This is a genomic window from Microcoleus sp. Pol8_D6, assembly GCF_036700965.1.
Taxonomy (GTDB): Bacteria; Cyanobacteriota; Cyanobacteriia; order Cyanobacteriales; family Microcoleaceae; genus Microcoleus.
In genome coordinates this window covers 1-44,846 of sequence record NZ_JAUBPW010000060.1, presented here as the reverse complement: position 1 = coordinate 44,846, position 44,846 = coordinate 1, and the positions used below count along the sequence as shown (strand labels likewise).

Below are 44,846 nucleotides of genomic sequence, written 5' to 3'. Positions count from 1 at the left end.
GACTAATTATGAAATGGAACCGAAAGATAAAAAATAAAGGCAACTTAGTTAATGCAGTTTAGATGTTTGACAGCTTAATTTGCTGGGGATTACTCTCTCCTGTATGCTAACTTCTTTAATTGCCGGCTACACGCCCCTGCATCGCGCCCGTAAAGCCCTCTTTTGGGCGCTAGCATTGACGGCTATACTTGTGATTCCTCTGGGGGTGAGTTTTTCGGAATTGATCGAGCAAGCGCAACTAGAAGTCAGTCTGAAGCGGGCGCTGCTTAACCGAACTATCACTTTTCAACGGGTGGAACTGATTAAAACTGATACTAACTGGTTGACAAAACCGCCGGAGGTTCGTCTGATTGTTCGCAGCAGCGAAGCTTTGACACCCAAACAAGTGCAGCTTTTAGAAGCATTTGTCGAAAAAGAAATGGGTCAAAAATTTACCCTAATTTTTCAAGTCAGTCAAGTTGAAGAAGTGCGGGGTGCAACGCCGGATAAGTTCCGACCGAAATCGAAACCTTAACTATTTTATCCCTAATGCTATGACCCCAGAAACTCTAATTGACCAAGTGACGATCGAGGGCAATCTGAAGCAATTTCTCTTAGTGCTAGCGGTTTCCTTAACTGTGGCGACGCTGCCCCAAATCTTTGGGTGGCTGAGCAAAATTCCCTACACGCTGCTTTTAGTAATTGTTGGGTTGGGTTTGGCTTTTATAGATGTGCGGCTGGTGACGCTTTCACCGAAACTAATTCTGTTGATTTTTTTGCCGCCTCTGTTGTTTGAAGCTGCTTGGAATCTGGAATGGCCTAAACTCAAGCGGGATTTAGTGCCGATCGCTCTTTATGCGATTTTGGGTGTTGTTATTTCTGTTGCTGGCGTGGCTTTTGCTCTCAACCAAATAGCTGGAGTTTCTTTAGCAATAGCTCTGTTGGTAGGAGCTAGTATCTCTGCTACTGATCCGGTTTCAGTCATTGCATTGTTCCGGGAATTGGGAGTTGAAAAACGCTTAGCGTTACTGGTGGAGGGTGAGAGTTTATTTAATGATGGCATTGCTATTGTTGCGTTTAGTTTTTTGGTGGGATTCTCTCTAGAGACAGATGACGTTGGCATCCCTATTCTGATTGCGCGTTTCTTAGCTTTTGTGGGAATTGGGGTTGTTGTCGGCAGTTTAATCGGTTTTGGAGTTTCTTATCTGACTCAACCATTTGATTTACCTTTGGTTGAGCAATCGTTAACCTTAGTTTCCGCCTACGGCACTTATATAATTGTGGAGGAATTGGGTGGTTCAGGGGTGATTGGAGTGGTGACGATGGGCTTGATATTTGGCAACTTTGGCTCTCAGATTGGTATGCAACCCAGTACCAGACTTGCGGTAACACAATTTTGGAATTTTTTGGCGTTTTTTGTAAATTCGATCATGTTCCTACTGATTGGCGATCAGATTAGTTTTGCTGATTTGGGAGCGAATTTAGGAGTGATTGGCATAACTGTAGTGGCGATGTTTGTGACGCGAGCAATCGCTATTTTTGGTCTAGGATGGTTGAGCAATTGGTTAGGAAAATCTAAAATTTCATTGCCAGATCAAACTGTGATTTGGTGGGGAGGGTTACGGGGCTCTGTATCGATTGCTTTAGCTTTGAGCGTACCCCATGTTCTGCCCGATCGACCAAAAATTATTGCGATCGTGTTTGGTGTAGTTTTATTTACGCTGCTAGTACAAGGTTTAACCACCAAGGCGCTGCTGGAAAAACTGGGGTTGTTGAGCAACCAGGAGTTGCGCCAGGAGTATCTGGAGGCGATCGCCCAACGTGTTGCTCTCAATCGGGTTCTCAAGCATCTATCTGAAGTATCAAGCGATCGTAAAATCGAGCCTGAGTTTTCTAATCATCTCGTGAGTCAGCTTCAAGAAAAATTAAACTTGCTGCAAGCAGAAATCAATCAAATGTACGATCAATCTCCTGAACTGTGGCAAATGACTATCGACAAACTCGAAGGGGATTTGCAGGCAATAGAGGCTGATACTTATGCTGAATTTGTGCGAGCTGGTCAATTGAATGAGCTGCCTGTTTCTGTTTTGCAGCAATGTTTTAAAGAGCGGAATGAGACAATTGTTTCTTAAAGCGAATTCGTTGGCAGGATTAACAGAAATAAGTTCTACTACAACGAGTACGGGTTTTGGGATTTCGACTGAAACCATTGTGGGCAATCAAAAACAGTCCGAATTGTTGAGGGGCGGACATGGTATAATTCCTGATATTGTAGGGTTCGTCAGCCTACGATAATTTGAATATGAGCTAGATCATAGAAAGATTATTCAGAATTTGGCATACTGAGAGTAAGGTTAAATAGGAGGTCAATTTAATGACCAATACTGCTCTCAATTTTAAGACTGCACCCGGACATGAAGTTCTGGCCGCGGCGGGTAAGAAAATGTTGAGGCCGGGGGGGAAACTTGCTACGGAACAGTTATTTGAATGGGCGGATTTTCAGCCTGGGGAGACTGTTTTGGAGTTGGCTGCTAGTTTTGGATATAGTTCGATCGTCCTGGCTGAACGTTTTGGCGTAAAAGTAGTGGGAGTTGAGAAAAATCCCGACAGTGTGGCCCGCGCTCGTGCTAATGTTGCAGCAGCCGGTTTGAGCGATCGAGTGGAAATTGTGGAAGGAGATATTTTTCACTTGGATCGGATTTCTCAACAGTTTGATTGGGTGTTGGCTGAAGCTATCCTGACAATGCAGTCGCCGTCAGGGAAAGCTAAAATTGTATCGGGAATTTGCGATCGGCTAAAACCAGGCGGCAAGTTTCTCTCTCACGAACTTTTAGCTAGAAACCGAGAATCAGAAATTCAAAAAGCTTTATCAGAAGTGACTCGGGCTAATTCAACGCCTTTGTCTGAGTCTGGCTGGATTGCTGTTTACCAAAACGCGGGTTTGCAAGTAGAAAAGTGTCAAACTGGGGCGATGGGCCTCCTAAATTTGTCGCGAATGCTGCAAGATGAAGGGTTTGTGGGTACTGTGCGGATTGTGTGGAATATTTTAAGTCGATCGCAAATTCGCGATCGTATCTTAGCAATGCGTCGAGTTTTCCAGCATTACCAACAGGATCTAGGCTACATCGTTATCTCTGCCAAAAAACAATCTTAACCGACTCAATCGATTTTTGATTTTCGATAGAAGAAAGTGAAGCCACTGATAAATTCGAGACTTGTGACCAAATTAATTAATTGTCAAAAACTATGACTACGACTCTTTTACCGCTACAATCTTCAGCAATCCAACTCCGAGACGCAATTGAATATCCCGCCGCCGGAGTCCTGAACAAAATTTTAGTCAAAGACAAGAATTGTCAGTACAGTTTATTTTGTCTGGCTGCCGGAACGGAAATTTCGGAACACTCTTCGGCACGGAATGCCACAGTTAATGTCATAGAAGGAAAGGGGATTTTGACTTTGGAAGGCAAGGATATTGTTTTGGAACCGGGGGTATTTGTCTTCATGCCCGGTCAAGCTCTTCACGCTTTGAAAGCCGAAGAAAATTTGGCGTTTATTTTGACACTTTCTGAGGTCAATTAATTTCCGCAATATTGCTTGGGGGGCGGGTTTCATACTTGCCTAAAATCAATAATCTCATAAACCCGCCCCGATTCACAGATTGTGGGGGCGGTTTTATATAGTGAGTAAGCTTTTCTACATTTAAACTGTGTGTCAAAAATCAATAAAACTCTTGTGGGACGGGCTTCTAGCCTGTCCCGAATTTCCAATTTAAATGCGTAACAGCTTAGCAGTCAAATAGTGTTTTTGAAACCCGCACTCCAAGAATTGGGATTTTAACATTTAGTCTATTTCATCTCCAGAGGCGACATCCTCCAATTTTTCCCAATCTAATACAATAATTTTACCGCCTCGACTGTAGGAGACAAACGGCTTGAGTTTCTTAAATAACCGCACGCATTCTTCGTAGGTAATTCCAATGCTGCGAGCAATTTGATAGTAGGGAAAACGTTTTTCTAAACATACACTATTATCCGCCATCTTCGTACCTTGCTCGACCCCAAAGTAATGAATAAACCGGGCCAGCCGCACGATCGCCCTTTCCGACACCAAACCGTGCACTGTCTCGTGCAGTTGCTGCAACCGCTGATTAAACACCGCCAATATTCGCAAGGCAATCTCAGGATTTTCTCGAATTGCTGCTAGCAAAACTTCCCGTTCTGTGGTAAGAACTTCCACATCAGTTTCTGCCGTCACCGTTGCGGGGGCAATGCCGTTGCCTAGCAAAGCAGGTGCGGCAAAAATATCTCCCTGAAATAAAGTGCGGAGAATTGTTTCTTTGCCCGCCGCCGCTGTTTTTGCAACCCGCAGAGAACCGCTCAAAAGAGTGTATAATTTTTCGGGGATGCGATCGCCCTCATACATCACAACTTCTCCTTGTCGGTAACTGCAAATTACTGTGTGTTCTTGCAATCGCTCTAATTCAGTTCGGTTTAAGCTGGCAAATATTCCAATTTTAGCCAGTTGCTCGACAGTTGCTTTCATGCAGTTAACTCTACTAGCTCGCAGTTCAATAAGAGTACAATAACGGTGAATCCAGAATACATCCAGCAAAGCAGAGCCATCTACGAAAATGCAGAACCAGAATATCGGCGGCATTATTTTGACGAGCTAGCTGGCGGATTTGTGCTCGTCCACCAACACCACAATCTTAATGATTCGGAAAGTTTTGTGGCTGAAGTTTTGGCTAAAATAGGAAAGAGAGTTAGACTTTTGAGCGAACAAGCACCGTCGGGAACTAAAACTCCAGACGCTGACGTTGACGGTCAAATTTGCGAATTTAAGGAATTAACAAAAGAGTCGAGTAATCTCAAAAATAGAGTACAAGAAGGGTTGGGAAAAGCCAAAAATCAAAGTGCAAATGCAGTCATTTTTCACGTAAATATAGAAATTTACGACATTCGAGAGATAGACGAAGGCATCAGGCAAGCCATATATTGGGATGTTAAGCATCTCATGCAAACTATCATTTTGGTTTTTAACAACCAATCTGTTCTAAAAATTACTAGAGAGGAATGGGAAAATGGGCAGCGTTTTTCAAGAATTTGAAGAAATCGTAAATAGTGGTATAAAAAATAATATGCCGCGGGATGCAAGATTGATTATTGTTGGAGAGATCCTCTACGCAGTAACTCGGGACGAACTAACCAATAAAGAAGGTTGGCTGCTAGAAAATATGCTCGGAGGCAGAGAAGAATGGGAAAAGGGGCTAGAATATGCTATTTTTGGAGATCCAAAACACGGACACATAGCGCCAACCCTAACTATCTCCGATCAACCTCTGGTTATTGCCGGCAAAACTTTTCATTCTCGTTTGATGACGGGTACGGGAAAATATCGCAGTATTTCAGAAATGCAGCAAAGTGTCAACGCTAGCAGGTGCGAAATTGTTACCGTGGCTGTGCGGCGAGTACAAACAAATGCTCCCGGCCATGAAGGATTGGCAGAGGCTCTTGATTGGACTAAAATTTGGATGCTGCCAAATACTGCCGGTTGTCAAACTGCGGATGAGGCGATTAGAGTAGCTCGTTTAGGGCGGGAAATGGCGAAACTTTTAGGGCAAGAAGACAATAATTTTGTCAAATTAGAAGTGATTCCCGATGCTAAATATTTGCTGCCAGATCCGATCGGCACTTTGGAAGCTGCAGAACAATTAGTTAAAGAAGGTTTTGCCGTTTTGCCCTACATCAATGCCGATCCCTTGCTGGCAAAACGCCTCGAAGAAGTCGGTTGTGCGACAGTCATGCCTTTAGGTTCGCCCATCGGTTCAGGGCAAGGGATCAACAATGCGGCCAACATTCAAATAATTATTGACACGGTAAATATTCCTGTGGTTGTCGATGCGGGGATCGGAACGCCCAGCGAAGCGGCGCGAGCAATGGAAATGGGAGCCGATGCACTGTTGATTAATTCCGCGATCGCCAATGCCCAAAATTCCCCGGCAATGGCAAAAGCAATGGGAATGGCAGCAGAAGCGGGGCGGCTGGCGTACTTAGCAGGCAGAATGCCGATCAAAGATTATGCGATCGCCTCTTCCCCCCAAACAGGCACTGTCACCTCAAAATAAATTCCTGAATTTTCCTGGGCGCTTTTTTGGTACAGTTGTAAACATCAAAAATATTAAGGATTGTGACTGATGCCTTACATCAAAGATGACGATGGACGCCTGAACAACTTTGCTAAAGAGCCGAAGGTGTATGAAGCCGTACCTCCCAACAAAAATCAGCAACGCAACTACATCATCATGGGTATTGCAGCAGCCATGTTAGTCGCCGGTTTGGTGTACGTGGCTGCCTCCGTCTGAAAACTGGCCTGAGACTCAAAGCTGCTTCAAATCGCAATTTTAAATAATCCTTCGAGAAACCATGTTTTCCTTTCCCAAGGAAACATGGTTTTTGTGTTTCAATACAAAGCAGGTAGTTGCGACAATCCTGAAGCGTGCCAAGCGAGCTGGAAAGCTAAATAAGACCAGCATAAATTTGGTGTTTTCCTCTTGGCTGTCGGGTTCAGGGACTTGGGTTGCAAATACTAACACGGGTTCGTCACCCACATAAAATTGCCAATTGAAAATCTACAATCCTTTAGTCATCACCGGTGCGATTGACTGCCTTCGGGGCTTAGTTGTGAGTTATGAGCGATCAAGATTTCAACTCTCAACTCTACAATCTAAAATCTACAATCCCAAATCTAAAACCTAAAACCTAAAATCTAAAATCTAAAATCGGCTGCTCCTGATGTCTATTCCTTCCCAAAAAGTTTCTAGCTCAAACAAGCTGATCTATCAACGCTTGAAACAGGCGATCGACCTCAATTTACGCCGTCAAATTTTTATTGCCGCCTGCGACGACTTGTGCTTGCGAGACTGTCTGGCAGCCCGCTTGCAGACAGAATTAGCCGCAGAGAGCGCAGGCTCAGATCCTCGCTCCCCGATCGACTACCCCCGATTTGTCAGTTTGGAACTCGACTTGAGCGATCCAAATCCTTGGGGTTCGATCGCCGCGTGGCTGACCCAACACCCACCGCCGCAAAACAGGGGCAGCTACAGCCCTGTGCCGGGATTTCAAATTCTCGGGGCCGAACACCTGACCAGGCAGTCAGCAGCCGTGCAGTGGTCGTTCCTGAGCTATTTGAGGGAGATTGAAGCAAACCTGCAAATGTGCGAGTCTACTCTGTTGCTGTGGGTGTCGCGTCCCTGGCTAAGTTCGATCGAACAATCGGCGCCGGAATTTTGGCACTGGCGAACCGGAGTATTTGAGTTTGAAGGCGAACCAACTCCAGCTAAGGAAGACTTCGGACACTTTGAGGACTTGGGGAACTCAGGAGACTTGCGAAACCTGCGGGACAGCGGAGACTTTGGCAACAAACTTTTAATGTCTTCTTTGTCTGGACAATCCCCAATTCCCGACGAACAATTCCCAATTTCCTATCCCCCGCCCCCAGCGCCAGATTCTAAATCCGTCCAACTGGCAGATGACGAACAATCCCCAATTTCCCATCCCCCGTCCCCAGCGCCAGATTCTAAATCCGTCCAACTGGCAGATTTGGTGCTAGCAGCGGCTTCTGAGGATTTGGAAGCAGAAAATGATGCCACATCAGAGGAGAATTTTCTGCCGCTGCAAACCCTGCAATACATCGAACTGCTGCAAGAACATCAGTGTTGTTCCGAAGCATTGGCTTTGGCATATCACGGTTTGGGAAATTACTACCGCGATCGCATTCTGGGCGGAGAGGTTTCAGAGCAAAACCTGACAATCGCCATTCGCGCGATCGAACAAGTGATTGCGTATCTCGAAGTTGACAGCAACTCGCAGCAAAATCAACCACTAACTGAGGAATGCGCGCGACTGATTGCCCAATTGACAGAAAATTTAACTCAGTACGCCCAGGAGTCCAACAGCCTACCGCCAATTTCCGATCTGCTCAACGATCTCGGCACTCTCTACTGGATGCTGTCACGCGATCGCACGCAGCATAACGCATCAGATCCGGTATCTTGCCTTGAACGCAGCATCGCCCTCTACCTTGAAGGTTTGAACCGAACAGATGCCGAAACCGTACCCCAAACCCGCGTTAGATTAAACAAAAATTTGGGAATCGCCTCGGCCGATTTAGCCCGCTATCGAGACAAGACAGAGAACTTGCAGCACGCAGTTGCAGCTTACCAACAAGCGCTGCTGGATCTAGACCCCGCCGTGGAACCTCAGCAGTACGCTGCTGCTCAGAATAATTTGGCGACAGCATACTGGAATTTAGCTCAAGATGGTGAGCCGATCGTATATCTCAAAAGTGCGATCGCAGCTTACACCCAAGCCCTCTCCTGTTACAGTCCCGAACGAGAACCCCTCAACTATGCCGGAGTGCAAAACAACCTCGGTACCGCCTGCTGGAACCTCGCCCAGCACCAACCCTCAGAACCCCTGCTAGTCAGGGCGATTTCCGCCTACCGCGAAGCATTGAAATACCGCACCCGAGAATTAGTACCCGCAGCAGCAGCCGCCACCTACAACAATCTCGGTACCGCTTATTGGCATTTGGCGAACCAGTTTCAGCAGAAACAGGCGCGGACGGAATCATTGCAGCAGGCGATTACCGCCTACGAAGCCGCCCTCGATATCGCCGCAGAGATCGATCAAACCAAACTCACCTTTGACGCCTTGGCCGCCCGCAACAATCTCGGACTAGCCCACTATCAACTAGCCACCGACCCAGATTTCGCCGCTAACAAAGTCGCACAGACAAGCCATCTAGAAGCAGCGCTGCACCACCAGTTGCAAGTGTGTGCCGAATGGGGACAAAATCTCAATGACAAAGGGTTAACATATGGGGATAAACTCAACTTGCAAGCCGCGGCAAACTCCCAAGCTGCTGATTCCCGGCAAACAGCATTGAGCTATATTGTCAAAACGATTAGAGCTTTCTATAGTGAATGTGGGCTGCCAGGCCAAAATTTAGCCTTATCCAAAGTTCCTGGAGATTTATTGCCTGAAATTTTGCGTAGGTTATAAATAGGGCTATAACTATTAAAAGCTCAATTTTTTCGAGATTTGTATCCAGTTTTCTATTATTATGGCTGAATATTCTTGCCTAATTCTTCAAGCAAACTTGTGGTCATGGCCCCTGTAAAAATCCTTGTGGTTGATGACGACCCGGCAATCCGAAATTTGATTCACCGTTTTTTGAGCCAGCAAGGTTATCAAGTAGAGTCTGGCGAGGACGGTCAGACTGGTCTGGAATTATTTGAGCAACTCAATCCTGACTTAGTAGTTCTAGATGTAAATTTACCTGATACAACCGGCTACAAACTGTGTCAAGAAATGCAAAGACGCACGGGTGTGTTTGTGTTGATGCTGACTGCCCGAACCGATGAAGCTGACAAAATGAAAGGGTTTGCCGAAGGTGCTGACGACTACATTACTAAACCTTTTAGTCTTGTAGAGATTGGAGCTCGCGTTGCAGCAATTCTGAAGCGCAAACGCATTGTTACTCCCGCCGAACAACAAACTCTTACTTTTGGAGAGCTACTAATAGATCCGGTTCGCCGCGAGGTAATTCTCGGCAGCCAGATAGTTGCTTTGACTGCTTTAGAATTCGACCTGCTGTACTGTTTGGCTAGCAAACCCGGTCGCGTGTGGAGGCGATCGGAATTGCTGCATGAAGTGTGGGACTACGAGTATGTAGGAGCCGATCGCGTGGTGGATGTCCATATCGGTCAAATTCGCCGCAAAATTGAACTAGATCCCAATCAAATGCCGATGATTCAAACCGTCCGGGGGGTGGGTTACAAGTTTGAGCCAACAACCTAGTAGCATCCGCCATTCCGCTCTAGGGGCGGGTTCACCAATATCTCGGATTAACATACTCGATATTTGTAAACCCGCCCTCCCCACACAAGAATTCAGATTGATCGAGTATCTGATTGTTTGTTCTGCAAATACTCGCCCACTTCTCGTGCACGATCAAAACCCCTTCGCACGCAATCTCCCAAAGCCACTCCGCCAACGTAGTTGCTGCACAAATACACCCCAGGCAAAGATTTTAAGCCCTCATCGATTTGTTGCAGGCGATCGAAATGCCCCAAATTGTACTGAGGAATCGCCCGCTTCCACACATTCACCGCTAAAACTTTTGGCTGTGGCACATCTGGTTTCAGCAAAATCCGAGACAAATCTCGGTGTACCTCACGAACGATTTGTTCGGAGTCGAGATTGCCAATTTCCGAGTCTGTTGCGCCGCCGATGAAACTGGTGAGAGTGTGCCAGCCCGCAGGCGTGCGATCGGCAAATAAACTCGATGTCCAAATCGTCCCCAGAGTGCGAATTCCCTGCCCTCTCGGAATTAAATTTCCAAAACCTACTAATTTACCATTGACATCTGAGTGAGGATATGCTAAGACGACGCAGGCAACCGTAGGATAAGTAAAAGCTTGTAAAGCACTGCTAACTTCCGGTTGCAGAGGCTGCAACAGATCGGCTGTAACGTAAGCGGGTGTGGTCAAAACCACGGTGCGCGCCTCAACTTCCTGCTGTCCGTCGGGCGTCGAGAATACAGCAATGTAAGTTTCGCGTTCTGTACGCTGGAGGCGAGTCAGATGCCAGTTGAGTTTCACTCGATCGCCCAATTCAGCAGCGATCGCCTCTGGCAAAGCCTTCAACCCCTGTTTGAACGAACCCAACTCCCCCGGTCTAGTCTTAGGAACATTCGGGTCTGCAGGCATTTTCTTCGGTCTGTTTTTAGCAGAAAGCAGCGCCCCCGCTACCAGCCCGCCACCCACATCAGCCATCTTTGCTACCCGGCCAAAAGCCGCCGCCGCGCTAAGTTGTTGCGGATCGCCGGCATAAACCCCAGAAACAAAAGGTTCCACCAACCGCTGCATCACTTCCGTACCTAGATGACGGCGGAAAAATTGAGAAACAGTTTCCTCGTCACCCTGCTGCGAAAGTCGATCGCCCATTGCCGGCCCGACAAACCCCAAAGCCCCGAACAACGCCCGCAGTTTTCCCGGAAAACTCAGTAACTGAGACTGAATCATCGCCGGTGGAGTCATCGGCACCGGTTGCAGCTTTTTTTGCCAATACACAAAACGAGGCAATTTGCGATCGGCAAAAATCAATTCTTGCTTCAATCCCACATCCACAGCCAACTTCATCAATTCTGGCGTCGGCGAAAAACTGTTCGGGCCCTCCTCCCAGAGAAACCCTTCCGCTGTCACAGTGGTTATGTTCCCGCCTACACGTCCCTGACTCTCCGCGACTAAAATCTTCAGCGAGGATGGACTCGTTGCTTCCTTGTGAAGTGCGTGCGCCAAACTCAAACCGCTAATACCCGCACCCACAATCAAGGTATCTAATAGTTCCATATTACATAGAAAAATATCGCAATCTTTATGTTACATGGCTTTGCACGGCTTACGTTCTTTGCTTCGGGTACTGCCAAACCGCTTTCAGATTACCAAATTGGGAATTGGGAATTGGGAATCAGTAAGCTGTCGGGCATTTCTTAAGCATTTTTCTCGAATGTTGTGGATTAACCTCTGTTCACCTCCCCCTCTCCCGTTCTCCCCATCTCGCTTTTGTCTCCGCTGCGTCTGGTTTAAAAAAAGAGGATCTGCTCTAATTAACCTATATTCCACAAAATACTCTTTCTTTAAAATTTTTGTATTATAGGGAACAGCGCCAAAAATTGCACCGGGAAACGCAGCCGTAAAGTGTGCAAAAAAATTGGAGTGGGTTAAACTAACTTTAGGAAAATTTTAGAGCTTAACTTGCCAGTCCGCACACCCCTCTGAACAGATGGGGTTTCATGCCCTAATCAAAAGACATAGTTGACCAGCTATCGTCTTAACTGATTACGTTATCAAAATTATGGGTGTAAGCTCAAGCTGCTATGCGATCGCGGTTAAAATATTTGAAACGGTAATTGTTCCGTTGAAAGTAGATCATAAAAGTACCAAGCGACCCAGTAGCCCTGTGTAGCAATAATCAATATTCAAGGCGGTTAAAACTGCCTGGTGCGTGCTGCCTCGATCGGTCTACTCACATCTTGCACCATTCTCGCTGAACAGGCTTTCCGGCCTGTTCCATAAAGAGTTAATTTCTTGTGGGTTGGGCATCCTGCCCGCCCATAAAGTGCAACATATGAGTCTAAAGACACGAGGTTTCTGTAATACTAAGCTTGTCTCCTGAAAAAATACCCATGCAGGAAGTTATCAACTCGTTTCAGTCTTTTTTCTCTAACTCTGTTGATGCTTTCCTAGAGTGCGATCGACAGCAAAATTATTTATCGATCAATCCTATTGCTGCGGCTTGGATGGGATTGGAGCCTGCTGAAATACTCAACAAAACCAATCAGGAATTATTGAACTTATATCCTAATAATCCTGGTGTCAAAAATATAATCTCGCAGATTGATTCTTGCCTGCAACAAGTATTTATAACCGGGGAAAAACGGCTGGCAATTCATGAGGTGACGACGGCAGACGGCGGGATTAAAATTTACGAAACTGCTTATACGCCAGCGGTGGATGCCTCTAGCAAGCAGATGCGGGTTTTCGGCGTTGGTAGAGATATCACCAGGCACTACCGCTGGCAGCAGCAGAAAACTCAACAGTTACGCCGCTCGAACCATTTACTGTGGTTGAATGCAGCTAACAGTCCCTTGGCAATGGTAGGCTGGGATGAAGATTTTCGGATCGTTCAGTGGTCGAAACGCGCCGAAGAAATTTTTGGCTGGACATCCGATGATATGCTTGGCAAGCAGTTCGGCGATTTGGCTTTGGTTTGCGAGGAAGATAGAGAGGCTGTAAGCGCGATCGAGCTTGAACTAGCCACTGGCAACGGCAATACTTCAATTAACCGCAACTATACTAAAAGCGGACAGGTAATTTGGTGTCGCTGGTTCAATTCAATTATTCGCAGCGGCGAGACTTTTACCGTGCTTTCTTTGGTGGAAGATATCACCGATCGCAAACGATTGGAAGCAGAAAAAGCCCAAGCTTCTCGCCTCACAGCAATGGTAGCCGATGTGGGTATTGCCTTGACCAAACACCCTCAAGATATCCTGCTTCCCTGCTGCGAGGCAATGGTGCGGAATCTTGATGTCGCTTCGGCTGAAATTTGGACTTTCAACTCTCAACAGAATGTTTGGGAATTGCAAGCAGCATCGGAAATATACAGTCGCACAGACGATCGCGCTAGCTTTATTGAAAATAAGGTTAACTCGATCGCCCAACAGCAAAAACCGGAATTTGACTGCGGATTTGAACTGAATAATTTTGGACTCCCAGAGGAAGAATCCGCAAAAGCAACTGAGGCGCAAAGTTCCGAAGTAGCAATTATCAACACCAGTCACAAGCAGACAAATTGCCCAATCCCCAAGCATATTCTAACTTTCGCCGGCTACCCTTTGATAGTCGAAGAACGGCTGGTGGGAGTCATGGTAATTATCAGCCACCAACCGCTGACAGCACCTTTTCAGGAAACTTTAGCATCGGTTGCCGATGTCATCGCTTTAGGCATCGAACGCAAGCGTGCAGAAGCTGAATTAAAATCAGCTAGAGGGTTCCTCAATTCAGTAGTAGAAAATCTGCCGGTGGGAGTTTTTGCTAAAGATGCTTCTTCGCTGAAATTTGTGCTGTGGAATAAAGCGGGAGAAACGATCGCAGGTGTTACCTCTCAAGAGGCGATCGGCAAAAATGACTACGATATTTACCCCAAAGAACAAGCTGATGTTTTTACTGCTCAAGACAGAGAAATATTGACCGGTCATCACAATCAGTCTACTGTTAAAGACATCGCCGAAGAGCCGATCCAAACTCGCCACAAAGGTATGAGAATACTGCACACCCGCAAAGTGCCAATTCTCGACGCCGCAGGCCGTCCTCAGTACGTTTTGGGGATTACTGAAGATATTACCGAACGCAGGCAGGTAGACGAAAGCGTGCGCCTCTACGACCAAATTGTCGAGAATATGCAAATTGGTTTGTACGTCTACCATTTAGAAAATATAGACGATGACAGCACTCTCAGGGCGATCGCCTCCAATCCTGCTGCTACCCTATTTACCGGATTAGAAATGGCTGATGTTTTGGGAATGACAATCGACGAGATTTTTCCCCAACTGCGATCGAAAAACATTCCCCAAGCATTTGCTTCGGTAATTCGCACCCAGAAAGCCGTAGAACTTGAAGATATTGACTGCGATGAAGGCGGCCGCATAACTCGCGCTTTTTCTATTAAAGCTTTTCCATTACCCAACAACTGTGTCGGTGTTGCTTTTGAAAACATTACTGATCGCAAGCGCCTAGAACTAGAACTGCAGGCTTCTTTGGAAAAAACTGAACGTTCCGAACAACTCCTACGCACAGTAATAGACAAAACCAGCGACTGGATTTTTGCCAAAGACAAAAATTTTCGCTATATTCTGGTCAACAGGAGTTTCGCTCAAGCAATTGGTAAAACAGTCGAAGAAATCATTAGCAAATCTGATTTAGAATTAGGGTTCTTAGAAGAGCAAGTGTTGGGAAATTTAGCCAAAAATATCCGAGGCTTCCGCACAGACGACTCTGCTGTACTGGCCGGCGAAATTATCCACAATCCCTGCGATCCGGCAACTATTGCTGACGGGTCAGTACATATTTTTGATACCCAAAAACTTCCCCTTCGCGACGCTGAAGGTAATGTATTTGCAGTGCTAGCTTTCGCTCACGATATTACAGAACGACATGAATCGGAAGCAGCCTTGCGTAGAAGTGAATCAAGATTTAGATCTTTGGTAGCTAATATTCCCGGAGTGGTTTATCGCTGGAAGTGCGATTTTTCGACTAATTTTATTAGTGATGCCGTTTACTTATTAACGGGCTACCCTGCGGCAGATTTTATTTGGCTTTTAGACAGGAGAGGCCGGACTTTTGCTAGTATTATTTACGCCCAAGATTTGGCCAAAGTAGAAGCAACTATTCGGCAAGGCATAGAAAACAAAGAGTCTTATAACTTGGAATACCGCTTGCTAGCAGCAGACGGCACGGTTAAATGGGTGTGGGATAAAGGTTCTCCTGTGTTCGACGCAGATGGGAACGTTTGCTATTTGGACGGGGTGATTTTTGATATTAGCGATCGGTACTACGCTGAGGAAGCATTGCGCCAAAAAACTTTAGAGTTAGAAGCAGTTTTTCGCGCTTTGCCTGATTTGTATTTTCGACTAGATGCTGACGGTATAATTGTAGATTATTTGTCAGGAACTTCCTCGAATTTATACGTACCTCCCGAACATTTTCTTGGTCAACGAATGACAGACATATTGCCACATAATGTGGCTAGGCAATTTTCCCAAGCAATCTTTGAAATTTCCGAAACAAGAAACTCAATCGACATAGAATATTCGCTTTCCATGTCGGAAGGAGAAAAAACTTATGAAGCTCGACTGTTGCCATTTAATTCAGATCAGATTATCATTCTAGCCCGCAATATTACCAAGCGCAAAGAAGCCGAAGCTCAATTAAAACATAAAAATCGCCAGCTAGAGCAAACATTGAAACAATTAGGCAGGACTCAAGCTCAACTAATTCAAGCGGAAAAAATGTCGGGTTTGGGACAGCTAGTGGCGGGAATTGCTCACGAAATCAATAATCCTGTCAGTTTTATTTACGGTAATATCACTTACGCTAGTGAGTATGCCAAAAACTTGCTGGAACTGTGCAGTTTGTACCAAGCACACTACCCGGAACCTGTTGCTGTTATCCAAGATTTGGCAGAAGAAATAGAACTAGAATTCATGAAAGAGGATTTCCCGCACCTGCTGAATTCAATTCAAACCGGAGCGGATCGAATTCGCCAAATTGTTCTGTCTTTGCGTAACTTTTCCCGCCTGGAAGAATCCGATCTTAAGCGTGTGGATATCCACGAAGGAATAGACAGTGCTCTGTTGATTTTGCAACACAAGATTAAAGAAAATGGCAGAAATCGTCCTATTCAAATAGTTAAAGAATATGGGAAATTGCCGCAGATACAGTGCTACGTGGGACAGTTAAATCAAGTGTTTATGAATATTTTAAATAATGCTGTTGATGCTTTAGCGAATGTCAGGAATAGGAAGTTGGAATTAGCGAGTTATTCGGAAGAGGAACGGCAAGATTTTGCTGGTTTACCTTTAAGTTGCGCCGCATTGCCGTGGATTCGGATTCGCACGGATGTGTTGGAGAATAATCGGGTGGCGATCGTAATTTCAGATAACGGTTCGGGCATGGCAGAGTCTGTTAAATGTCGGGTATTTGACCCATTTTTTACTACTAAACCCGTAGGCAAAGGTACAGGTTTGGGACTGTCTATCTCCTATCAGATTGTGGTGGAAAGACACGGAGGGACGCTACAGTGCATTTCCGCGCCGGGAGAGGGAACTGAATTTGCGATCGAGATTCCACTTCGGCAGAGGTAATGAGTCATTAGTAATTGGTAGTTGCACGAGAAAAATGATAATCTAATTAAAGGTTCTAAAAGTCAGGAATATTAGCATGGTATACAAAAGCATACATACTTCTAGTGCCGTTGCAAAACCAATTAAAGATGATGAGGATGATGATGATTCCTATGTTGACTATTTTTATGACGATCAGGGGGCTCCGCCGGGAACTCTCGACTTAGAACCCGATGCGCCGCCTCCCGAGATTGTATTAATTGACTATTGCGAAACAGCAGCTACTCGCGCCCACTTGGCAAATCCTCAAAAAGCTGCTGCGTATTTAGATACAGCATCTGTTTCTTGGGTTGATGTGTTGGGATTAGGAAACAAAGAAACTTGGCGGCAAATGGCCGAAGTATTTAATTTGCACGTAATGGCTCAGGAAGATGTAGTTAATGTTCCCCAGCGACCGAAAGTAGTAGACTATGAAGAACACATTTTAATCATTGCTTGGATGGTGATGCTGCATCCAGAATCAGATACGTTTCATAAAGAACAAGTAAGTTTTATTTTGGGCAAGCATTACCTGCTAACTGTTCAGGAAGAACCGGACTATGATTGTTTTGAACCAGTGCGCGATCGCATTCGTAAAGGACAAGGAATTATTCGCAAACACGGAGCAGATTATCTGGCTTATACTTTGTTAGATTCGATTATAGATGGATTTTTCCCAGTATTAGAAGTTTACGGAGAGCGCATTGAAGAATTAGAGGATGAAGTGGTGGTTAACCCCACCCGCAAAACCCTGGAAAAAATCTATAAAATCCGGCGAGAATTGCTGACTCTGCGCCGTGCCATTTGGCCGCAGCGGGATGCAATTAATGTTTTGATTCGAGATAGCAGTGATTTGATTAGTCCAGAGGTGCGAATTTACCTGCGGGACTGTTACGATCACACGGTGCAGGTGATGGATATGGTGGAAACCTATCGAGAGTTGTCTTCGGGTTTGATGGATGTTTACTTGTCTTCGGTTGGTAATAAAATGAATGAAATCATGAAATTGCTGACGGTGATTTCGAGTATATTTATTCCTCTAACCTTTGTGGCGGGAGTATACGGGATGAATTTCAATACAGAGAAATCGCCATTGAATATGCCGGAACTGAATTGGTATTTTGGCTATCCGCTGTGTTGGGGGGTGATGGTAGGAATCGCCTCTGGTTTAGTTTACTTCTTCTGGCGGCGCGGCTGGTTTGATAATTTTTCTACTATCAAAGATGACTCATTAAAGTAACCGAATTGAAGATTTAACATTGGGGATTAAAAATTGAATAATTCAAAATCCTGTTAGGTAAAAAGGTTTCCTGCCCCTAGTTGAATCCGTGCGATAAATCCTTGGATGATAATTGCCAACTTTTGTGCCCCCTGATTCATCAGTGAGTGATTTTAAGGGAGTTTCAGGGAAATTTAATTGTTGGGCGGGCTTTCGGGTCCACCGTACAAGAGTTTGAATAAACTGAGATGTTGCACCATTCTCAAGAACAGGCAAGATGCCTGTTCCACAAAAAATAAACTTGATTGTGGAACAGGCATCTTGTCCTGTTCATAAAAAGCTTATTGACAATAGTGCCAGATGTGAGAATAAACACAAATGTCCAAGTTAAGTGGGCGACAAGTTAAAATATTCAATCTCAAATCCCAAATTGATTGACGAACGATCGCGTACAATAAATCTGGGGAAAAAGTAGGCGCAGGCGGTTGCGGATGAGCGAAAGCTTGTCTGAGGAAAGTCCGGGCTCCCGAAAAACCAAACTTGCTGGGTAACGCCCAGTGCGAGCGATCGTGAGGATAGTGCCACAGAAAGATACCGCCAATTAGTCATTAGTCAGCAGTCATTGGTCGTTAGTAAGTAACTGAGGATTTTTGACTGGGAAGCAACAACTAATTTGGTAAGGGTGCAAAGGTGCGGTAAGAGCGCACCAGCAGCATCGAGAGGTGCTGGCTCGGTAAACCCCAGTTGGGAGCAAGGTTGGAGGGACTATGGTTGGTTTTTTACCAGTTCCGTTTTTTGGTACTGCTTGAGGCGTCTGGTAACAGGCGTCCCAGATAGATAACTGCCCTCGAAAACTGCTTGCAGTTGAGAGAACAGAACCCGGCTTATGTCCGACTTTTTCCCCCCCAAAATCCCCGACTGGGAGAGTGGGGGAGGGGGAGAGTGGGAGAGTGGGAGAGTCAGAGAATTTTTAGATATTTTTAGAATAAGGTGAGATACACCAGATACATTCCCAATGCCCCATGCCCAATGCCCCATGCCCCATGCCCAATTCCCCATTCCGTATGAATCTGATTTATCCGGGTCGCCAAAAGCAACTTGAAACATTAATTCAAAAATTGGGACTGACGAAGGATGCTTCGATAAAATGGCATCTCCTCGATTTAGCTTTGACTCATGCGAGCGCGTCAGCTAAGGCAAATTACGAGCAACTAGAGTTTGTCGGCGATGCAGTTGTGCGGCTGGCTGCGTCGGAATTGTTGTTTGAGATTTATCCTGACTGTACAGTGGGGGAATTTGCTGCTATTCGATCGATCTTGGTGAGCGATCGCATTCTTGCTAAAATCGCTGAAAGTTACGGGTTCGATCGCTATTTAATTGTTTCCAGCAGCGCCGCCTCGGACAAAACAGGCGCTGAACCCCGGCTAGCCGATGCTTTGGAAGCGGTACTGGCTGCGCTTTATTTGAGTACCCAGAGCTTAGAATTAATTCGCCCTTGGCTAGATTCTCACTTTCAACGCTTAGCGACAGAAATCCGCAGCGATCCTGCCCGCCAAAACTACAAAGCTGCTCTCCAAGAGTTGACTCAAGGCAAATACAAAACTTTGCCCAAATATAGCGTGCAAGAAACCGGGACAGTGCAGGGCGGAGAGGATCGTTTTACCGCAAAAGTTCTCATTCAGGGAAAGTTGGTAGCAGAGGGAAAAGGTCGATCGATCAAAGCGGCCGAACAAGCAGCGGCTCAGGCAGCTTTCAATAAATTAGTTGACAGTTGACAGTTGACAGTTATTTGTTATTTGTTATTTGTTAGCTGCTAAGCTTTTGTGCATCTAATTTGATTTGAAAGTCAATTTTTCTACAATTATTGTGGAACGGGCATCCTGCCCGTCTCTAGATGCAATTTAAATGCGTAGCAGCTTACCAATAACCAATAACCAATAACTACTGCCAACAGTCAACAGTCAACAGTGATTTTTTTGAGTTAAAACATAGATAATAATAACCAAATATGCTATAATTGCTGTGCGATTTTTGAAATTATAATTAATGAAAATCGGAATAGCTGTATTGGGTGCAGGCCGCTGGGGAGTTAACTTAATTCGCAACTTTATCGAACATCCCAACAGCGAAGTTTTAGCGGTGGTAGACCCGAATCGAGATTCATTGGAGGCCGTTCAAAAACAGTTTAATCTTGATGCCTCGGTGATTCTAGCTACCGATTGGTCTCAAGTGCAAGCCTTGCCGAGACTGCAAGCTGTGGCGATCGCTACTCCAGCTTCCACACACTACACCCTCGCCGCAGCAGCGCTGAAACAAGGCTACCACGTCTTAGCAGAAAAACCCCTCGCCCTCAACCTCACTGAAGCAATAGAACTCTGTCAATTAGCCGAAAAACAGCAGCGGCAACTCTTCGTTGACCACACTTATCTGTTTCATCCAGCAGTCGATCGAGGCCAAAGAATTATTCAACAGCATCAACTCGGAAAATTGCGCTACGGTTACGCCCAGCGCACCCATTTTGAACCGGTTCGCCATGACGTTGATGCCCTTTGGGACTTGGCTATTCACGATATCGCTATTTTCAATACTTGGCTGGAACAAACGCCAATTGAAGTAAGGGCGATCGGCACTGTTTTTCCGAAGGAAGAAGGAGGAAGGAAGAAGGAAGAAGGAAGAGGGAAGAAGGAAGAAGGAAGAGGGAAGAAGGAAGAAGGAAGAGGGAAGAAGGAAGAAGGAATAAATCAAGAAGCAGCAGAAATTGAAAATCAATTTTCTCCTTCACTGCTGACTACTAATCCTGCAGAAAAACTAGCAGATTTAGTTTGGGTAACGCTCACCTATCCCGACGGATTTCAAGCATTTATTCACCTGTGCTGGCTAAATCCCGACAAACAACGGCGCTTAACAGTTGTTGGCAGTTTGGGAACCTTGATTTTTGACGAAATGTCGCCAGAAACTCCGCTGATTGTGCAGCGCGGCCATTCAGATTGCGGGGGCGAAGAGAATAACTCTTTTGAAAGTGCGATCGCGAAGCCCGCCCCTACGGGGGCTACGCCAACGAAGAGGATCGCGCCGCAGCCAACAAGCATCAGACACCGCGAAGTGTTGAGTTTAGAACAAGTAGAACCGCTGAGGAGAGTGTGCGATCGCTTCCTCAACTGCGTGCAAACAAATACCCCCTGTCTTACCTCTTCGGGCGCCGCCTCCGTCGAATTAATCCGCATTCTCAGCACTTTGAGCAAATCCCTCGAACTCGGCGGACAGCCCCTAATACCCTTTTAGATTTTAGATTTTAGATTTTAGATTTTAGATTGGGAACATCACTCCTCAACTTTTGAAATTTCCCTTTTCCGTTACTAAGTCGGGGCTGTGAAAATAAAAACTTGACTGCTGATTTACCGGCAAAGAAATCATCACCGTAGTACCTTGATTCACGCCCGCGCTGTGCAGGGTAATGCTTCCGATCATAGATTCCATTATCCTTCGCGAGATAGCCAAGCCTAAACCGTTACCGCCAAACTTGCGAGTTGTAGAACCATCAGCCATCACAAAAGGTTGAAACAATTTCTGCTGGTGCTCGGGATCTATACCAATTCCCGTATCTTTAATTGTCACCACCACCCAATCGCTTTGACCGCTGGTGCCAGTCGTACTTTCTCCACTGCCGTTAAAACTACCAGAATTAGTCCTCGACTCTAGCCGCACAGATATATTAATGCTGCCCGACTCTGTAAACTTAACCGCATTGCTCAAAACATTTAAAAAAACCTGTTTTAGCTTCTCCGGATCGGCATGAACAATAATCGGATCGTGAGGAGCTGGCAAACTTAACTTCAAGCCTTTTTCCTCAATTGGAGTCGCTTGCAAATCAATCGCGTCTTCAAGTACCTGAGTAATATCAACTACTTCTAACATCATGGAGAACGTGCCGGATTCTATTTTAGCAATGTCCAAAATATCATTAATAATATTGAGCAATTGCATTGACGAGTCGTGGGCCCGCTGTAAAAATTCCATTTCTTCATCTCGGTCATCGCAGTAGCCGTCCCGCACAATTTGAATAAAACCAATAATCCCGTTGAGCGGGGTTCTCAATTCGTGAGAAATATTGCCCAAAAATTCATTTTTTAATTGATTGGCAACTTGCGCTTCCTTGGTTGCGACTTCCAATTCTTTGGCCCTGGATCTGAGACCCTGCACCATGCTGTTTAGTGCTTCTGATAGTTGATTGAATTCCCTAATTTGGAAATTTTGTGGCACTGTCTGCGACGCTTCTGTATCTACTTTCATCGCGTAGTCTCTCAGTTTTTCCACAGGACGCGCCAAGTCACGAGACAGATATAAAGTCGCGATGATACTAGCAGCAACCAAACCTACAATTAAATTAAATAAAACTTGCTGAATTTCTTCCAAACCCGACAGAGCGTAATCTAAACGAGAGACAGCTAAAATAATCCACTTGCTGTTCTCCTGTGTAGTTGAAGGACTCGGGATAGCAGCGTATCCTGCTAGCAACTCTACACCATTTCTTTCAAAGGAAAATAGGTGTAGAAAAGCTGTTCCGCCGGCGATCGCCCTTCTGACAATACTTTTTAGTCGAGCGGCATCTGCCTCTTGGTCAATATTGCGGCCCACGCGATTGATATTCGGGTGCGCCAAAATCGTCCCATCTTGGTCGATCGCCACCGTATAGCCGGCTAAAGAACCCTTGGGAGCGCTGGTTTGCACAGGCAATGCCGACTGCAAACTCAAAGCATAACTCAACTGCAGGGTATTGCCCCGACGAATGTAAACAGGAGCGCTCAACACCAAACTCGCTTGGCTATCGGAGCCTTCTTTACCCGCATCGGGAAAATCCTCAGCCCCCAAAGCCGCCTTCTGATCGTTTGCTGTCCCCTGTCGCTGCGGAGGTAAAGACAGACTGATGTAAACGCTCTTGTCGTCCAGCAGCGTTTGCTGCTGCTGTACGGGTGGCCAAAATTTTGCCGGCAACGACTGAATCGGCTGCTGCCCGCAAGTGCTTGCTATCACTTGATTGGTCTTTAAATTAGTCAATTGCAAGCAATCAACCTGCGCTGGCAACCGCTGCCCTAATTGGGCGATAAACTTTTGATAATCCTTCGGATCTACCGACTGCAACATCGAGCTTTCCGAAGCGCCGATCAGATTCGACTTCAGCGATTTCGCCCACTGTTCAATAGTTTCTGCTTTTCTGACTGCACTTTCTGTCAAGTTTTGACGAGCAGTTTCCAGAAGCGTCGAGCGTGCCTTGCGATAGGTAACATACTCCCCCACCAGTAGAACAGGTACGCTGAGCAACAAAATCCGCGACAGTAAAATACGGCGAAAGGAGGATTGACCTAACTTAACCATAGGAAATATCTAAATTAAGGTGCAACACCCAACAGCGACCATTACAGTGAAATAAACCAGACCGAAAGCATGAATCTGTCTAGGGGGCTCTGCTGACTGGACAACACAGCTTCAGAACAACATTTAAACACAATTATAGAAGCCACTGTAGTAATCTCGATTCTAAGTGTGTGGACTAAAAGATGCTCAGCAATTTGTTGGGCAAATGCCTGTGATTTCGGTCACACTTCCCTTCTCAATTCTCGGAGCGAGTGACACCCGATCGCCCCGATGCCTATTTTTCAGGCTGCAAAAAGCATCGGGTGGACATACCGCAGTGGCTTGAAGCTAGAATCGCATAGATGCACTCGCCCCCAATTAACAGGCAAAAAGTTCGGTTTCCGGCTAGTGTACAGAGATCATTCTTGCTCGATCGGACTTTTTCTTTCCCAAGGCCTTCGAGAAATGGGTCAGAGATGGACGATGCGAGATTTTACACCCTGTCAAATATTTCTTTTGCCATCCGATTGATTCAGTGACAATAATTCACCTGTCAAACAAAAAGAATGAGACGATCAAGCTGCCGATCGACTCTGACAACCCTAATGTGGGGAACCTTTGCCCAAACAGTGCACCCACGCTCCGTAAATTCGCGGTCTCGGCAATAATCTCCATAGCTTAATCGATGAAAAAAAACTTTAGCAATTATACGTATTATTACACAAACAACCGTCCGAGATATCATCACGCTTATTTGATATCTCCCCTTTTAGAAATGCTGGCGGCACTTCAGCATACCAGCAAGACAAAACTCCGAGTTTTGGATCTCGGCTGCGGCAATGGCAGCCTCAGTCACGTTATCGCAGAGCACGGCTGCGAAGTTGTCGGCGTTGACACTTCAGCGGCCGGAATTGCCATCTCCCGTCAAAGTTTCCCCGAGTGTCAGTTTATCGAAGCAGATATTTACGACCTTCCAGATACCGATATTTTGAACTCATTTGATGTTGTCTTAGCTATTGAAGTAATCGAACACTTGCTTTATCCTAAAGAACTAGCAAAAACTGCGAAAAGATGCCTCAAGCCGGGAGGAAGATTAATTATTTCCACACCATATCACGGCTATTTAAAAAATCTGGCTTTAGCGGTTTCTGGCAAACTAGATCAACATTTTACCGTTCTTTGGGATAACGGTCACATTAAATTTTTTTCAGTAGATACGCTGACTAAGTTATTAACAGATGAAGGATACACCGACATAAAATTTAAATTTGCTGGTCGATGTCCCTATCTTTGGAAATCAATGTTATGCTCTAGTACCTTATCGCCACAAGCCGAGAAATTATGAGTTTTGAGGTGTGATTTTTCAGCAAATTAAGTTTTCGGAATAGACCACCAGCCGTCATAAAAAGTAAAAGATAACTTTTATGGTGAAATGGTGAAACAAATAAAATGACTGTTGGCGTTTGGATATTAGGCGATCGACTTTGGCAGAACCTAGCTGCTATCAACCGCACAGATGATAAATCTTCCCTACTGGGATTTCCTAGCGCGCCACCGCGACAAACTTCAGTCCGCATGAGCTTTATCTTAGCCAATCTCGACAAAATGCCGCCGGCAGAACTGGCAACCATCGGCCAAAAAGCGGCAGAGTGGCACTTAGGAAGTCATTAGTCAGCAGTCAGCAGTCAGCAGTCATTAATCATTTGTTATTTGCTACCCATGCCCCATGCCCCATGCCCCATGCCCCATGCCCCCTGCCCCATGCCCCAAGCCCGTTTCAATTCTTATTTTTTCCCTGACTTTTCCCTAAACATTCCACAGCGTTTCCACAGGCAAGTCTGAGGTTTTCCACAGATTCGACAAAGTTTTCCACAGAAATTAACGGCACGGTAGCATCTTGCTGCGGAATTGGGGATTTCCTTAACTTGCTGCCTAATTCCTCATAAACCCCGCACAACGTAAAGATATGTAACAAAAAATGCCCTGAAAAGCTTATTATTTGGTAAACCTTTTTTTTATCTAAAGGACTTTGTAATATTTCGCAACATTGACAAACCCACCCCCTCATAGCGCACAATGATGCGACCGACCTAAAAAAAGCGCTCTGATTTCGGCTGTGCCTGCACCTGTATCCGGCCGAAAGGGGGGTTCTGTTTTCAATTTATTAGCGAGACTAAAAAAAATGATGAACCCAACAGTCAGTATTTTTGCTGAAATTCCCGAAACGCTGCACGATTCTCTCAAAACTTACCTGGAAACCCATCCGGAATGGGATCTAGACCGGGTATTTTGCGCCGCCCTGTCGCTGTTTTTGTTGCAGAATGCCGATAGCGGTACGCCTGAAGCTTCGCGCAGTTATCGCCAAGCTGCGAGAGTTTATCTCGAAACTCTGTTTCAATCTCCTCAAGACTTGCACAGCAACAATGTAACTCCGTCGTCTTAAAGGATCAGGGGAGAGGGGGAGACGCGGTTTCTGCGAAGGATTTTAGTTGACCGAGAGGGCGCGCACTGCAGAGGTGGCAACTTCAGCTTAAAATCCCTGAGAACTATCGCTTATAGCTTAATGCCGAGCTCCATTGCATCTCCCTTAAGAAGGAAACTTTGATAGCTTCAAGTCCCCCCGGACTATCAGGGCAGGGCTGTTTCATTCTCAGGAAAACCAGCCTTTTGACTATTGTCGTGCCAAAAATGCCGACCCGACCCATCTCATCCACGATTTGTTAGGCATTGGGTGGGATTGGGGCAGCCACGGGGGGACTACCCCTACAAGAGAATGAAAAATCCCCCCGGACTATCAGGGGATGCCGGGGGGATAAACTGCCTTAATCGTCAAACAGTAGACGGTTAGTAAATAAGACGCGCTTGTTTACACCCATGGTGCTTATGGCGCACTCTACACACTACAAACTAATGGCTGAAGACTACATCATGCCCATGCCGCCCATGCCGCCCATGCCGCCCATGCCGCCCATGCCGCCCATGCCGCCCATGCCGCCCATGCCGCCCATGTCGCCCATGTCGCCGCCGGCTTTTTTCTTCTCGGGTTTTTCGACAATCACAGCTTCAGTGGTCAAAACCATACCAGCGATGGAACCGGCATTTTGCAAAGCCGATCGCACCACCTTAGCCGGGTCAATAATTCCGGCGGCAATCATATCTTCGTACACGTCGGTGAGAGCGTTGTAGCCAATGTTAAACTCGCTCGCCCGCACTCGCTCGATGACGATCGAACCTTCAACACCCGCATTATCAGCGATTTGACGCAAAGGTGCTTCCAAAGCTTTCTTCACCAAGTCAGCGCCTACTTGTTCTTCGGCGTCTAAAGTATTTCTGATCGCATCTATTTTTGTAATCAGGTGAATTAGCGTCGTGCCACCGCCGGCAACGATACCTTCTTCCACAGCAGCTTTAGTAGCGTTCAGAGCGTCTTCAATACGCAGTTTACGGTCTTTGAGCTCGGTTTCGGTAGCTGCGCCGACTTTAATTACAGCGATGCCGCCGGCGAGTTTGGCGATTCGTTCGGTTAGCTTTTCCTTGTCGTAGTCGGAATCCGTCGCTTCTAGCTGCTTGCGGATTTGCTCGATCCGTTTTAGCACGTCAGCTTTGTGTTCTTCGCCAGCAACAACGATCGTGTTTTCTTTGTCGATCGTAATTTTGCGGGCGGTACCGAGCATTTCTAGGGTTGCGGTATCGATGCTGAGTCCGACTTCTTCGGAGATCAGTTGACCGCCAGTGAGAACGGCGATATCTTGAAGCATAGCTTTGCGCCGCTCCCCAAAACCAGGAGATTTCGTTGCTGCGATGTTCAATACGCCGCGGGCTTTGTTGACTACCAGAGTTGCCAAAGCTTCGCCTTCAATATCTTCGGCGATAATTAGCAGGGGTTGACCGGTGCGGGCGATTTTTTCGAGAACTGGAATGAGTTCTTGAATCGAGCTAATTTTTTTGTCGGTAATCAGGATGCGAGCGTTTTCGTACTCAACTTCCATGCGATCGGTGTTAGTGACGAAATACGGAGAAAGATATCCGCGATCGTACTGCATCCCTTCGACAACTTCCAATTCTGTTGTCAGAGATTTCGACTCTTCAACAGTAATTACGCCGTCTTTGGTGACTTTTTCCATTGCTTGGGCAATCATGGCGCCGACTTCTTCGTCGTTACCGGCGGAGACAGTGGCGACTTGAGCAATTGCAGCCCCTTCGACGGGTTTCGCCAATTTCTCGATTTCCAGCACCAAGTGGGCGATCGTTTTTTCAATACCCCGGCGCAGCGCGACTGGGTTTGCGCCTGCAGCGACATTCTTCAAACCTTCGCGAATGAGGGATTGAGCTAGAACCGTTGCGGTTGTTGTGCCGTCGCCTGCGATATCTTTAGTTTTGGAGGCGACTTCTTGAATTAAGCGAGCGCCGGCATTTTCCAGGGGGTCTTCGAGTTCGATATCCCTAGCAACGGTGATACCGTCGTTAACGATTTGGGGAGCGCCGTATTTCTTTTCCAATAGGACGTTCCGGCCTTTCGGGCCCAAGGTGATGCGGACAGCATCGGCGAGTTGATTGACGCCGCGTTCTAGTGCCCGCCGAGATTTGTCGCTAAATGCAACTATTTTGGTCATGTTTGTCTCCAATCGCTTACATTAGCAAATTTAGCACTCTCTGAGGCTGAGTGCTAAGTTGATCGATTTTTGATTGTAGCGCGACTCAACGGTGTGGGGGATTGCGGGGACGGATTGGAGATTGGGGCGATCGTTCCGGGTGGCTAAGGACAGGGCATTGCCGTGTCCCCACATATCTCGTGTTCCCACAGATATAATGTGGTTTGTTACATATCGATATAATCAGGTTTTAGTTAATACCAAAACCTAATTTTGATGGCACGTTATCCCAAAGCAGAATTTTTATTAAAAATTTCTTAACTTGTGTTTTCGGTCATCTACCTTTCGATATATAGCGATTCTAAATAAATTGTGTAATTTTTGTAGGGGCAAACCCCCCGTGGTTGCGCCGATCCGTGGGGGGTAGGCACGGGGGCACTACCCCTACATATTTTTACAACTGATTTAGGATTGCTATAGCTTCTCTTATTTTTCAAACTTCTACCTTCTATAGCAACACAACAGCCAAGACTATTAGGACGTTGTTAATTGCTGAAAACCTTGGGGAAGACTCCTTCTTCCTTCAGCATCCATCCGTTACATCCCGTACATTGCTCGTTGCCGAACCTTCTTTCTTTCCTCAATCAATCTCAAATTACGCACTAACAAATGGCTCGTTATTCTCGACTGCAAAAACTCGGATCTTATATGCGCCCGCACTGGAAACCAACATTCTGGGGCATTTTTTCGCTATTAGTTGTCAATGCTGTGGGCGTTTATATTCCCCTGCTAATTAGGAATTCAGTTGACACTCTGCAAGTGGCGACAAAATTTGACGAAGTTTTCAACTTCGTGGCACTAATTCTGATTCTCGCCTCAATTATGTGGGTGATTCGGATGGCGTCGCGGATTTTGCTGTTTGGCGTCGGGCGTCAAGTGGAATTTGACCTCAAACAGCAAATATTTAATCATTTATTAACATTAGAACCGTCTTATTTTGCAGCCAATACGGTAGGAGATTTAATTAACCGCGCTACTTCCGATTTGGACAATATTCGGCGCTTGGTGGGGTTTGCGGTGCTGAGTTTGGCGAATACGGCATTTGCCTATGCTTTGACTTTGCCGGTGATGCTGGGGATTAATGTAAGGCTGACACTGTTTGCGATTGCAGTTTATCCTTTAATGCTGGTTTTGGTACAGTTATTTAGCGACAAACTTCGCATCCAACAGTTAGCCGTGCAAGAGGAATTGTCGGCGATGAGCGATTTAATTCAAGAAGATATGAGCGGGATGTCCGTAATTAAAATCTACGCTCAAGAAGAGAACGAACGCCGAGCTTTTCGCAATTCCAATGCGAAGTTGCTATCAGCAAATTTAGAATTAGCAAAAACTAGAAACTTTATTTTTCCACTGCTGGGCGGTTTGGCAAGCATCAGTTTGTTGGTGCTGCTTTCTGCTGGTGGCGGGGCAATTGCTAATGGTCAAATTAGCATTGGCGATTTTGTGGCGTTGCTGATTTATGTCGAGCGTTTGGTGTTTCCGACGGCGCTGTTGGGTTTCACAATTACTGCTTACCAGCGGGGAGAAGTGAGTGTCGATCGCATCGAATCAATTCTGACTGTGGAACCGCAAATTAAGGATGCTGCCGACGCAGTGGAACTGGCAACTCCAGTCAAAGGCGAAATTGCGGCTCGCCATCTAAATTATACTTATCCGGGTGCTAACACACCCGCGCTTAAAAATGTTGATTTTACCATAAAACCGGGCGAAACTGTCGCAATTGTCGGGGCGATCGGCTCAGGAAAATCAACTTTAGCTAATGCACTGCCCAGACTGCTGGACATCGATCGGGGTCAGTTATTTGTAGACGGACAGGATATTACCGAGGTAAAATTGACAGAATTGCGCGGGGCGATCGCCTACGTTCCACAAGAAAGTTTTCTGTTCGGCACTACCATCAAGAATAACATCCGCTACGGAAACCCTTTAGCGGAACAGCCGGAGATTGAAGCCGCAGCAAAACAAGCGCAAATTCACGCCGAAATCCTCAACTTTCCGCAGCAGTACAAAACAGTTGTTGGCGAGCGCGGCATTACTTTATCCGGCGGACAGCGCCAGCGGACGGCACTTGCTCGCGCTTTGTTAGTTGACGCCCCGGTGTTAATTTTGGATGACGCTCTTTCCAGCGTTGACAATCAAACTGCTACCGACATTTTGCGAAACTTGGCAACGGGAACCGATCGCAAAACAGTAATTTTTATCTCGCATCAAATGTCAGCGGCGGCCAGTGCCGATCGCATTTTTGTGATGGAGAGAGGAGAAATAGTTCAGAGCGGCACTCACCTTGAATTGGTAGGGCAAACAGGGCTTTATCAGTATTTGTGGAACCAGCAAAAATTAGAGGAATTGCTGCATTGACAAGTGACAGATACTTTGATTTATATCAAATCCGCTAGCTAGCATCGGAATTAATATTACCCACAGCTTTCGACACCGCGAGTGTCCCGTGTCCCTACAATTAATCCGTGTAGGGACACGGGACACTCGCGGTCTCCTCTATATAATTCCGGTGCAACCGGAAACGAGATCATAGGATTGTGGGGATAAAGAAGCAAGCAAATTTATTGCCCACCGATTTTAATTAGCTACATTACTCAAGGGAATTTCTTCTTGTTGGTGAAATAATTTAATCGATTGCAGACTATCTGAAGCAGCATCCCAAAGAATGAATTGGAAGCAGTTAGGAATATCGCGAATTGTCAGTGATTTTGAATCAGCCAGCAGGTGAATATTAGCATTGTGACAAGCCCGAAGATTATAGTTAGGTATTCGCTCAGAGAGATGATGAATATTGTGGTAAGCAATATCAGCCGAAAACCAATTAAGAATAGTTGGTAATTTCAGATAACTGCTGCCTTCTATTGCGCCCAGCAGATAGTCCCAGCCCTCTGTTCTGTGGGCGTAGGAACCGTCAAAATTATGCTGTACAAAGAAAATACAGATAAATATTGCTGCTGAACAGGTCATGACAATTGAGTAAACACTCCAGAAAAAGCCAAACCCCAGTAAGTTGCTCAGATAAATCCAGCTACCAACAACACAAATATTGTTGAACAGTAAATCCCAAAATTCAGCCGTCGTATACCAATGTTTGGATTTATAAGAAGCCATGATTCCAGATAAACCCATGCCAAAATCTTGCTTGAGACAAGCAAAAATATGTCGGATAAAACCAGTAATTCCCAAGATTAGCGCGAGTCGTGGCTTAATAATTAGATAGAAAAAACCACCTGGAAACAGCATCAATGGGTGTCTGAGTAACTGATAGATTTTTTGACTAAATGGGCTTAGCGCCGCAAATTTCTCGGTGGATATCAACGCCGAAGGGCCTCGGTACATATCCCAATTACCATTATGTTTGTGGTGATAAGCGTGTCCCCTCGACCAGGGATACTGAGGAATCGCATTGATGATACCTAGCAGAAAACCCATAATGCGATTGACTTTTTTGGAACTAAAAAGAGAATAGTGTCCGCAATCGTGCATCAAAGAGAAACAACGTCCTGAAAAAAGTGTCATCAACACCATTATCGGCGGCAGCAGAAATACAGAAATGGCAGCCGCTTTAAAGGCTAAAAACCATAAAAATGTATAAGGAATCACTGTATTGAGTATTTGGCAACTAGCTTTCAAGTTGTTGCTCTTCATATAAGGAGCTAGCACAAAATCCGACTTTTTGATCGCGTTTTTCATTCAGTATGTCTATGGTGTGTGGATCAGTGCTTAGCTTACCATCAGGATAGGATGGGTATTTTTGGCATTGTTTTATTGCAGGTAATTGGGTTAATTGCGGTTAAAATTTTGCCCATACTTTACAAAACTGCTGATAATATTTAGTTCATTAGCTCCTCCTTTGGATGGTTTCGCCAAGCTGAAATTAATCCCAGCATAGACGTACTTGCTCATAACAAACGGCAAGAGTAATTTCTAATTGTTGCAGAAAATCGATTTCTATTTGACCGTCATTTGTTAGCAGAATAATTTCTTGGGTGGGATGGTATGTCGCAATGATTTGAAGCAAAATTGAGATAGCGGATGGCTCTCTTGACAGTCGTTACAGATAATCTGTTAGCGATAATTCAGTTAGGAATTGCAAGTGATGCGGAACCGTAGAGACTGTATAATCTCATCACATTTGCGGGACAGGGGCGGATTTACGCCGGACTTTCCCGTTTCTTCCAAAGGTTTTTTTGTTGGAACCGATTTTTGCACATTTATGAGGTTATCACAACTCTGCTTTGTTTACAGAAAAAACTGTGAAGCCTGTCAACAGCCGAACAAATCGCTGCACCGGAAGGCATGAATATCATTGGTTGGTTGCACGCCATTCAGTAATTTATGCCACTATTTTTGCTTGCATCGTCTGTGCCACACTTTACTGTACCGGGTTCTAGCCCAACTCGATCGCACGCTCAAAAGTTGGGCTATTGGCGAAAACTTTTTATGGGCGGGCGATAGGGGCGATCTAGAAACCGCCCGCCCCGGAAACCAAACCTGACACAACATCCACAACCGCAGAGGATTTTGGCTAAAGTCCTTGAGAAGAGAATTTGAGGAGCGATCGTAATTGCCTGCGTTTTTTGTGCTCGGAGATAGCTCTGATTTGCTACAATCTAATCGCACACGCGACTAGAAATGGGTTATGACAGAACTATTAGATGAGACGCTTTCTATTGAAATGGCCGCTCGCATCAAAAGCAACCGTAAAAACTGCTTTGACAACGCCTGTAAAGCAGCGTTAACCACCGAGGGCGCGATTTATGTTCAAGGCTTTTTAGCCGTGCCGGGAGTGCCATATAAACCCATCGAATATAGCTGGATTGAACTAGACGAGCGAATTGTTGACCCAACCTTTCCCCATCTCGGTTTCATCGCTCAAGACATTCATTACTTCCCAGTCCAGCGCTTCAGCGTCAAGAAACTCAAAGCAATCCTAGAAGAATCAAAAGAAGATTACCCGGAAGACGACCCGCTGCCGATTTATGGCAATCAACCTTATGAATATTACGGCGATTTGATGTTAGGCGGTAGCGATTACCAAAATGCTTACGATTTGGCTGCCGCTAAATGCAGGGAATTAAATCAACCCAAAAAACAGGATGCGAACTAATTCAGGACTTACCAAAAAATGGTTTGGCGCGCTACTTCCAGAGGTACTGTAGCAACTGTTGTGTCGATTAATATACTTCATCATGACTTCCCAAATCTACAAAGACAGCTTTTCCGTCTTCTGTAAAGTAGAAAAGTACCCTTTCGTCGTAATCTACGCTAAAGCTCCAAAACTCCTGGAGCCTACCGGACAATTTATGAGTTTTTAAGCTTGGTTCAAACGGCTCTCTGATGAACTGTTCCAGCTTTTGCCAAAACCTAGCCTCCAAATCAGCATCGCCTTTGATCCGCTTTTTGAAAGCACGCTTGAATGAAGAACTGAAACTGACTTCCAGGATTATTCCTCTATCATTACTCTGAGTTCATTCATGTTAGCGAAAAATTTCAGTTCACCTTTTTGTTCTTCAATCTGCGCTGACTTAAAGTTTTGATACATCTCTTCGCGACGTTCTTCCCGGAGATATTGCTTCAACAACAGTTGAAGCTCTTGCTTTTCGTCAGTAGAAAGATTTTTGATCGTCTCGACCACATCACTGAAAGTCATAACTTACAAAACCCTATTGTGCTGATTAGATTATAGAAAAAAATATTCTTTTGGTTGACTTTTGTTTCTCGTTCCCCGGCTCTGCCTCGTCTTAAAAAAAGCAAAAAATCTCACTATTTACCATTTTTAAACTTCCAAGATTCAGGAAATCTCGAATAATGAAAAGCAGCCAATAACGGATCTAATTTCTGATTCCCAATCAAATCAGCCAACAATTTAGCCGTCACCGGAGCCAACAAAATGCCATTACGGTAATGCCCCGTAGCCCATGTTAAATTCTCCCAAGCGCTAGCACCCAAAATCGGCAATTCATCGGTCGTAGTCGGCCGAAATCCCCACCAAAACTCCAGAATCGGATAATTTTGTAATTCGGGATATAACTTAATCGCTCCTGCTAGCAAACTTTGGATTCCTGCAGGCGTATTTCCGGGCGTGAAATCGACATTTTCGCTAGTTGCACCAATAATAATTCTGCCATCTTGACGTGGCACAATATAAATGCCAGTCCCGAATAGAACGGTTTGCAGGGGCTGGATAACTCCCCTATCTTCTGGTACACATACTGACAGCATTTGTCCCTTTCTTGGAAAAACAGGAATATCCAGTAATTTCTCAGACCAAGGGCCCGCAGCCAAAACATAACGGTCAGCTTGTAATTTTCCTGCCGTTGTTTCTACTCCAAAAACTCGGTTTTTCTGCCGAATGATTTCCTCTGCACTGCCTTGAATAATCTCAATCTGCAATTCTTTAGTTGCGGTCTGAAGCGTCCGAAATAAAGCGCGGTTGTCTACTTGAGCGTCGTCAGGATACCACCAACCGCCAATTACTTCTTGACCTAATCCAAACTGGTGCTGGCGAACAGTATCTCTGTCCAACCATTGAGAGTTAAGGTTTGACAAAAGCGGCTTTTCTTGAGGCTCATTTTGACAAACTGGTGCGAGAATTCCCGATCGCCAATATCCCGTTTTCAATCCGGTAATATCTTCTAGCCGTTCCACCCAGGCAGGATACAGTGCGCGGCTTTGCAAGCACAAATCTAGCATCGGACTGGGGGGAATTCGTTCGGCTTGCGGGGCAAGCATTCCCGCAGCAGCCCGGGCCGTCGGTTGTTTAGAATCGGCGGTGAGAACTGCGACAGATGCCCCTCGCAATTTGAGTTCTACTGCTAGCGAAAGGCCAATTATTCCGCCGCCAATAATCAGAATATCTTTAGATGAATTCATTAACTTTTATATGGACTTTCTGGGTTTTTTAACCTCTCGGATTTCTTTATGGTAAGGTGCACACGCGGCACCTTACAGTTAGAATTCTTGCACAATTCTTACAGATTATCTGGCAAGGCGATCGTCCTATCTGCCTTCCTTAACAAAAAATCTATGCTTGGGGTTTCCAGACAGTTTCAGAACCTTGACCCCAGAAACCGTCATATTTTGTCACCTTAATATCGCCTAAAACCTTGGTTTGGCAGGACAAACGGCGGTTGGAGGTGGAAGAATGGGGAGGAACCGAAAGTCGGGCTTTTTCGCGCCACTGGGGCTCGGAAACTTCGCCCTCGACCGTGACGGCGCAGGTGCCGCAAGTGCCGAGGCCGTGGCAGTTGATGACTTTGGCGTTGCCGTTGTAGAGATCGATGCCGTTTTTGAGCAAAACTTCACGGAGATTGGCTCCGCGATCGCACTCAAATGTTTTTCCTTGCGCTTGTACCTTGACCACAGCAATTTACCCCAATTAGATTTATGTTAATTTTCCTATATATTATCGCATTAAATTCAAATAAATTCATCTAATATGGTAAGTGATATATTACCAATTTCTCGATCGCAATTTCCCATGACAAATCGGCTCTGGATCTACGATACCACGCTGCGAGACGGTGCTCAGTGCGAGGGACTCTCCTTATCTCTCGAAGACAAACTGCGAATTGCTCGACAGTTAGACAGTTTAGGAATTCCCTTTATTGAAGGCGGCTGGCCGGGGGCAAATCCTAAAGACGTACAATTTTTTTGGCGTCTCAAAGAACAGCCCCTAACTCAAGCCGAAGTTGTAGCTTTTTGTTCGACTAGGCGGCCGGGAACTACGGCAGCTAATGATGAAATGTTGCAGGCTATTTTGTCCGCCGGTACTCGCTGGGTGACGTTGTTTGGCAAGTCGTGGGATTTGCACGTTATTGAAAGTTTGAAGACGACGCTAGAAGAAAATCTGGCGATGATTCGAGATACAATTGAATATTTGCGGAGTCAGGGAAGGCGCGTTATTTACGATGCAGAACACTGGTTTGACGGCTACAAACAAAATCCAGATTATGCTATTAAAACTTTAGAAGCTGCCGCCGATGCTGGTGCAGAATGGCTGGTACTTTGCGATACTAACGGGGGTACTTTACCTCACGAAGTCAGTCAGGTTGTTCGTGAGGTTTTAGAAGCTTTAGGAACCAATCGCGAAAAATCTTTACAATTAGGAATTCACACTCACAACGACTCAGGAGTTGCGGTTGCTAATGCTTTGGCTGCTGTGCGGGAAGGAGTGAGGATGGTACAGGGAACTATTAACGGTTACGGCGAACGCTGCGGCAATGCGGATTTATGTTCTTTGATTCCAAATTTTCAGCTAAAGTTGGGTCAGAATTGCATTGAAGACGAGCAATTAGTTAGATTAACTCAAGTAAGTCGATCGATTAGCGAAATTGTCAATCTTGCTCCCGATGATCATGCTCCTTTTGTGGGTCTTTCGGCTTTTGCTCACAAAGGCGGAATTCACGTCTCGGCTGTGGAAAAAAATCCGTTAACTTACGAACATTTGGAACCGGAAAAAATTGGCAACAGGCGGCGAATTGTGATTTCGGATCAAGCGGGTTTGAGCAATGTTTTGGCGAAAGCGCGCACTTTTGGCATGGATCTCGATCGCAAAAATCCTGCTTGCCGCCAAATTTTGGAAAAATTGAAAGATTTGGAAAGTCAGGGATATCAATTTGAGGGTGCTGAGGCTTCTTTTGAATTGTTAATGCGGGAGGCCTTGGGAAAGCGCAAGCATTTATTTGAAATCAAAGGTTTTCAAGTTCACTGCGATAAAGGTAGGGAGGAAACAGTTAATTCTTTAGCAACCGTGAAAGTGACTGTTAACGGTCAAGATATTCTGGAATGCGCGGAAGGAAACGGGCCTGTTTCGGCACTTGATGCGGCTTTGCGGAAGGCTTTGCGGAATTTTTATCCGGCAATTACTGATTTTAACTTAACAGATTATAAGGTGCGAATTCTGGACGGATGTGCGGGAACTTCTGCTAAAACTCGCGTGTTGGCTGAGTTTAGCAACGGTCAAGATCGCTGGACGACTGTTGGGGTTTCTGGTAATATTTTGGATGCTTCTTATCAGGCGGTTGTTGAGGGTTTAGAGTATGGTTTGGTGTTGGGAGATAGGGAGGCGATCGTTTTAACTGTGTCGAGTTATTAGGTTAACGACCAAGAGAAGTTGCCTGAATATCGATGTTTAAATAGATACCAAATACCAAGGGGAGCATCTCAATGAAAGCAGCCAAGCCCAAAATTGGAGTTTTGAGGCATGAGGCTCTCTTGCTGCGAGGCAGGAGGAAAGAGTCATATCAATTCCGGTTACACCGTCCGTGATTGTTGACTGTTGACTGTAGAAGGAGGGGTCGAAAAACTGAATAGTTGAGTGTTAACTGTTGACTCGATTTTATGATTCCGATGCAACCGGAAACGATATCAGAAGGAAGGAGCCAGAAGAAGTGTTTTTACAAATGTGAGATGCTCCCCTACTTTTGGGAGCATCTCAATGAAAGCAGCCAAGCCCAAAATTGGAGTTTTGAGGCATGAGGCTCTCTTGCTGCGAGGCAGAAGGAGCCAGAAGAAGTGTTTTTACAAATATGAGATGCTCCCCTACTTTTTCACCTCATTATTATTACCTTCCCCAACGATCGATCGCATTCCTTCGAGCGTGGCGGGAATGCTGCGCGGATCCATAAACATCACCTTGCTGCTGTCGCTGGTGCCAATTTTCAAGCCCATATCGAGATAGTTTTGAGCTAACAAAAATTGTAAAGCTTCGCGAGCAGTGGGGTCATTTTGCAGAGTTTTGGCGATTATTTGCAAGGCCTCAGAAGTAGCTTGAGCTTTCAAAACCTGACTTTGGCGTTCTGCTTGAGCTTTCAGGACGATCGCCTTTTGTTGAGCTTCCGCCTCCAAAATAGTCGCTTTTTGGCGCGCTTCTGCATCCAAAACTTGCGCTTCTGCTTTACCTTTGGCGCTGTTAACTGCTGACTCGCGTTCGCCCTCGGATGTCAGAATTGCTGCCCGCTTGCGTCGATCGGCTGCCATCTGCAATTCCATCGATTCCTGTACAGTTTTAGAAGGGATAATATCGCGCAATTCTACCCGCGTTACTTTCACTCCCCAAGGATCAGTAACAATATCTAAATCTCTGAGCAAGATTTCATTAATTTGAGAACGAGCAGTAAAGGTTTGTTCGAGATCCAGTTGACCCATTTCGGCGCGAATTTGAGTCAGCACCATATTTACCATTGCTGACTGGAGATTTTCTACTTTGTAACAAGCTTTTTCCAAGTCTACAATGCGCCAGTAAACCACAGCATCAACGGTGATGGAAACGTTGTCGCGGGTAATACAAGCTTGCGGAGGAATATCTAAGACTTTTTCCCGAATTGTTTGCTCGTACACGACGCGATCGAGAAACGGCTTGACAAAATTTAAACCTGGTTCCAGTCTCCTGCCACTGTATTTACCTAAAGTTTCCACCAGCGCTTCATTTCCCTGATTGATAATCTTGACGGAACCTGCGAGGGCTGAGCCGCCGAGTGCTAAAAATACAAGTAAAAAAAATTGTTCCACGGTCGCCTCCTATAAATGTTGAGTGTTGACTGTTGAGTGTTAAATGTTGACTAAAGACTGATGACTAACTACTAATTGTCTGTGATTAATTACGCATTTTGCTTAAGAATGCAAGAGATTTTCTGGCAAAACTATCAGAGTAGTGCCTTTTCGTCCCACGACAATTACGTTTTGGTTGGGGGGGATAGTGGCCTTCGTGTCTTCGCAGCGAGCTTGCCAAGAATTCCCCTCATAAATGACTCGGCCGGCTTCTCCGGGGGGAATTTCTGTTAAAGTTTTTGCTTCCTGAGAATCTGCGATCGCCCTTGCGGTGCCTTTTGGTGTCAACCGCCGAGACAGCAGCACCAAAACTGTCGAAAATACCATCCACAGGAATATTTGTAAATTAACGTAAGGTAGAACTAGAGAACATCCAGCTACCGCGAAGGCGCTCAGTCCCATCATAAAAGCGACAAAAGCAGTCGGGAGAAATAGCTCTGCCAAACAGAGCAAAGACCCAGCTATCAGCCAAAGGAGCGTCGGAGTCAAGATCATAAAAAGAATAGGTGATACTATTTAGATCTTAGATTGGAAATTTAAGATTTAAGAAATGCCAACAACTGACTCTGCAAGGGTTTGCGACTTGCTGGCCCTCAAAGCGATTTTTCGCGCAGCGGTACCACGTTGAGGCTTCCATCGTACTCGAAGTCTGAGTTTAGTAACTTAAATTACAATTTAAGCTGGTGCAGACTGGCAGAAACTACAATTTCTAGGGGCCCAAAGGCAGTTAAGAAATTGATAGGGGCTAAAATCAGTTTATTCTCAAGCTCATGAATTTGGGCTTGCGAAGCATATATCTTCAGAATGTTTTTACACAAACTATTTCGATATGATCAGCAGTTTCTCCGAACCCATTTATTGCCCGAATCTTAGCTGTCCAGATCCCCGCAATACCTTTGGCCGCCAGCACTGTGCAGCGTGCGAAACGGATTTAATTTATCGCTATGTGTGGGTGGTGGGAGAAGCAGCCGAGGAAGTGCCGGCGGGTAAGGTAATAGCCGATCGATACTTTGTCATTGCACCCCAAATCTGGCTCGACAGCCGTCCAGCTTTGCCTCCGAGCGTCCCGGAACAACTGCCGGATACGATTATGCCTTACCTGCATTTGTATCCCCAACGGCTGCATACGCCGGAAGTATACGGTTTTTGTTCGCTTGGGGAAGCACCGGAAGCCACAGAAGTGCTGTTGTTGCAAAATGTGCCCATCAATAATTTCGGTCGCCTGTATCCTTCTATTTTAGAATCTTGGTCTGGGACAACCGCCGCGCGCCAAGTTTACTGGCTGTGGCAAATGCTCCAACTGTGGGCGCCGCTGTCGGAACAGGGAGTCGCTTCGAGTTTGCTGGTACCGGAAAATTTGCGGGTGGAAGGTTGGCGGGTACGCCTGCTGGAACTGCACCGGGGCAATTTTGTACCGACGCTGCGGGATTTGGGAGATGTGTGGTCAGGTTTGGTGGAATCAGCGCAACCCGAGGTGCAGTCGAAACTCGGAGAGATTTGTCAGTTTATGCGCCGCAGCAGCATGAATTTCGAGGCGATCGCCCTGGAACTAAACGATTTATTATTAGAACAAGCCGCTCAATTGCCTCTGCACTTAGAAGTAGTCGGCATGACTGATACCGGGCCACAGCGCTCCCAAAATGAAGACAGTTGCTATCCGGTTGCTGCTGATTTTCAATTTAGCAAAACTTCAGGGGGCGAGAAACTAATTCCTTACTTGACAATGGTTTGCGACGGGGTTGGAGGCCACGAAGGAGGAGAAGTTGCCAGTCAATTAGCCGTGCAGTCCCTGAAAGCTTTAATCCAAAATTTGCTCGCAGAAATTGCTCAACAAGAAGAATTGATGACGCCAACAATGGTCATCAAGCAACTTGAAGAAATAGTCAGAGTTGTGAATAATGTGATTTCCGCTCAAAATAATGAGCAGGGAAAAGAGTTGCGGCAACGGATGGGGACGACTTTGGTGATGGCCCTCCAGTTGCCTCAAAAAGTGAAAATTTCCGAGGATTTGCCCTCGAATAACAGCCACGAACTTTATTTAGTCAATGTTGGAGACAGCCGCGCTTATTGGATTGGCAAAAATTACTGTCACCGGCTGACTGTGGACGACGACGTAGCCTCAAGGGAAGTCCAGCTAGGACATTGTTTGTACTGGGAGACTCAACTGCGATCCGATGCGGGAGCCCTGACTCAAGCTTTGGGCACGCGGGATGCCGATTTCCTGCGCCCGACGATTCAGCGATTTATTGTCGAAGAGGAAGGCTTACTGCTGCTGTGTTCCGACGGTTTGAGCGACAACGACTGGGTAGAGAAATCTTGGGAGAATTATGGCCCAGAGGTGCTTGAGGGCAAAATGTCTTTGGAAGCGGCAGTTCAGTCTTGGATTCGTCTCGCCAACGAGAAAAACGGTTATGACAACACCTCCGTGGTGGCCACTCACTGTCGGATGTCGCCGGAGAGATTGGTACTGTTTGATCCGGCGGTTGCGTCAGCGCCGGCGTCAGCGCCAGCGTCCGCCTCGGTGTCGCTGCCGCCGTCCCTGCCGCGGTCCCTCCAGAAGTCCGGGAGGATTCCAGAATCTCAGCTTTCAGAATCGTCCAAACAGTTGTTGTACCCCGAAACTTCCCCCGCCCCGGAACCAGTTCAAAAACGGCGCTCCAAGCTGCAGTTGCCCCTACTGGGGGTGTTGGGGCTGATATTAGCCGGCGGCGGTTTAGGTTTGTGGGTGCAAAGCCTCCAAAGCCCGCAGCCAGATCCCGCACCACTTCCGCCACCGCCGGAAACTCCCGCCCCAAGTCCTGCGGAAATTCCGTCGCCCGGGGCTGAGAGTCCCTCGCCGTCGCCCGAATCTACTCCTGCGGAAATTCCGTCGCCCGGGGCCGAGAGTCCCTCGCCGTCGCCCGAATCTACTCCTGCGGAAATTCCGCTGCCCGGGGCCGAGAGTCCCTCGCCGTCGCCCGAATCTACTCCTGCGGAAATTCCGCCGGAAGAAGCGGAAACTCCTTTGCCATCAGCGGAGTAAGCGAGAGCCTCTCGCCGTCGCCGGAATCCACTTTGAGCTTACAAAACAATGCTTCGAGCGTCGCAGCTCTCTACTATCCAAATTCGGGAAAACTTTTCCAGTGTAAATGGAATGATTTCTGGTAGAGGTTGTTGATTTACAGCATATTCCATGTAGATGTAGATCGCGAGAAACCGGGTTTTTTGAACAGAATTAGTAAGGATGCGAGAACTGTAAAGAAACCTGGTTTCTGGGGTGTCCTTCATAAACCTGGAATACCCTGTATATAAATCACACTTCACAGAGGAGCATCTCACTTTTGCAGCAAAGCTAGAAATTAAATTTTTGAGGCAGAAGGAAGGAGCCAGAAAAAGTGTTTTTACAAATATGAGATGCTCCATCACAGTTAATGATTTTGTATCATAGTCCGCTTGCAGAAACAAGATGGCTAAAAAGTCAGCCATCACTACAAAAAGTAGTTAAAAATACTTAATAATCTGCAGGCAGCTAACAATTAGCGATTAGCAACTAACAACATAAGCTTTTTTGATATTGACGGCGCACAATTTATTAACTATAATTACCAGGTCAAAAATAACAAAAATCTTACGCCTAACAGTTTTTCTCAAATAACCGTTAAACTATTCTAACGTTTGCGCGTAGCCAACCTCGCAGGCACAACCTATATCTGTTAAGGATTCGTCCTGATTCACAGGAGCAAGATTTTAAAATATGCATCTCAGCGAACTGACTCACCCAAACCAATTACACGGCCTCTCGATTCATCAACTCGAACAAATTGCCCGACAAATTCGAGAAAAGCATTTAGAAACTGTAGCCGCTAGCGGCGGCCACCTCGGCCCAGGATTGGGTGTAGTCGAACTGACCTTAGCACTCTACCAAACACTCGACCTAGATCGCGACAAAGTTACCTGGGATGTCGGCCACCAAGCTTATCCTCACAAATTAATCACCGGCCGCTACAACCAATTCCACACCCTACGCCAAAAAGACGGCGTTGCAGGCTATCTCAAGCGCTGCGAGAGCAAATTTGACCACTTCGGTGCAGGTCACGCTTCCACAAGCATTTCCGCAGCGTTAGGCATGGCAATGGCGCGCGACCTCAAGGGGGAAAACTTTAAAACTGTAGCAGTCATCGGCGACGGCGCATTGACTGGTGGCATGGCACTCGAAGCCATCAACCACGCGGGCCATATGCCGAAAACCAATTTGTTAGTTGTGCTCAACGACAACGAGATGTCAATCTCGCCCAACGTCGGCGCAATTACGCGGTATTTGAACAAGATGCGATTGTCGCCACCGGTGCAGTTTCTCAAAGATAACTTAGAGGAACAATTCAAACACATTCCCTTTGTCGGCGAAACTTTTACTCCAGAAATGGAACGCCTCAAAGAAGGGATGAAACGCTTGGCTGTCTCGAAAGTTGGAGCAGTAATTGAAGAATTGGGCTTTACTTACATGGGCCCGGTAGATGGACACAATTTGGAAGAGTTAATTGCCACTTTCAAACAAGCTCATACCATCCAAGGGCCGGTGTTGGTTCATGTGGTGACGGTGAAAGGCAAAGGATATGCGATCGCCGAAAAAGACCAAGTAGGATATCACGCCCAAAATCCCTTTAACTTAGCCACAGGCAAAGGCATTCCTTCCACCAAACCCAAGCCTCCAGCTTACTCGAAAGTATTTGCCCACGCCCTAGTCAAGCTAGCAGAAGATAATCCCAAAATTGTCGGCATTACCGCTGCAATGGCAACCGGAACAGGTCTGGATAAACTTCATGAAAAACTGCCTAAACAGTACATTGATGTCGGGATTGCCGAACAGCACGCCGTGACTTTATCCGCTGGTTTAGCCTGCGAAGGAATGCGCCCGGTTGTGGCAATTTACTCGACATTTGTGCAGCGAGGCTATGACCAAATAATTCACGATGTTTGCATCCAAAATTTGCCAGTTTTCTTCTGTTTGGATCGCGCCGGCATTGTCGGTGCTGACGGCCCCACTCACCAAGGAATGTACGACATTGCCTTCTTGCGCTGCCTGCCAAATATGGTAGTTATGGCACCAAAAGATGAGGCAGAATTGCAGCGGATGATAGTCACGGGAATCAACCACACCAGCGGTCCGATCACGATGCGTTACCCGCGCGGCAACGGTTACGGCGTGCCTTTGATGGAGGAAGGTTGGGAAGAATTGCCGATCGGCAAAGCCGAAATTCTCCGCAACGGCGACGATGTGCTGATACTGGGTTACGGTTCAATGGTTTATCCGGCAATGCAAACTGCCGAGATGCTGAGTGAACACGGTATTGAAGCAACTGTGATCAATGCGCGTTTTGTCAAGCCTTTGGACACCGAATTAATCTTGCCTTTAGCACAACGAATCGGCAAAGTTGTCACAATGGAAGAAGGATGTTTGATGGGAGGCTTCGGTTCAGCAGTTGCTGAATCTTTGCTCGACAATAATGTTCTCGTGCCACTGATGCGTCTGGGCGTACCGGATACATTGGTAGATCATGCAACGCCAGAGCAATCATTTGCAAGTTTAGGATTAACTCCGTCGCAAATGTGCGATCGCATCTTAGCAACATTCAGCCGCAAACAGTCTCCTGTTAGCGTGTAAATAGCTAAAATAGTAGGGTGCGCCTAGCGCACCTTACCCTTCGAGACTAATCCTAAGAAATACCCGATCTATGACAGTGTAATAAAACGACCCCGCAAGTCCGATGGTGTCACATTCATAACTCTACCTAGAATTTGACCGCTTGAAGCAATTTGAATAGTAGTAGCGTCATAACTACCATTGCTATCTGGATCATAGTCGGCTACTGAAATTTTGCCTTCTTGAGGAAATCTCCCCGAAACAAAGCCAATATTTCGCAATGGGATTGAATAAGTGGTGAGTCTGATGTTTGCCTCAGTTAGACCGTTAGTCAGACCAATTTTATCAAGAGACTTTTCAAAGTCTAGAATGGTATCCCACGCCTGTAAACTACTGTTAGGGTTGCGCTGTGGATCTCCTAAAACAATATCTGTTCTTAGGACGAACACATCACTACCAGTTCCCCCTTTATAGAGAGTGTAACCCAGGTCGCCGCTCAGAGTATCGTTACCTGCACCTCCATCTAAGAAATCATCACCTCGACCGCCATTCAAAATGTCGTCTCCGTCACCACCTGCGATATAATCATCACCAAGACCGCCAATGAGAGAATCTCGACCAACTTCGCCGTATAAATCATCTTCGTCTCTACCGCCTTGCAAGTTGTCATTGCCATCACTACCGAATAAAATATCTTTACCAGCATTTCCGTTGATGATTTCACTCTCAAACGAGCCTCTGATTGTATCATTGCCATCTAAGGCAAGAACACCTCCAGGGAACTGAATCATCAAACCAGGAACGACTGTAAAATTATCAGGATTAGGAGTCAAGTTAAAAGTATTTGCCATAATTGATTTCAGAAATATTCAATTCAACCAATAAATATACAGCACTTTGCTTAACGATTAGGTACAATATTAGAGGTGGTAAGAAAGAGAACAATGAAACCCTACTCCCTAGA

The 44,846-nt window shown here is 46.0% G+C and carries 36 protein-coding genes and 1 other RNA gene; 22 read left to right on the top strand and 15 right to left on the bottom strand.

Going from position 1 to position 44,846, the window contains the following annotated elements:
* Window positions 1–103 precede the first annotated feature (103 nt).
* The 4 genes from QUA10_RS21665 (at window position 104) to QUA10_RS21650 (ending at window position 3,561) form a co-directional block, all read left to right on the top strand.
* A complete protein-coding gene (locus tag QUA10_RS21665) occupies window positions 104–514 on the top strand; it encodes a hypothetical protein (protein ID WP_333084606.1) in 411 nt (136 codons plus the stop codon).
* 19 nt (window positions 515–533) lie between these two features.
* Window positions 534–2,111 (top strand): sodium:proton antiporter, encoded by a 1,578-nt coding sequence (locus QUA10_RS21660; protein ID WP_333084607.1) that lies wholly within the window; start codon window positions 534–536, stop codon window positions 2,109–2,111.
* Between the two features lie 242 nt (window positions 2,112–2,353).
* Window positions 2,354–3,133 carry a class I SAM-dependent methyltransferase gene (locus QUA10_RS21655; protein WP_333084608.1) on the top strand — a complete coding sequence of 260 codons (780 nt, stop codon included), beginning with the start codon at window positions 2,354–2,356 and terminating at the stop codon, window positions 3,131–3,133.
* A gap of 92 nt (window positions 3,134–3,225) precedes the next feature.
* On the top strand, window positions 3,226–3,561 hold the full coding sequence (locus QUA10_RS21650) for a cupin domain-containing protein (RefSeq protein WP_333036370.1): 336 nt from the start codon (window positions 3,226–3,228) through the stop codon (window positions 3,559–3,561).
* A gap of 261 nt (window positions 3,562–3,822) precedes the next feature.
* Here QUA10_RS21650 and QUA10_RS21645 read toward each other — a convergent pair whose 3' ends face one another.
* Window positions 3,823–4,524, bottom strand: coding sequence for a Crp/Fnr family transcriptional regulator (locus tag QUA10_RS21645; RefSeq protein ID WP_333084609.1), 702 nt, complete (start codon window positions 4,522–4,524; stop codon window positions 3,823–3,825).
* A 45-nt stretch (window positions 4,525–4,569) separates the two neighbouring features.
* Between QUA10_RS21645 and QUA10_RS21640 the strand changes: the two genes are divergently transcribed.
* From QUA10_RS21640 to QUA10_RS21620, 5 genes are all read left to right on the top strand, one after another.
* Window positions 4,570–5,088, top strand: a complete 519-nt coding sequence (locus QUA10_RS21640; protein WP_333084610.1) for a CdiA C-terminal domain-containing protein — start codon at window positions 4,570–4,572, stop codon at window positions 5,086–5,088.
* A complete protein-coding gene (locus QUA10_RS21635; protein ID WP_333084612.1) occupies window positions 5,063–6,106 on the top strand; it encodes a thiazole synthase in 1,044 nt (347 codons plus the stop codon). The genes QUA10_RS21640 and QUA10_RS21635 overlap by 26 nt, the downstream gene beginning before the upstream one ends.
* A gap of 69 nt (window positions 6,107–6,175) precedes the next feature.
* A complete protein-coding gene (gene psb34 / locus QUA10_RS21630; protein WP_106333461.1) occupies window positions 6,176–6,343 on the top strand; it encodes a photosystem II assembly protein Psb34 in 168 nt (55 codons plus the stop codon).
* 430 nt (window positions 6,344–6,773) lie between these two features.
* Window positions 6,774–9,044: a hypothetical protein gene (locus QUA10_RS21625; protein ID WP_333084613.1), complete on the top strand. Its 2,271-nt coding sequence runs from the start codon at window positions 6,774–6,776 to the stop codon at window positions 9,042–9,044.
* A 105-nt stretch (window positions 9,045–9,149) separates the two neighbouring features.
* Window positions 9,150–9,842, top strand: coding sequence for a response regulator transcription factor (locus tag QUA10_RS21620; RefSeq protein ID WP_333059446.1), 693 nt, complete (start codon window positions 9,150–9,152; stop codon window positions 9,840–9,842).
* A 92-nt stretch (window positions 9,843–9,934) separates the two neighbouring features.
* Here QUA10_RS21620 and hemG read toward each other — a convergent pair whose 3' ends face one another.
* Window positions 9,935–11,395: a protoporphyrinogen oxidase gene (hemG, locus tag QUA10_RS21615; RefSeq protein ID WP_333084614.1), complete on the bottom strand. Its 1,461-nt coding sequence runs from the start codon at window positions 11,393–11,395 to the stop codon at window positions 9,935–9,937.
* An 836-nt stretch (window positions 11,396–12,231) separates the two neighbouring features.
* Between hemG and QUA10_RS21610 the strand changes: the two genes are divergently transcribed.
* The 5 genes from QUA10_RS21610 to QUA10_RS21590 all read left to right on the top strand — a co-directional run bounded on the left by QUA10_RS21610 (window position 12,232) and on the right by QUA10_RS21590 (window position 20,986).
* A complete protein-coding gene (locus tag QUA10_RS21610) occupies window positions 12,232–16,467 on the top strand; it encodes a PAS domain-containing protein (protein ID WP_333084615.1) in 4,236 nt (1,411 codons plus the stop codon).
* A gap of 76 nt (window positions 16,468–16,543) precedes the next feature.
* Complete coding sequence (gene corA / locus QUA10_RS21605; protein ID WP_333084617.1) at window positions 16,544–17,725, top strand: magnesium/cobalt transporter CorA; 1,182 nt, start codon at window positions 16,544–16,546, stop codon at window positions 17,723–17,725.
* 447 nt (window positions 17,726–18,172) lie between these two features.
* Window positions 18,173–18,606: RNase P RNA component class A (gene rnpB / locus QUA10_RS21600), an RNA gene on the top strand.
* A gap of 162 nt (window positions 18,607–18,768) precedes the next feature.
* A complete protein-coding gene (gene rnc, locus QUA10_RS21595; RefSeq protein ID WP_333084618.1) occupies window positions 18,769–19,479 on the top strand; it encodes a ribonuclease III in 711 nt (236 codons plus the stop codon).
* A gap of 271 nt (window positions 19,480–19,750) precedes the next feature.
* Window positions 19,751–20,986, top strand: coding sequence for a Gfo/Idh/MocA family oxidoreductase (locus tag QUA10_RS21590; RefSeq protein ID WP_333084619.1), 1,236 nt, complete (start codon window positions 19,751–19,753; stop codon window positions 20,984–20,986).
* A gap of 45 nt (window positions 20,987–21,031) precedes the next feature.
* Here QUA10_RS21590 and QUA10_RS21585 read toward each other — a convergent pair whose 3' ends face one another.
* The gene (locus QUA10_RS21585) at window positions 21,032–23,077 is read right to left on the bottom strand and encodes a sensor histidine kinase (RefSeq protein ID WP_333084620.1); all 2,046 of its coding nucleotides are present in this window, start codon (window positions 23,075–23,077) and stop codon (window positions 21,032–21,034) included.
* Window positions 23,078–23,741: 664 nt separating this feature from the next.
* Between QUA10_RS21585 and QUA10_RS21580 the strand changes: the two genes are divergently transcribed.
* Window positions 23,742–24,401, top strand: coding sequence for a class I SAM-dependent methyltransferase (locus QUA10_RS21580; RefSeq protein WP_333084621.1), 660 nt, complete (start codon window positions 23,742–23,744; stop codon window positions 24,399–24,401).
* Window positions 24,402–24,505: 104 nt separating this feature from the next.
* Window positions 24,506–24,727, top strand: coding sequence for a hypothetical protein (locus QUA10_RS21575; RefSeq protein ID WP_333084622.1), 222 nt, complete (start codon window positions 24,506–24,508; stop codon window positions 24,725–24,727).
* A 106-nt stretch (window positions 24,728–24,833) separates the two neighbouring features.
* Here QUA10_RS21575 and QUA10_RS21570 read toward each other — a convergent pair whose 3' ends face one another.
* Window positions 24,834–25,031: a hypothetical protein gene (locus QUA10_RS21570; protein WP_333086365.1), complete on the bottom strand. Its 198-nt coding sequence runs from the start codon at window positions 25,029–25,031 to the stop codon at window positions 24,834–24,836.
* Window positions 25,032–25,241: 210 nt separating this feature from the next.
* Here QUA10_RS21570 and QUA10_RS21565 point away from each other — a divergent pair, with 210 nt between their 5' ends.
* A complete protein-coding gene (locus QUA10_RS21565; RefSeq protein WP_050813024.1) occupies window positions 25,242–25,499 on the top strand; it encodes a DUF2811 domain-containing protein in 258 nt (85 codons plus the stop codon).
* Between the two features lie 478 nt (window positions 25,500–25,977).
* Here the strand turns inward: QUA10_RS21565 and groL are convergent, their stop codons facing one another.
* Both groL and QUA10_RS21555 read right to left on the bottom strand, forming a co-directional pair.
* Window positions 25,978–27,669, bottom strand: a complete 1,692-nt coding sequence (groL, locus tag QUA10_RS21560; protein WP_333084624.1) for a chaperonin GroEL — start codon at window positions 27,667–27,669, stop codon at window positions 25,978–25,980.
* 30 nt (window positions 27,670–27,699) lie between these two features.
* Window positions 27,700–27,858 (bottom strand): hypothetical protein, encoded by a 159-nt coding sequence (locus QUA10_RS21555; protein WP_333086364.1) that lies wholly within the window; start codon window positions 27,856–27,858, stop codon window positions 27,700–27,702.
* Window positions 27,859–28,317: 459 nt separating this feature from the next.
* Between QUA10_RS21555 and QUA10_RS21550 the strand changes: the two genes are divergently transcribed.
* Window positions 28,318–30,066 (top strand): ABC transporter ATP-binding protein, encoded by a 1,749-nt coding sequence (locus tag QUA10_RS21550; protein ID WP_333084625.1) that lies wholly within the window; start codon window positions 28,318–28,320, stop codon window positions 30,064–30,066.
* Between the two features lie 219 nt (window positions 30,067–30,285).
* Here the strand turns inward: QUA10_RS21550 and QUA10_RS21545 are convergent, their stop codons facing one another.
* Together QUA10_RS21545 and QUA10_RS21540 are read right to left on the bottom strand one after the other, a co-directional pair.
* Complete coding sequence (locus tag QUA10_RS21545) at window positions 30,286–31,401, bottom strand: fatty acid desaturase (RefSeq protein ID WP_333084626.1); 1,116 nt, start codon at window positions 31,399–31,401, stop codon at window positions 30,286–30,288.
* Between the two features lie 184 nt (window positions 31,402–31,585).
* Window positions 31,586–31,729, bottom strand: a complete 144-nt coding sequence (locus QUA10_RS21540; RefSeq protein WP_333086363.1) for a hypothetical protein — start codon at window positions 31,727–31,729, stop codon at window positions 31,586–31,588.
* Window positions 31,730–32,350: 621 nt separating this feature from the next.
* Here QUA10_RS21540 and QUA10_RS21535 point away from each other — a divergent pair.
* Entirely contained in the window at window positions 32,351–32,818 is a 468-nt protein-coding gene (locus QUA10_RS21535; protein WP_333084627.1) for a hypothetical protein, read from the top strand.
* A gap of 67 nt (window positions 32,819–32,885) precedes the next feature.
* On the opposite strand, the gene QUA10_RS21530 is transcribed toward QUA10_RS21535, so the two are convergent.
* From QUA10_RS21530 to QUA10_RS21515, 4 genes are all read right to left on the bottom strand, one after another.
* Window positions 32,886–33,152 carry a type II toxin-antitoxin system YafQ family toxin gene (locus QUA10_RS21530; protein WP_333086366.1) on the bottom strand — a complete coding sequence of 89 codons (267 nt, stop codon included), beginning with the start codon at window positions 33,150–33,152 and terminating at the stop codon, window positions 32,886–32,888.
* 2 nt (window positions 33,153–33,154) lie between these two features.
* A complete protein-coding gene (locus tag QUA10_RS21525; protein WP_333084628.1) occupies window positions 33,155–33,361 on the bottom strand; it encodes a hypothetical protein in 207 nt (68 codons plus the stop codon).
* 113 nt (window positions 33,362–33,474) lie between these two features.
* A complete protein-coding gene (gene thiO, locus QUA10_RS21520) occupies window positions 33,475–34,584 on the bottom strand; it encodes a glycine oxidase ThiO (RefSeq protein ID WP_333084629.1) in 1,110 nt (369 codons plus the stop codon).
* A gap of 151 nt (window positions 34,585–34,735) precedes the next feature.
* On the bottom strand, window positions 34,736–35,074 hold the full coding sequence (locus tag QUA10_RS21515) for a 2Fe-2S iron-sulfur cluster-binding protein (RefSeq protein ID WP_333084631.1): 339 nt from the start codon (window positions 35,072–35,074) through the stop codon (window positions 34,736–34,738).
* Window positions 35,075–35,191: 117 nt separating this feature from the next.
* Between QUA10_RS21515 and cimA the strand changes: the two genes are divergently transcribed.
* Window positions 35,192–36,808, top strand: a complete 1,617-nt coding sequence (gene cimA / locus QUA10_RS21510; RefSeq protein WP_333084638.1) for a citramalate synthase — start codon at window positions 35,192–35,194, stop codon at window positions 36,806–36,808.
* A 446-nt stretch (window positions 36,809–37,254) separates the two neighbouring features.
* On the opposite strand, the gene QUA10_RS21505 is transcribed toward cimA, so the two are convergent.
* Together QUA10_RS21505 and QUA10_RS21500 are read right to left on the bottom strand one after the other, a co-directional pair.
* Window positions 37,255–38,223 carry an SPFH domain-containing protein gene (locus tag QUA10_RS21505; RefSeq protein WP_333084632.1) on the bottom strand — a complete coding sequence of 323 codons (969 nt, stop codon included), beginning with the start codon at window positions 38,221–38,223 and terminating at the stop codon, window positions 37,255–37,257.
* A gap of 102 nt (window positions 38,224–38,325) precedes the next feature.
* Entirely contained in the window at window positions 38,326–38,757 is a 432-nt protein-coding gene (locus tag QUA10_RS21500; RefSeq protein WP_333084633.1) for an NfeD family protein, read from the bottom strand.
* A gap of 334 nt (window positions 38,758–39,091) precedes the next feature.
* On the opposite strand from QUA10_RS21500, the gene QUA10_RS21495 reads away from it, so the two are divergent.
* Window positions 39,092–41,284, top strand: a complete 2,193-nt coding sequence (locus QUA10_RS21495; protein ID WP_333084634.1) for a protein phosphatase 2C domain-containing protein — start codon at window positions 39,092–39,094, stop codon at window positions 41,282–41,284.
* A gap of 711 nt (window positions 41,285–41,995) precedes the next feature.
* Window positions 41,996–43,903: a 1-deoxy-D-xylulose-5-phosphate synthase gene (gene dxs, locus QUA10_RS21490; RefSeq protein ID WP_333084635.1), complete on the top strand. Its 1,908-nt coding sequence runs from the start codon at window positions 41,996–41,998 to the stop codon at window positions 43,901–43,903.
* Between the two features lie 68 nt (window positions 43,904–43,971).
* Here the strand turns inward: dxs and QUA10_RS21485 are convergent, their stop codons facing one another.
* Window positions 43,972–44,733: a calcium-binding protein gene (locus QUA10_RS21485; RefSeq protein ID WP_333084636.1), complete on the bottom strand. Its 762-nt coding sequence runs from the start codon at window positions 44,731–44,733 to the stop codon at window positions 43,972–43,974.
* Between the last annotated feature and the right edge of the window lie 113 nt (window positions 44,734–44,846).

What these genes read in the sequence shown, in the direction of transcription:
- QUA10_RS21665 (WP_333084606.1), top strand. Translation starts at nt 104, where the DNA reads ATGCTAACTTCTTTAATTGCCGGCTACACGCCCCTGCATCGCGCCCGT.
- QUA10_RS21590 (WP_333084619.1), top strand. Translation starts at nt 19,751, where the DNA reads ATGAAAATCGGAATAGCTGTATTGGGTGCAGGCCGCTGGGGAGTTAAC.
- hemG (WP_333084614.1), bottom strand. Translation starts at nt 11,395, where the DNA reads ATGGAACTATTAGATACCTTGATTGTGGGTGCGGGTATTAGCGGTTTG.
- QUA10_RS21620 (WP_333059446.1), top strand. Translation starts at nt 9,150, where the DNA reads ATGGCCCCTGTAAAAATCCTTGTGGTTGATGACGACCCGGCAATCCGA.
- QUA10_RS21500 (WP_333084633.1), bottom strand. Translation starts at nt 38,757, where the DNA reads ATGATCTTGACTCCGACGCTCCTTTGGCTGATAGCTGGGTCTTTGCTC.
- QUA10_RS21535 (WP_333084627.1), top strand. Translation starts at nt 32,351, where the DNA reads ATGACAGAACTATTAGATGAGACGCTTTCTATTGAAATGGCCGCTCGC.
- QUA10_RS21495 (WP_333084634.1), top strand. Translation starts at nt 39,092, where the DNA reads ATGATCAGCAGTTTCTCCGAACCCATTTATTGCCCGAATCTTAGCTGT.
- QUA10_RS21545 (WP_333084626.1), bottom strand. Translation starts at nt 31,401, where the DNA reads ATGAAAAACGCGATCAAAAAGTCGGATTTTGTGCTAGCTCCTTATATG.
- QUA10_RS21645 (WP_333084609.1), bottom strand. Translation starts at nt 4,524, where the DNA reads ATGAAAGCAACTGTCGAGCAACTGGCTAAAATTGGAATATTTGCCAGC.
- QUA10_RS21655 (WP_333084608.1), top strand. Translation starts at nt 2,354, where the DNA reads ATGACCAATACTGCTCTCAATTTTAAGACTGCACCCGGACATGAAGTT.
- cimA (WP_333084638.1), top strand. Translation starts at nt 35,192, where the DNA reads ATGACAAATCGGCTCTGGATCTACGATACCACGCTGCGAGACGGTGCT.
- QUA10_RS21650 (WP_333036370.1), top strand. Translation starts at nt 3,226, where the DNA reads ATGACTACGACTCTTTTACCGCTACAATCTTCAGCAATCCAACTCCGA.
- QUA10_RS21550 (WP_333084625.1), top strand. Translation starts at nt 28,318, where the DNA reads ATGGCTCGTTATTCTCGACTGCAAAAACTCGGATCTTATATGCGCCCG.
- dxs (WP_333084635.1), top strand. Translation starts at nt 41,996, where the DNA reads ATGCATCTCAGCGAACTGACTCACCCAAACCAATTACACGGCCTCTCG.
- QUA10_RS21565 (WP_050813024.1), top strand. Translation starts at nt 25,242, where the DNA reads ATGAACCCAACAGTCAGTATTTTTGCTGAAATTCCCGAAACGCTGCAC.
- psb34 (WP_106333461.1), top strand. Translation starts at nt 6,176, where the DNA reads ATGCCTTACATCAAAGATGACGATGGACGCCTGAACAACTTTGCTAAA.
- QUA10_RS21485 (WP_333084636.1), bottom strand. Translation starts at nt 44,733, where the DNA reads ATGGCAAATACTTTTAACTTGACTCCTAATCCTGATAATTTTACAGTC.
- QUA10_RS21610 (WP_333084615.1), top strand. Translation starts at nt 12,232, where the DNA reads ATGCAGGAAGTTATCAACTCGTTTCAGTCTTTTTTCTCTAACTCTGTT.
- QUA10_RS21625 (WP_333084613.1), top strand. Translation starts at nt 6,774, where the DNA reads ATGTCTATTCCTTCCCAAAAAGTTTCTAGCTCAAACAAGCTGATCTAT.
- corA (WP_333084617.1), top strand. Translation starts at nt 16,544, where the DNA reads ATGGTATACAAAAGCATACATACTTCTAGTGCCGTTGCAAAACCAATT.
- QUA10_RS21660 (WP_333084607.1), top strand. Translation starts at nt 534, where the DNA reads ATGACCCCAGAAACTCTAATTGACCAAGTGACGATCGAGGGCAATCTG.
- groL (WP_333084624.1), bottom strand. Translation starts at nt 27,669, where the DNA reads ATGACCAAAATAGTTGCATTTAGCGACAAATCTCGGCGGGCACTAGAA.
- QUA10_RS21585 (WP_333084620.1), bottom strand. Translation starts at nt 23,077, where the DNA reads ATGGTTAAGTTAGGTCAATCCTCCTTTCGCCGTATTTTACTGTCGCGG.
- QUA10_RS21575 (WP_333084622.1), top strand. Translation starts at nt 24,506, where the DNA reads ATGACTGTTGGCGTTTGGATATTAGGCGATCGACTTTGGCAGAACCTA.
- thiO (WP_333084629.1), bottom strand. Translation starts at nt 34,584, where the DNA reads ATGAATTCATCTAAAGATATTCTGATTATTGGCGGCGGAATAATTGGC.
- QUA10_RS21525 (WP_333084628.1), bottom strand. Translation starts at nt 33,361, where the DNA reads ATGACTTTCAGTGATGTGGTCGAGACGATCAAAAATCTTTCTACTGAC.
- QUA10_RS21635 (WP_333084612.1), top strand. Translation starts at nt 5,063, where the DNA reads ATGGGCAGCGTTTTTCAAGAATTTGAAGAAATCGTAAATAGTGGTATA.
- QUA10_RS21580 (WP_333084621.1), top strand. Translation starts at nt 23,742, where the DNA reads ATGAAAAAAAACTTTAGCAATTATACGTATTATTACACAAACAACCGT.
- rnc (WP_333084618.1), top strand. Translation starts at nt 18,769, where the DNA reads ATGAATCTGATTTATCCGGGTCGCCAAAAGCAACTTGAAACATTAATT.